Genomic DNA, 57671 nt, shown 5'->3' with positions numbered 1-57671 from the left:
TTCTGATTCCGTTAAAGCCTACCGACACTTATTTTCACAAAAAACTGATCTTTTACCTTTACGCTATCAATTAGCTCAAGCCTTGTTTCTGAATAATGATAACGAGGCGGCAAAAGATCAATTTCAAAAGTTAAGAGCAGAGCAAGTTTCCCCTGATTCTGTAAAAATAATTGAACAATATCTTTCTGCATTGAACCAACGAGATCAATGGAAAATCCAAGGTGGATTTAGTTTTTTAAATGAAAGTAATATTAATAATGCACCAAAAGCCGGCACCAAAATTGGCAACTGGACAGCTTGGGAAAAAGAAAGTGCCAGAGGATTTTCGTATTTTGGGAATGCTGAAAAGAAATGGTCATTACCTCACAACTACTTTATAAAATTGTCCTTGGAAGGTAGTGGAAAATATTATTGGGATAACAAAAAATATAATGAATTTAACGCGAGAGCTGGTGTGGGTCTTGGATACCAAACTGCACGATTTGAACTATCATTAATGCCATTTACAGAGAAGCGCTGGTATGCAGGCGGCTCATCTGGTGGAAATGCGATGAAACAATACTCTAAAAATTCAGGTGCTAGATTGGATTTATCCAATTGGCTAAATGAAAAATGGCAAATTTCGACCGCACTTGAGTATGGTGAACAACGCTATGAAACTCGTAAACATCTCAATGGAAATAACTATCTAGCTTCCGCTACACTACTTTACCTAGCGAAAAATGGACAGTATTGGTTTGGTGGAGCTGATTATAATCGCGAAAATACTCGAGATTTAGATAACGCTTATCAACGAAAAAATGTCCGATTAGGATGGGGACAAGAATGGAAAGCGGGTATATCAACTCGTTTAATCCTGAATTATGCACAACGTGCCTATAAAGAAAAAGATCTTATTGGTATTCGCCAGAAAAATAAGGAATATGCATCAGTATTTACTATCTGGCATAGAAACTTTCATATTTGGGGAATCACACCGAAATTATCTTGGTCGTATCAAAAGGTAACCAGTAATCATCCTTTTTATGAATATGATAAAAATAGAATTTACTTAGAAATCAGCAAAACATTTTGAATTTTTCAAAAAAGTTGTAAGATTAGCAAACATAAGGGGCGTATGAAATATACGCCCCTTATACCATCAAAAATATACTTTCACTTATAAAAATTTTAAGGAAGAAACATGACATTAAAACAACGTTATCAACAAGCGGCCAAGGAAGCTAGTTGGGCATTAGGTCTATCTATTTTATATGTGATAGGTTGGTGCTTATGTGCTTATTTACCTAAAGAAACTCAAGGGCCGATTGGTTTCCCTCTCTGGTTCGAGCTCTCTTGTATTTATTTACCTATTCTGTTTATTGTAATTGGCCATTGGATTATCAAAATTATTTATCAAGATATCTCTCTTGAAATCAAGGATGAGGAGAATCAAAAATGAATTTAGGTATTATTCTCCCTTTAATTATTTATCTTGCATTTATATTTGGTGCTGCGATTTTCGCTTATGTAAAACGAACCAAAGGCGATTTCCTAACGGAATATTATGTAGGTAATCGCTCCATGACGGGGTTTGTGCTCGCAATGACAACTGCATCAACTTATGCCAGTGCAAGTTCTTTTGTCGGAGGGCCTGGTGCAGCTTATAAATACGGATTAGGCTGGGTATTACTGGCGATGATTCAAGTCCCTGCTGTGTGGCTTGCATTAGGTGCATTAGGTAAAAAATTCGCGCTACTATCAAGAGAAACCAATGCGTTAACGATTAACGATCTTTTCCTTTATCGTTATAAAAACAAATATTTAGTCTGGCTATCAAGCCTTGCTCTTCTTCTCGCATTTTTTGCAGCCATGACCGTGCAATTTATTGGTGGTGCGCGTTTATTAGAAACAACCATCGGTATTTCTTATACTCAAGCATTGCTCTTATTTGCTTTAACGGTAGGTATCTATACATTTATCGGGGGATTCCGTGCCGTCGTACTCACGGATACCATTCAGGGTACCGTCATGATTTTAGGTACTATTATTCTCCTTGTAGGAACCATTTATGCGCTCGGTGGTGTAGAAAGTGCGGTTAATAAATTAACAGAAATCGATCCTGCATTAGTCACGCCTTACGGGCCAAATGGAATGTTAGATTTTCAATTTATGGCTTCCTTCTGGGTACTCGTCTGTTTCGGGGTCGTCGGTCTTCCACACACTGCTGTTCGATGCATGGCATTTAAAGATAGCAAAGCCTTACATAGAGGGATGCTGATAGGAACAATTGTACTTTCCATCATTATGTTCGGGATGCACTTAGCTGGAGCACTTGGTCGTGCAGTTATTCCAAATTTAACCGTGTCAGATCAAGTGATTCCAACTTTAATGCTAAAAGTATTACCACCTATTATTGCTGGTATTTTCTTAGCCGCACCAATGTCAGCAATTATGTCCACAATTGATGCGCAACTTATTCAATCGTCTTCTATTTTTGTAAAAGATTTATACCTTTCTACAAAACCAGAAGCCGCAAAAAATGAGAAAAAAGTAAGTTATTTTTCATCTATTATCACGCTGATTTTGACCGCACTTTTAATCTTTGCCGCCCTCAATCCACCAGATATGATTATTTGGTTAAACCTATTTGCCTTTGGCGGACTGGAAGCCGCATTTTTATGGGTGATTGTGCTGGGAATTTACTGGGATAAAGCAAATGCTTATGGTGCGTTAAGCTCAATGATTATCGGCTTGGGAAGTTATATCTTGCTCACTCAACTTGGCATAAAATTATTTAATTTCCATCAAATCGTACCATCATTAGTATTTGGATTGATTGCCTTTTTAGTGGGTAATAAATTGGGCGAACGTCGTATTGAAAAAACTCAATTAAAAGTTACCGTACTTTAAGCATTAATCAATATGCTATCACCTTCTTCTAAATGAGAGGAAGGTGATATTTAATTTTCTCACTTTCAGCAATTTCTACGCTAAAACATAGAATTGAAACAATTCACAGGGATACATCAATGCTCTATCAAATTCTTGCACTACTTATTTGGAGCAGTTCATTAATCGTCGGTAAGCTCACTTATTCGATGATGGATCCTGTGCTTGTTGTGCAAGTGCGGTTAATTATTGCAATGATTATTGTCATGCCACTCTTTTTACGTCGTTGGAAAAAAATTGATAAACCAATGCGTAAACAGCTTTGGTGGTTGGCATTCTTTAACTATACCGCCGTATTTTTATTGCAATTCATCGGGCTAAAATATACATCCGCCTCCAGTGCAGTCACCATGATTGGGCTAGAACCGCTGCTCGTTGTATTTGTCGGGCATTTCTTCTTTAAAGACAAAGCAAAATGGTTTCACTGGCTATTCGGCGCAATGGCATTTATTGGCGTGGCAATTTTAATCAATGGCGGAAAAAATAATGAAGGCATTGATAACATCAGTTTATTCGGCTGTTTATTAGTACTAAGTGCAGGGATCATTTTCGCAGCCGTGTTACGTTGGACACAGCGAATTGTGGCCAAAGTCTCAACGCAAGCTTATACCTCCGTCAGCATTGTACTTGGAACCATCACAACATTGCCATTTACGGTATTACTCACAGAAAACTGGCAAATATCATTAAATTCTACTGGTATTGCAGGTTTATTATATCTTGCCATTGGCTGTAGCTGGCTTGCCTATTGGTTATGGAATAAAGGCCTTAATAGTGTAGATGCCAATATCTCCGGTATTTTAGTCGCACTTGAGCCGCTATTCGGCATCTTATTTGCCGTATCATTACTTGGCGAAACACTGTCATTTTCAGCCGCACTTGGTATAACAATCATCATGCTCGCGACACTTGGCTCGACTTTACTGCCGAAACTTTTGAAAAAATCGGTATAATACGCCCCATTTTATGAAATAAAGGAAAAAACAAATGGCTTGGATTCAAATTCGCCTAAATAGTACCAATGAAAAAGCAGAACAAATGAGTGATTTTTTAGAAGAAATCGGCTCCGTTTCTGTGACTTTTATGGATAGTCAAGATACACCGATTTTTGAGCCTTTGCCTGGTGAAACTCGTTTATGGGGCAACACCGATGTTATTGCGTTATTTGATGCAGAAACAGATATGGCAGAAATCGTCCGTTTATTAAAAGAAGCGAAACACTTAGATAGCAATACCGCATACAAAATTGAACAAATAGAAGATAAAGACTGGGAGCGCGAGTGGATGGATAACTTCCACCCAATGCAATTTGGTAAGCGTTTATGGATTTGTCCAAGTTGGCGTGATGTGCCTGATGAAAATGCCGTCAATGTGATGCTTGACCCAGGTTTAGCGTTTGGTACAGGTACTCATCCTACAACCGCACTATGTTTAGAATGGCTAGATGGCCTAGATTTAAAAGATAAAACCGTCATCGATTTTGGTTGTGGTTCAGGCATTTTAGCTATTGCCGCATTAAAACTTGGTGCGAAAAGTGCGGTGGGAATTGATATCGATCCACAAGCAATTCTAGCCAGTCGCAATAATGCCGAGCAAAATGGCGTTGCAGATCGTCTACAACTGTTCTTATCTGATGAAAAACCCTCTGATTTAAAAGCTGATGTCGTGGTGGCAAATATTCTTGCTGGCCCTCTCAAAGAACTTTACCCAATCATTAGTCAACTAGTTAAACCGAATGGCGATCTTGGTTTATCGGGCATTTTAGAAATTCAAGCGCAATCGGTATGCGATGCCTATACGCAAACATTTGCGTTAGAGCCAGTCGCGGTCAGAGAAGAATGGTGTCGAATTACGGGTAAGCAAAAAACGCTTTAATTTCTTTTTGTCAATCAAAAAAAGTGTATTTTTTAAACAAATTTTACTTTGCAAAGTAAGGCAAAATGCGTATTATAGCCAGCCTTGTCGGTCGTCGACCAGTTCGACACTAATTAGATTTAGGCTTGCTAGGAAGGTAACGTAAAATGCGAATCGGTTCATACCAATTAAAAAATCGTGTTTTACTTGCACCAATGGCAGGCATTACCGACCAGCCTTTCCGTCGTCTTTGTGCATATTATGGTGCTGGGCTCACATTTTCAGAAATGATGTCCACAAATCCTCAAGTTTGGCATACCGAAAAATCCAAATTGCGTTTAGCACATAGCGAAGATGTAGGTCTCAATGCCGTGCAAATTGCAGGTAGTGACCCACTCGAGATGGCGCAAGCCGCTGCTATCAATGTGGAATATGGTGCTCAAATCATTGACATTAATATGGGGTGCCCCGCCAAAAAAGTAAATCGCAAACTTGCAGGCTCTGCATTGTTGCAATTTCCAGATTTGGTGGAAAAAATCTTGCGAGAAGTAGTGTCCGCCGTCAATGTGCCGGTGACCTTAAAAATTCGTACAGGCTGGGATAAATCTAATCGAAACTGCGTTCAAATCGGCAAAATTGCAGAACAATGTGGCATACAAGCATTAACGGTGCATGGTCGTACGCGCGCTTGTCTTTTTGAAGGCGAAGCGGAATATGACAACATCAAAGCTGTTAAACAAGCGATTGCCATACCGGTTATAGCCAATGGTGATATTGATTCTGCTCGGAAAGCAAAATTCGTTCTCGATTATACTGGAGCGGATGCCATTATGATCGGTCGTGCTGCGCTAGGTAACCCTTGGCTATTTCAAGCTGTGGAAAACCTAATTGAGCATGATTCGATAAGCCAAATGCCAAGTTTAAGCGAAAAGTGCGGTCAAATTTTGCGCCATATTCAAGAATTACATCAATTCTATGGCGAACAAAAAGGCTATCGCATTGCGCGTAAACATGTGGCTTGGTATTTACAGGGAATTCAACCTGATTCCGTTTTTAAACAGACTTTTAATGCAATTAGTGATCCAAAAGGGCAACTCATTGTATTAGAAGATTTTTTCAATTTAATTTTGGATAAAGAAAAATGTTAGAACAACAACGTAGTCCTGCTGATGCTTTAACAGTATCAGTATTAAATGCGCAATCACAAGTGACCAACAAACCATTACGCGATTCAGTAAAACAAGCATTGCGTAATTATTTAGCGCAATTAGATGGTCAAGATGTGAATGATCTTTACGAATTAGTATTAGCGGAAGTTGAACACCCGATGTTAGATATGATTATGCAATATACTCGTGGTAATCAAACCCGTGCAGCAAATATGCTTGGTATCAACCGCGGTACATTACGTAAAAAACTAAAAAAATACGGTATGGGCTAAATTGACCTCATTTTAACCCTAAAAAGGAAGCTAACGCTTCCTTTTTTAGTTGAAATGTATTGAAAGAATTTTAAGAATTATTATTTAACGTTTCTTCAGATTCCTCAATCAATATTCCTGCAGTTTCATCATTTAATGCTTGAGCATCGACATGAGGTTTAATGAATGGTTTTGGCATCCAATATTTTTTTAAGATTTCATTAGAAAAACCATGTAGAACTTCCTCGTTTAGACGTTCTTGATCTAATGCTCTAACTTCTTTAATAACTTCATCAGCCTCAATCTTATCAATACCAAGTTTCATTAATGTTGCTTGGCTAAGTGCAATGGCGGATTCAAAAGTTTCACGTACAATAAAATCCACATCTTGCTTAATTAGGCTCACCGTCGTTTTTCTATCATAAGTGCGGGTTAAAATCGGCAAGTTTGGATAAGCCCCTTTAAGTTGGCTCACAATCGTTTCAATGCGATCTGTATCATTAATACCAATCACCACACATTTAGCTTTTTCAATTCCCGCGGCGTAAAGTACATCCAAACGAATACCATCACCATAATAGACTTTAAAACCAAATTTTGCCGCAGCACGGATATTTTCTATATTACGATCAATCACTGAAACGCTGATGCCACGGATTAATAATGTTTGACATACGATCTGGCTAAAACGCCCAAAACCAATTACAAGCACGTTATCTTCTAAATCATCAATAGGGGACAAATCGCTCGTATCTGGTTGATTCGCTGATTTTCTCTCTCCACATTGCGCTAATTTACGCGTAATTTGTGTAATAAATGGAGAAAACAACATGGAAATAATTACCGCCGCAGTAAAAGTGGCATTTTCATGGTTGCTCATTACGCCTGCTGTTGTTGCGGCAGAGAAAAGTACGAAAGCAAATTCACCACCGTGCGCCAAGAGTGACATTCTTCCCACTGCTTCCCTATGTTCTAAGCGAGTAATTCGAGCAACGACATACACAGAAAGTCCTTTGCCAATAATATAAAGAAATACAATTCCGAGTAGTAATAACCAGTGATTAAACACTAACCTCAAATCCAATGACATGCCCACACCCATAAAAAACAGGCCAAGCAATAGACCACGAAATGGCTCGATATCCGCTTCTAATTGATGGCGGAACGAAGATTCTGACAGCATGACTCCCGCTACAAACGCCCCCATTGCCATTGAAAGTCCACCTATTTCCATGGCTAATGCTGCGCCAAGTACAACTAATAAAGCCGCCGCTGTCATCATCTCGCGAATATGTGCTTTAGAAATTAATCGGAATAACGGATTCATTAGCCATTTGCCCGCAACAATCAAGCCGATTACCGCCCCTAATGCGATGCCGATTGACATCCAATCGGTATGGGTGCTTTCTTCAGAATGAGGCGCAAGAAACGCCACTGATGCCAATAATGGCACAATAGCAATATCTTCAAAAATTAAAGTCGAAATAATTCGCTGACCTTTAGATGTGCTGGTAATGCAACGCTCTTCTAGAGTTTGCATCACAATGGCGGTTGAAGAAAGTGTAAATCCCATGCCGGCTATAAATGCAACTTCTTTCGGTAAATCAAGTAAATAAATCCCCGCAAAAGTAAGCAATACACCACAACCCCCAACTTGCAACAAGCCCCGACCAAAAATTGCTTTTTTCATAGACCAAAGCCGTTCAGGGTGCATTTCAAGCCCAATAATGAACAAGAACATCACGACACCCAATTCAGCCAAATGCACGACTGAAGCCGGTTCTTGAATAACACCGAACACTGAAGGACCAATCATACAGCCCGCCACTAAATACCCTAGCACACTACCAAGCCCTAGGCGTTTAAATAACGGTACAATAGTCACGCTCGACGCAAGCAAAATTACGGTTTTAATCAGATCTGAATCGGCAAGATGGGACATTAATAGCTCCAATGATGAAATGGAATATAATTGTATTCTAACTAGTTTCCTTTAAATAAAAAAGTGAGCATATCTCATATTATGCTCACTTTAGAAATGGATAAACCTAAGTTCAATTAATTAACTCAGAATGTCTTTTCAAACAACATATTCACATTCTTCTGTGTATAAGAATACATTTCTGGGATATTGCTATCTTGTTTACGCCAGCTTAATTGGAGTTTTGGTGTAATTCCCCAAATATGCCAGTCTCGTTTCCATAGGGATAAATTTATGCCGTAAATTTTATCTTCTCGACGTTTTCCAAAAGAAAACAAATTGAGATTACCAAGTTTGGCAATATCTTTAAATTCACGTTTCATTATGGATAAGCCGAGACGTGAGGAAATGCCCCAATTCCATTCTTGTCCCCAACCTAAACGTAAGCTTTTACTGTCTGAACCATATTGACGAACCTTCGTTCTTTCTGCCATAAAATCAGAACCGAGGTAGAAAAACTGTTTCGGTGTTCTTGCCCACAGTAAGGTTGCGGAAATCAATTTGTTATTACCGTTTTGTGATGTACTGTCTAAATAACGTTGTTTTGAAAATTCTCCCGCCGTAAAAAGTTGCCAGTTTGGACTTAACCAGCGAGAAAATTCCACCCTTGCCCCATTAGACCAACGGTAACTTTCGCCGCCATACCAACGTTTTTCATAAAAGGGTTTAATACGGAAATTTTGCTTTGCGGTTTTATGTGCATAGCCAACAAAAGTGCGGTTGGAAATATCATCAAATTTATGATTATCCCAGTAGCTCTTTCCCCCAAACTCATTGCCCACCGTGAGGTAATTAGAGCTCCATAAATTGAAATCTCTCGAAATATCGAGTGAATACGCCAAACCGTGTGCTGTTTGTGGCATCATCGATTCGGAACGTGTTAAGGTGCCACCATTATTTAATGCGACCGTTTTACCCTCGCCGACATTGTTGACATTGGTATCACGTACATAATTAAAAGAAAAGTCCACATTCCAGCTATCACGTTCTTTTAAAGCCTCTAAATAAGCATCAATTAAACGCTTAACTTGAGGCGGTAAATCCTCTGCGGTTTGTGCTTTTTCAAATTGGTCTTTAGCAGCACCGTCTTGTTTTTGATTGAATAAAGCGATAGCCAGTTCAATTCGTACAGGGTTTAAATTTGGATTTTTGGCTAAAATTTCGCGATATTTATCAATAGCTACAGTATAGTTTTCCGTTATCGCAGCCAATTTTCCTTCCGCAAAGCGTTCCATAATCGGGTCACGATTTGGAAAAGTGCGGTAAATTTCCAGCAATTTTTTTATCATTTCTGGATTGCGTGCGTAAATGGCACGGCTTAATAATTCGTGGGTTAAAGCGGGGTTTTGTTTAAGTTGCTCAAGGGTAATTTGAATTTGTTCGACTTGCTCTGTGCCTAAGGGCGGTAAATTTTGTTCGCGTTTTTCAAGTTTGGCGACATTAATTTGTGGTTCAAGTTCGGTTTTAATTGGTGTTTGACGAATATCTAGTGCCGTTGTTTCTGCTAAAGCAAGAGCGGGGAAAAGTGCAGTAAAAAAGAGAGCAATACTTTTCATAAAATGAGTAACTTTAAGTAAATATTTATAAACAAACAATAAGTTGAAAAATGGCGGACAAAAATCCGCCAAATATTGTTTTATAACGATTATTTAGGTTGAGGTTGTTTGGTTGCATCAAAAAAGGCTTCATAGCCAAAAAGATATTTTATTGCACCATCTTTGCCTGCAACGGTTGGATACATACCAGAATCTGGATCAAAAATATAGTTCACACGTCCAACTATGTCGCTACCATCTTTTGAAATAGTAGCAGAATAACTACCTGTAGCCTCATCCCCAAAATCTACATGACCATTATTCACTTTATTTTCTGTAATCTCTTTTTCTCCCAACGTAACTCTACCTACGGTTGTACTATCGATAGTTCCCGACATTTTAAATTTATCAGAAGAATTTTTTTGAACATTAAGTGTAACATCACCGTCTTCACCTGTCGTCGTTCGTGCGTAGCGTTCCTCGTCAGAGTTACTAAGCTTAACTTTTGCAAATACTTTACCGTTATAAGTTGCATTAACTAAATCGCTAGATTTACCAGCTACTACAGGTTGAGAAAACAGCGTTTTAAGATCATCGTATGAAGATGCTGCTGGTTTAGCTGCTGCTTCTGCTTTAGCTGCTTCTTCTGCTTTAGCTGCTTCTGCTTTAGCTGCTTCTGCTTTAGCTGCTTCTGCTTTAGCTGCTTCTGCTTTAGCTGCTTCTGCTTTAGCTGCTTCTTCTGCTTTAGCTGCTTCTGCTTTAGCTGCTTCTGCTTTAGCTGCTTCTGCTTTAGCCGCTTCTTCTGCTTTAGCTGCTTCTGCTTTAGCTGCTTCTGCTTTAGCTGCTTCTGCTTTAGCTGCTTCTTCTGCTTTAGCTGCTTCTGCTTTAGCTGCTTCTGCTTTAGCTGCTTCTTCTGCTTTAGCTGCTTCTTCTGCTTTAGCTGCTTCTTCTGCTTTAGCTGCTTCTGCTTTAGCTGCTTCTGCTTTAGCTGCTTCTGCTTTAGCTGCTTCTGCTTTAGCCGCTTCTTCTGCTTTAGCTGCTTCTGCTTTAGCTGCTTCTGCTTTAGCTGCTTCTGCTTTAGCTGCTTCTTCTGCTTTAGCTGCTTCTGCTTTAGCTGCTTCTGCTTTAGCTGCTTCTGCTTTAGCTGCTTCTTCTGCTTTAGCTGCTTCTGCTTTAGCTGCTTCTGCTTTAGCTGCTTCTGGTTGAACTGGTGTTGGACGAGCATCTCCAGAATTTGAAGTAGATTTACAAGCAGTCAAACTTAGTGCAATACACATCGCTAATGCGGTTGTTTTTAACGTTGGTTTCATAACTTTTCCTTTAATATAAAGATATAGACTAACGCTTTCATTGAAATCATACTGACTACATGATGCCTCATTAACAATGAATTCCAATAAAAACGCCCAGTATGATAAATAAAAAAAACAAAAAAATAAATGAAAACTATTAACATTTGTTGATTCTAAATACAATTTTCTAAATAAACGGCGTGTACAGTCATTCCATGTATTTTCATGATAGAATGCTGCTTAAAATTTTTTTCACCGCACTTTTTAAGTATGTCGTTACAATTCAATATAATCGCCTTGTTATTGGTGATTTTAATTATTCTCGGGTTACTCAGTCACAACAGCGCAATTACCATTTCTGCTGCTGTATTACTTATCATGCAGCAAACTTTTTTATCTTCACACATTCCTTTGCTCGAAAAATATGGCGTTAAAATTGGTATCATTATTTTAACCATTGGGGTTTTAAGCCCCTTAGTTTCAGGAAAAATTCAGTTGCCTGATTTATCAGATTTTCTTCGTTGGAAAATGGCACTTTCCATTTCTGTTGGTGTGCTTGTGGCATGGCTTGCCGGCAAAGGTGTTCCTTTAATGGGCGAACAACCGATTTTAGTCACTGGCTTGCTTATCGGCACAATTATTGGTGTAGCATTTTTAGGTGGAATCCCTGTCGGCCCACTTATTGCTGCAGGTATATTAGCTTTACTTTTAGGGAAAATTTAAATGAAAAACAAATACCTTACTCTTGCTGCTTTAAGCGGTTTCTTCTGTGTCGCACTAGGCGCATTTGCAGCTCATGGCTTAAGCCATATATTAGAAGCCAAAGCATTATCATGGATTGATACGGGTTTAAAATATCAAATGTTCCATACCATTGCAGTACTTGCCGTTGCATTATCTGCTTTAAGTGACAACAAATTCGCCCGATTATCCATGTCTTCTTGGTTAATTGGAACCTTATTATTTAGCGGAAGTTTATACGCACTCGCTTTCGGAGCAAGCAATGCAATAGTGTGGATTACGCCTATTGGCGGAACTTTATTTTTAATCGGATGGATTAGCTTAGCTTACGGAAGTTTCAAAAATAAATCGCTATGAAAAACAGATCGGCAAAACACGCATTAACTCCTTTACAACAATCTCTTTTTTCTCAATTACATGACATCATGTTGGTAGATCAACGTCGCTTATCCGCCCGCATTCATGGTATTGGAAAAATTAAAAGCCAAGAGGCTCAACAAGCCGTTGCAGATGAAATCCAACAGCAAATTGAACAAACAAGATTACGTGTAGAACAACGGAAAAGTGCGGTTAAAAAACCGATTGTTTTTCCAGAAAGCTTGCCCGTTAGCCAACGCAAAGCAGAAATTCAAAAACTGCTTTCTGAGCATCAGGTCATCGTGGTGGCTGGTGAAACGGGATCGGGAAAAACAACTCAATTGCCAAAAATGTGTTTGGAATTAGGTTTCGGCGATCTGGGTATGATTGGTCATACTCAGCCTCGTCGTATTGCTGCTCGTTCGGTTGCAGCGCGTATTGCTGAGGAGTTGAAAACGGAACTTGGCGGTTTAGTTGGTTATAAGGTTCGTTTTAACGATCAAATCAGTGATGATACGCAAATCAAGTTGATGACCGATGGGATCCTGCTAGCAGAAATTCAAAACGATCGTTTCCTCAACCAATATTCTTGTTTGATTATCGATGAAGCCCACGAACGCAGCCTAAACAACGATTTTATTCTCGGTTATCTGAAACAGCTTTTACCACGTCGTCGTGATTTAAAACTCATCATCACTTCTGCAACCATTGATGTGGAACGCTTTTCTAAACATTTCAACAATGCCCCGATTATCGAAGTCTCGGGCAGAACCTATCCCGTTGAAGTACGCTATCGTCCCGTAGTGGAAGAAGAAGATCAAGATCAGCTACAAGGCATTCTTAATGCAGTGGATGAACTGCAAGCAGAAGGTCGGGGCGATATCTTGATCTTTCTGAACGGTGAGCGTGAAATTCGCGATACGGCTGAAGCTTTACAAAAACAAAATCTAAAACACACGGAAATTCTACCGCTCTTTGCACGCTTGTCTGCGCAAGAACAAAATAAAATTTTCCATCCGAGCGGATTAAATCGCATCGTGTTGGCGACCAACGTCGCAGAAACTTCATTGACTGTGCCAGGCATTAAATATGTGATTGACCCAGGTACTGCGCGAATTTCCCGTTATAGCTATCGCACCAAAGTACAACGTTTACCGATTGAACCTATTTCACAGGCATCTGCTAATCAGCGTAAAGGTCGTTGTGGTCGTGTGAGTGAAGGGATTTGTATTCGTTTATATTCGGAAGAGGATTTTAATTCTCGTCCAGAGTTTACCGATCCTGAAATTTTACGCACCAATTTAGCCTCCGTTATTTTGCAAATGACAGCATTGGGTTTGGATGATATTGAAGCGTTCCCATTTGTTGATGCACCGGATAAACGCCATATTCAAGATGGGATAAAACTGTTGGAAGAATTGGGCGCGTTTGAAATCGTTCGCACCAAAGCGGGCGAGAAGCGTCAATTAACGGCTGCAGGTCGTCAATTAGCTCAACTCCCAGTGGATCCACGCTTGGCGATAATGTTGTTGAGTGCTGTCTCACAAGGTGCGTTGCATGAAGTGATGATTATTGTCGCTGCATTGTCTATTCAAGATCCGCGTGAACGCCCACAAGAAAAACAGCAAGCTTCCGATGAAAAACATCGTCGTTTTGCCGATAAAAAATCAGATTTCTTGGCTTTCCTCAATCTTTGGCATTATCTACAAGAACAACAAAAAGAATTGAGTAAAAACCAATTCCGTCGTCAATGCCAAAAGGATTTCTTAAATTATTTACGTATTCGTGAATGGCAAGATATTTATCATCAAATTCGTTTAACCGTCCGTGAAATGGGCTTGCCGATTAATTCCGAAAAAGCAGAATATCAGCAAATTCATACCGCACTTTTAAGTGGCTTGCTTTCTCATATCGGTTTAAAAGAAGCGGAGAAACAACAATATCTTGGCGCACGTAATGCCCATTTTGCAATTTTCCCCAATTCTGTACTTTTCAAAAAACAACCGAAATGGGTGATGGCGGCAGAGTTAGTGGAAACCTCCAAACTTTGGGGGCGTATGGTAGCGGAAATCGAGCCAGAATGGATTGAGCCACTAGCCGAGCATCTAATTAAAAAATCCTATTCTGAACCGCGTTGGTCTAAATCTCGTGGGGCGGTGATTGCCGATGAGAAAGTCACGCTTTACGGAGTGCCGATTGTAGCAGCGCGACCAGTGAATTACGGTACTATTGATCCAACGGTAAGCCGTGAGATCTTTATTCAATCTGCCTTAGTAGAAGGGGATTGGAATACCAAACATAAATTCTTCAAAGAAAATCAACGACTCGTTCGAGAAGTGGAAGAGTTGGAACACAAAAGTCGCCGCCGTGATATTTTGGTGGATGATCGCACGCTTTTTGAATTTTACGATCAGCGTATTGGCACGGAAGTGGTTTCCCAAAAACATTTTGATACCTGGTGGAAAAAGGCGCAGCAAAAAGATCCAGAATTGCTTAATTTTGAACGTTCATTCTTGATTAATGATGATGCGGAACAAGTGAGCAAGCTCGATTTCCCGAATTTCTGGCATCAAGGCAATTTAAAACTCAAATTAACTTATCAATTTGAACCGGGTACCGATGCGGACGGCGTGACCGTGCATATTTCGTTGCCATTGCTCAACCAAGTGGAAATGACCGGCTTTGACTGGCAAATTCCAGGCTTGCGTGAAGAATTGGTGATTGCGTTGATTAAATCGCTGCCGAAATCTTATCGCCGTAACTTCGTGCCTGCACCTAATTATGCTCAAGCTTTTTTAAGTCGAGCCGTGCCGTTGGAAAAACCGTTATTAGATACGCTGATTTATGAATTGCGTCGTATGACGGGCGTCACCGTAGAAGCGGAACATTGGAATTGGAAACAAATCCCAAGCCATTTGAAAATGACGTTCCGTGTGGTGGATGAAAACGGCAAAAAAATTGCCGAATCCATGAATTTGGATGAGCTGAAATTCAATTTAAAAGATCGTGTGCAGGAAAGTATTTCTGCTGTGGCAGATGATGGTATTGAACAAAGCGGACTGCATATTTGGAGTTTTGCAGATTTACCACAATGTTACGAACAAAAACAACGTGGTTTCAGCGTCAAAGCGTTCCCAGCCATTGTAGATGAAAAAGATGCCGTAGGTATTAAACTATTTGAAACAGAATTTGAGCAAGCGGTGGCGATGCAACAAGGTTTGCGCCGCTTGTTGTTGCTCAATGTGCCGTCACCGATTAAATATCTGCATGAAAAATTGCCGAATAAAGCCAAATTGGGGCTGTATTTTACCCCGTTCGGTCGTGTATTGGATTTGATTGACGACTGTATTGCTTGTGCGGTGGATAAACTGATTGCTGATTTTGGCGGGTTTGTATGGGATGAAGCAGGCTTTGAAAAATTACGAGATTTCGTGCGAGAAAACCTTAACGAAGTGACCGTGGATATTGCGCAGAAAGTGGAACAAATCCTATCCCTTAACCATGCCTTAAACCAACGTTTAAAAGGCAAAATGGATTTCACCATGGCCTTTGCCTTTTCTGATATTAAGGCACAACTAAGCGGGCTGATTTATCCAGGTTTTGTGCAAAAGAGCGGTTATGATCGCCTACCGGATTTATTCCGCTATCTGCAAGCCGTTGATAAACGTATCGATAAACTGGCTCAAGATGTGAATCGTGATCGTGCGGCTATGCTACGCGTAGAACAAGTACAACAAGCTTACCAACAATTGCTCGCTAAACTGCCGAAATCTAAACCGATCTCTGATGAAGTGGCGGAGATTCGTTATATGATTGAGGAACTACGCGTGAGCTTATTTGCGCAGCAGTTGGGAACGAAATATCAGGTATCTGATAAGCGGGTTTTGAATTTGATTGTAAAGTGATAGAAGATCTTCGTAGAAATACAATAAAATAGTTTCTAAAAGTCATTTATTTATTCCTGAAATTGTATAAATTTTAATTTGATATTTAGAATATAGACAGGGGGCTTAGAGCTTTGCTAGACTAAAAAAAGTCTAAGGATATCATACTAAAAAGGGTGAGTAATGTATAAAAAATTTAATTTAAATTTAGATGTATTAAGAAAAATTAAATCTTCTTATGATAGAGATTGGATAGATTTAGTTTGTATTGGACGTTCAGACTTTGAGAGTCGTCAAAAATTAGTGGAATGTGATTTAAATAAATTTGCTAATCCTGATGGTTCCTTGCAGGCTGAGGAGATTATAAATAGCTGGTTCCCATCTATAGATGCGGATATATTTGTATCTCATTCTCATAAAGATGAAGAACTCGTGCTTGGATTAGCGGGGTGGCTAAAGAAAAATTTTGGACTTACTACATTCATCGATTCTGTAGTTTGGGGATATTCAGATACTTTATTAAAAGTAATTGATGATAATTATTGCCAAAATGAAGACCATAGTGCGTATGATTATAAAAAGAGAAATCGTTCAACTAGTCATGTGCATATGATGTTATCCACAGCATTGATGCATATGATTGATCGATGTGAAATGTTTCTTTTTATAAAAACACAGAATTCATTTAAGCCTTTAGAATACTTTAATTCTAGTGGGGAAACAGAATCCCCATGGATATATTCCGAATTATCTTTAGTAGATAAACTTAGAGAAAATGAACCAAAACGTATTCAGGAAATAACTGAAGCTAGAAATTTAGATTTTTCAATGGAGAGTTTAAAAATAAAATACCCAGTCGATGATTTTGGTTTTATTCCTTTAACATTTGATAATTTGATTGAATGGAAAAGTATAGGAGTTGAATCGTATAAGTCTAGAAATTTAGATAAATTATATAATATGATTAAAGGTTAAAATATCATGAATGAATATAAAATAGCTCATTTGGAAATGATTCAAGGGGTAATTAATCGTATGGGAAATAATTCTTTCATAATTAAAGGTTGGGCAGTTACATTAGTATCAGGGCTGTTTGCGGTGTCTATTGAAAATTATAAGATTGCATTTATATCCTTAGTGCCTATATTTTTATTTTGGTGGTTAGACACATTCTTTCTATATCAAGAGAGATTGTTTAGAGAATTATATAAAGATATAATTTTAAAAGATGATTCAAATTTTAAATTTTCGATGGAAGTTAGTGGTTATTATTCTAATATAGACTCATTTTGTAAAACATTATTTAGTAAAACACTTTGCTACTTTTATGGAAGTATATTGTTAATTGCAATTATTTTTATTATTTATTTAAATCCTATTTTTGAGCATATAAATATATTTTTTCTTGATAATTTTTATCTTTGTATTAAAACTAATTAGAATTTCTCCAAGATAGCGCAAGCGTCCACGCTTGTGCTTATTTGGTCCAAGCGAGGACGCTTGAACCGTCGTTCTGTTTTTAAAAAGTGCGGTCATTTGTTCAAACGTTTTTTAACCTCAAAAACACGTTCAAAATCTACCGCACTTTTTCTTATCGAAACTCCACATAAATCTTCTTTCCTAATCCTTCTGCAATACGTTGTAAAAAGGCAAGTGACGGGTTGTGGTTACCTGACTCAATACGGTTAATAGCACTTTGGTCGATGCCGTTTTTTCTGCTAAACCTTTTTGGGTGATTTGCTACTCTTGGCGTAATTTAATGATTTAACGAATAAATTTAATACGTGACAGAAAAATTACGAGTCAGTTTATTTGCTCAACAGCTAAGAACAAAATATCAAATATAAAAGAATAGCAAATATTATTAGTCAATATTAATGATAATAATACTCAAAATTAAGGCGGTATAAACCGCCTTAATTTATTCCAAATAACATATACCTCTTTGTAAGTATTTTGAGAAATAAAGTTGATCAATCTCACATTTTTTAGTTATACGAGTGGAAAAACTTTTTTCTTTTGGTATCTTACGCGCGAATGAAACTATATACCTACGTTTCATGTGGATATTAAGAATAATTCTCAACTTTCTACTTAACCTAACCTTTTTATTACAACAAATGGAGTGATTATCGTGAACGCATTCAAAAAAAGCCTTATTGTGGCAGCGTCTTTCGCGAGTTTAAGCTTATTTAACTCAGCGGTAGCTGATATGGTTTATAAGCCATTAGAACAACCTGTTGAACCAGTAAAACCAGATTTGAAAATTGAATCTGTAAATGAAAAATTTGCAGAAAAATATCCAAATCAATATAACAGCTGGCGTTCAACTGCAAACGGCAACGGCGAAAAAATTATTTATGCTGATGAAGAAAATCCACGCTTAATCGTTCTTTGGGGCGGTTATGCATTTGCAAAAGAATATAACGCGCCACGCGGCCACTTTTATGCAGTCACTGATGTTCGTAACATTCTACGAACAGGTGCGCCAAAAACAGCAAATGATGGTCCACAACCAATGGCATGTTGGACATGTAAAGGTCCTGATGTTCCACGTTTAATCGCGGAATGGGGCGAAAAAGATTATTTCAATGCGAAATGGGCAAAAGGCGGTCCAGAAATCGTGAACACAATCGGTTGTGCTGACTGTCACGATACTACCTCTAAAGATTTTGCAGAAGGCAAACCAGCATTACGTATTGCTCGTCCACACGTATTACGCGCGCTTGATGCTTTAGAAAAAGCAACTGCTGAAAAAGATAAAGCAGAAGGTCGCCCACATAACAATTTAAGCTTCAATACTGCTGCTCGTACTGAAAAACGCGCTGAAGTTTGTGCAAACTGTCACGTTGAATATTACTTCGCAGGCGATATCAAACAAGTCACCTTCCCTTGGGATAAAGGTCAAACCGTTGATGATATTGAAAAATATTACGATGAAATCGGCTTCAGCGACTGGACTCATAGTCTTTCTAAAGCGCCAATGTTAAAAGCGCAACATCCTGATTTTGAAATTTGGTCTTTAGGTATGCACGGTAAAAACGGTGTAACTTGTGTAGACTGTCACATGCCAAAAGTACAAGGTAAAGACGGTAAAGTTTATACTGATCACCAAATCCAAAATCCATTCGATGCATTTGACCGCACTTGTGCAAACTGTCACGATCAAAGCAAAGAAAAATTACGCGATATCGTCACTTCACGTAAAAAAGAAGTGAAAGATGTAATGGGTCGTTTAGAAGAGCAAGTTGTTAAAGCTCACTTTGAAGCGAAAGCAGCTTGGGATGCAGGTGCAACTAAAGAAGAAATGGAAGCGGCATTAATGGATATTCGTCATGCTCAATGGCGTTGGGATTATGCTGCAGCCAGCCACGGCGGCCATATGCACGCACCTGAAGTAATGCTTCGTGTATTAGGATCTGGCTTAGATAAAGCGGCTGATGCTCGTACTAAACTTGCAGCTATCTTAACTAAACACGGTGTGAAAACTCCAGTTCAAATCCCAGATATTTCAACAGCTGATAAAGCGTGGAAAGTAATGGGTATTGATATTGAAAAAGAACGCAAAGCTAAAGAAGAATTCTTAAAAACTGTGGTACCACAATGGGAACAACAAGCTAAAGAAAAAGGCTTATTAGTTGATCCACCAGCACAAAAATAAATGAAAAATCCACCGCACTTTTAAGTGCAAACTGGAAAGTGCGGTGATTTTCAAGGTCAAATTTGAGGTAACCCAAATGAATTTAACTTCTTTAATCAACAAATCTGCAAAAGCGTTAGCGTTAAGTGCGGCATTTGTAGCAACGCCATTTTTGGCTCATGCTGATGATGCACAAAAACCTGCGGATCATTTTACTTATGAACCGCAATTAGATAACCAACGCGATCCTAATCAATATTGTGCTAAATGCCATAAATTCGACAAAGTAGATAAAAACCAAACTGTAGATCAGTCTGGCGGCGAACTCCACTTTGGTAAATTCCATGGCGCACACTTAGATAAGAAAAATCCAAATAACGGTAAAGCAATTACTTGTGTAAGCTGTCATGGTAACGTTTCTGAAAATCACCGTCGTGGTGCTAAAGATGTCATGCGTTTTGAAGGGGATATTTTCGGTAATAAAAAACCGATGTATTCAGTTCAAGAACAAAACCAAGTTTGTTTTGCTTGTCACCAACCTGACAAACTTCGTGAAAAACTATGGGCGCATGATGTACACGCAATGAAATTACCTTGTGCAAGTTGCCATACGCTTCACCCGAAAGAAGACGCAATGAAAGGTATTCAACCAAAACAACGCGTTAAACTTTGCGTAGATTGCCATGGTGAACAACAAAAACGTAAAGCAGAACAAGATAAACTAACCGAACAAAAGGATAAAAAATGACAGCCTGCTCACGCCGAAACTTTGTTTCCGGCATGGGGGCAGTGATCCTTATGACGGGAACATCTTTACCTTCTTTTGCGAAAGAAGACAAGGCGGATAAACCTAAACGTTACGCAATGATACACGATGAAAATTCGTGTATTGGCTGTACAGCCTGTATGGATGCATGCCGTGATGTAAACCAAGTGCCAGAAGGCGTTTCTCGCTTAGAGATTCTACGCAGTGAACCTTACGGTGAATTTCCAAATCAGGAATATGAGTTCTTCCGTCAATCTTGCCAACATTGTACAAATGCACCTTGCGTAGCAGTTTGTCCAACTGGTGCATCTTTTATTGATAAAGAGACTGGCATTGTAGATGTACATAAAGATTTATGCGTAGGCTGTCAATACTGTATCGCAGTTTGCCCATATCGTGTACGTTTTATTCATCCAGCACATCGTACCGCAGATAAATGTAACTTCTGCCGAGATACAAATTTAGCCAATGGTAAACAACCGGCTTGTGTGGAAGCGTGCCCAACCAAAGCATTAATCTTTGGGGATATGAATGATCCGATGAGTGCAGTTTCACGTAAAGTGAAAGAAAAACCGGTTTATCGCACTAAAGTGGAGTTAGGTACACAACCAAACTTGTACCACATTCCATTCCAACATGGGGAGCCTAGAAGATGACATTAGATTATCCAGTTCCATTTCATACGCCTAATCTAGTGTGGGATTCTACCATTGCGATCTACTTGTTCTTATTGGGGATCTCATCTGGTGCGGTACAGTTAGCAATTGCGTATAAACGCAGTAATAAAATAGAAAATCTAAGCCAAAACTGGATTATTCGATCTGGGGTAATTTTAGGCTCTGTACCAACATTAATTGGTTTAACGCTATTAATTTTCCACTTGGCTCGACCTTGGACATTCTGGAAATTGATGTTTAACTATCAATTTAATTCCGTAATGTCGATGGGTGTCATGCTATTCCAAATCTATATGTTGTTTTTAGTGATTTGGGGAGTGGTGATTTTCAAAAAAGAAATCGAAGCATTAATTAATCGCTTTATGCCAAAACTGCAATTTGTGATGAAACTCATCGGTATTGCAGAACGTATTGCAAGTCCAGTCGAAGTTATTCTTTTCGTATTGGCTGCAGTGCTTGGAGCATACACAGGGTTCTTACTTTCTGCATTGATCAGCTATCCAATGTTGAATAACCCAGTATTACCAGCATTATTCTTAGCTTCTGGTACATCATCTGGTATTGCTGCAACCTTCTTAATTATCTTGATTGCAGGAAAATTAAAAGGTGATTCTCACGAATCACACTTCATCCACAAATTTGAAGTACCAATTATGGTGACAGAGCTTGGTTTGCTTGTGTGTTTCTTCGTTGGCTTACATTTTGGCGGCGGCCAAAAAACAGTTGCCTTACATAATGCATTATCTGGTTTCTGGGGTGCGATATTCTGGATTGGGGTATTCTTTATTGGTATCTTGATCCCATTAATCGCCAATATGTTTGTTAATGACCGTTTAAAATACAACCGTAACTTTATTATCTTAGTGTCAATTTTTGACTTAATTGGGGTATTCTGTTTACGTTTCTTTGTTTTATATGCGGGACAATTAACAGTGGCATAAATCAAGGTGAGGTTGTAAGTAGGTTATTAATAGATTCTCTAACTTAAAAACTACCATAATTTAACTCAGGGACTAAATTATGTAATTCACATAATTTAGTCCTTTTAATTTGAATATATACCTGCCAAGGAATAAATAATTTTTTAGTTATGTAGAATATGCTACTTATACAAAACATTACTTATATTTAAGCTCGTATATGAATTTGGTTTTAAAAACTAAATGGTGATTATTTTTTATTAACATATTGAATTTATTTTATTCTTTTAACTCACCTAAAACTTCAGATAATTGCGCCCCGACCAACACAACTAGCCAACTAATCTGAATCCACAATAACATAATCGGTAATGTTGCCATTGCACCATAGATTAGTTGATAAGAAGGGAATGTGGTGATATACCAAGTAAAGGCTTGTTTACCGAGTGTAAAGAAAATAGCGGCAATAAGCGCACCACAAGCAGAATATCTGATATCCACTTTCTTATTTGGCACGATGGTATAAATTAATGTGAAAATAAACCATGTGAAAAAGAATGGGAGTAAACTGAGCAATTTTACACCGAGTGAAAGCGTTTCCGATTGTTCAAACATGACTTTTATATAAGAGCTAATCCCTATACTTGTACCTATAACGAGAGGTCCAAAAGTCAGAATCATCCAGTAAATCGCGAAAGAGGTAAAAATAGGGCGAACACTTGTATCATGCCAAATGCTGTTGAGGGTTCGGTCGATGTTATTAATTAGTATCAAGGCAACGGCAATTAAACTCACAATTCCCACAGCACTCATTTTCTTTGAGTTCGAGACGAATTGATCGATATATTCACCCACCATATCACTTGCTGATGGCGCAAAATTGGTGAAAATCATTTCTTTCAATTCTCCAGTGACTTCATTGAATACAGGAAATGCAGAGAATATAGAAAAAATTACCATCACCATTGGTACGATAGCAAGCATCGTGCTGTAAGTTAGTGCGCCAGCAGCTTGGTTGAGTTTATTTTCTGAAAAACGTTTACAAAAGAGCAGGCTAAATTGTTTCAATGAAATCATAAAAATCCCCCACAGCAATGTTTAAATTTTTTACCAGAACCACATACACAAGGTTGTTTCATTGTAGGCAAGGATACGGTCGGATCCACAAAATACCAACTGTTTTCAATTTTTACAAAAATTGACCGTTCTTGATGGGCTAGTTCTCCCTCTTCGCCCTGAAAAATAGCTTTAAATTCCACCGCACTTTGAGTTTTTGTGAGGTTTTCTGTTTTTAGGATTTTTAATCCTAGCCATGTCGTGTTGTCAGCCCATTCTTGCAATAAATGAGTCTCTAATAAAGTTTGTTGGCTTGGCACAGTTGTTGCAACAATATAAGGTATATTTTTTAAAACATAAGCCGTATAACGTGAACGCATGAGTTGTTCTGCCGTTTCGGGAAATGCTTGTCTCAAATGAAATTTGCCACAACAATCTGCGTAATGATGACCAGATTGACATGGACAGTCTTCTGAAAGAGCGGTTGAAATTTCTGACATATTTATCCCTATTGTTTGAATTTCGATACTTGCGATCGAATTGAGCGTTTAAAGGCTTCAGCTAATACTTCAATATCTAATGCTGCTTCTAGTTCAGCTTCATTTTCGGGTGCGGATAACAAGCGATTTAAATGGCGAATTGTTACTTGCGGATAAGGACGAGTGAGCAATTTTAGTTCATCACCTTGTCTAATTTCTCCCGTTTCAATGACGCGAACATACCATCCACTGAGCCCAGTTTGATAAACAATATCGCGAGTCTCTTCGTTTTCCGTATTTTTTGATAAACGCTCACAAGGTTTACGTGGCTGAGATACTTCTAAAATGGTTGAGCCAATTTGATAGCGATCACCAATACAGACATTGTCTTCATTCAAGCCTGACACGACAAAATTTTCTCCGTAAGTGGCGGTTTCCATGTAAGAAAAATCTTTATTTAATAAAGCATTTAATTCATTAAAAGAATCTGCCGACATAAAAAAGAGAGATTTATCCACACCACCATGATGTTTTTTTAAACCCACATCGTTTCCTTCTGCACCAAGAGAATGAATTTTTACCGATGGCACTGTTTTCTTACGAATTGCGCTTTCGTATACGCTTCCATCTGAAAAGGTTAGGGTTTGAACTTCCCCTACTTTTATGACTAAAATTTTTGCATCCATTTTGCTTTTTTATTGTTCTAGAAAAAATTTTCGTGGAATTATAACCGAAAACGTTTAACTTTTTGACCGCACTTCTTTTTTTACTTATTATTCGTTACAGCAAAAAACAAAAGGATATTCATTTATGCAATACGCTCTCTCTCGCACAGAACAAGGTAAAATCCTCGGCATCACGGCCAAAATGGCTAACCGCCATGGCCTTATTGCTGGCGCAACAGGTACGGGTAAAACTGTCACATTACGTAAAATGGCAGAAGCCTTCAGTGATGATGGGATTCCAGTATTTTTAGTAGACGTAAAAGGCGATCTTTCTGGCTTAGTAAAGGGCGGTCAATTTCAGGGCAAAATTGCGGAACGAATTGAGCAGTTCGGGTTAGGTAATGAAAGTTATCTCAATGGCTATCCTGTTTCTTTTTGGGATGTTTTTGGTCAAACAGGCATTCCTCTTAGAACAACTATTTCTGAAATGGGGCCGTTATTGCTTTCTCGTTTATTGAATCTAAATGCTACGCAAGAAGGATTGTTAAACCTCGTATTTCGTGTGGCAGATGATAAAGGTTTATTGCTCATTGATTTAAAAGATCTTCGTGCAATGCTGAAATATGTTGCAGAGAATGCGAAAACCTTCCAAGTTGAGTATGGCAATGTTTCGACCGCAAGTGTTGGCGCAATCCAACGAGCATTACTGACGCTTGAAAATGAAGGCGCTACAAATTTATTTGGTGAGCCAGCATTAAATCTAGATGACTGGATGCAAACTCGCGATGGGCGAGGGGTGATTAATGTACTCAATTCTGAAAAATTGATTAATTCCCCAAGAATGTATAGCGCATTTCTATTATGGTTGATGGCAGAACTCTTTGAACAACTGCCAGAAGTGGGTGATCCTGAGAAACCTAAATTTGTTATGTTTTTTGATGAAGCACACTTATTGTTTGATGGTGCGCCGAGCGTATTAGTGGAAAAAGTAGAACAAGTTGTGCGTTTGATTCGTTCTAAAGGTGTGGGAATCTATTTTGTCACGCAGAACCCGCTTGATTTGCCAGATACCGTATTAGGGCAGTTAGGTAACCGTGTTCAACACGCTCTCCGCGCATTTACTCCGCGAGATCAAAAAGCCGTAAAATCGGCTGCAGAAACTTTCCGAGCAAACCCTTCAGTGAATGTCGTCGAGACCATTTCAACCCTTGGAGTGGGCCAAGCATTGGTATCATTTTTAGATGAAAAAGGCATGCCTACGCCAGTTGAAATCGCCTATATCTATCCGCCAAAAAGTCAGCTTTCACCATTAACCATAGACGAACGTAATGCTTGGGTGAAAGATGATGATCTTTATGTGTATTATAAAGAATACGTGGATAACGAATCGGCCTTTGAAGTATTAACTGCTCAAGCGGATTTAGCTGCGGTACAACAAAAGCAAGCAGAGCAAGCCCAAGCGGAAGAAGAAAACGGATTCTTAGGTAGTTTGAGCCGAATGATTTTTGGTACGCAAAAGCGCGGTGAAAAATTATCACCAACTGAGCAAATTGTACATAGTGTTGCGCAGTCTGTAGGGCGAAATATTCGAAATCAAATTACCAAGCAAATTATGAGAGGCATAATGGGCGCGCTCAAGAGATAAAGTTGTATTTTCGAAAAATACTCTCGTGCTTTTATTTATTCAAAAATCTGATTTCGCCTCAGGGTGAAATCATCACGTTAAATGGCAACAAGGAGATTTATTATGTCAGACGTATTCCACCTAAACCTCACAAAATCCCAATTGAAAGGGGCAACACTCGCTATTGTTCCTGGCGATCCTGCGCGTAGTGAACGTATTGCTAAACAACTTGATAATCCCGAGTTCCTTGCTAGCACGCGTGAATTTACTTCATGGTTAGGCTACCTCAATGGACAATCTGTTGTGGTATGTTCTACGGGTATTGGTGGGCCATCAACATCAATTTGTGTAGAAGAACTTGCTCAACTTGGTGTTCGCACTTTCTTGCGTATTGGCACAACGGGTGCAATTCAACCACATATTAATGTAGGCGATGTTCTTATCACAACCGCTTCTGTTCGCTTAGATGGCGCAAGCCGTCATTTCGCACCATTAGAATATCCAGCTGTAGCAAACTTTGAATGTACAACCGCACTTTATAATGCAGCGAAAGCAAAAGGTATTGAGCCTTATGTAGGCGTAACCGCATCATCTGATACATTCTATCCAGGTCAAGAACGTTATGATACCTATAGCGGAAAAGTGTATCGTGATTACCAAGGTCTGCTTAAACAATGGCAAGATTTGAATGTGATGAACTACGAAATGGAATCGTCAACACTGTTTACCATGTGTAGCGCATTAGGTTTGCGTGCTGGGATGGTTGCGGGCGTGATTGTAAACCGCACTCAACAAGAAATTCCAAATGAAGCAACAATGAAACAAACGGAAGAAAAAGCTGTGTCTGTTGTGATCGCAGCCGCGCAGGCGTTGTTAAGTTAAGTTTTTAATTAAAAGAATAAATCTGCGCACCAAAAGTCTGGATTATCCATCACTGATTAAGGCGCAGATTTTTGCAACTGAATATAACTAGCCTTTTTAAACAACTCAAACTATCTATTTTTTATTAACAATAAAAACTGTTCAGTCCGAAATATGTTTTCTTTTTTAAATAAAACACATTAATTGTGAATGATTGCTAAGCCTAAATTAGGCTCAAACCTAAAGAGATTTTTAAGAAAAACCTTGAGTCAACATACAAAATCAAGAAAAATAGCCACAAATTTTGATAAATAATAATTTCACATTATGGCTATATTAATAATTTCAAATAACTGGAAAGCCTAGCTAATAATTATATTAAAAAAGGCTTAAAAATATTAACCCAATTAAAATTACAGAATCTATTCCTTAAATTAATTTTTATTAAAAGAATGCTGAGTTTTTACTTATCTTGCAATCAAGTTACTAATTGCTTGGTAAATTCTCGCAGCTGAATCGCCAGACAATGCCTTACCTTTTTCATCAGAAATGACAACGGAGCTTTGTCTACCATGATCAGATATTTGCATTTGGTAAGTACCGTTTTCAAGTTCTGGAAGCTCAGTTCCCATGCGCAACCAATCTTCTTTTTTTAATGCTGAATATTTTAATTCACGATAACCTTTACCCGCAGTTTCAGATTTGATCGCAAAACCTACTTTAGGTAAAGCTCCACCTAATTTTTCCCATGCTTGACCAAAATTAACATTCATCGCTAATGCAGTTTGACCATTCAAATCCTGAATAATTTGCGATGCTACCGCACCCACAGAAGCGCCAGATAAATCTTGTTGCTGTTTGTTATAAGCAGAAGTTAATGCAGACACAATGCGGTTTAAGCGTTCAGACGTATAACGTTGCTTATCAGATACACTTGGAGTGAAAATAACGCCATCACGACGCATTTGTAAAACAGATACTGCTAGTGCACTCGCATCTTGAGCCATAACTTGTTCTACTTGATATTTAATCTCAGTGCCCGATTTATCACCAATTCTTCCTGTTGGCGCCCAGTCCGTTGTTAAAATCGCACCATTAGTTGTTGATGAAATACCGTCTTCTTTTAATAAGCGTTCAACTTGTTGGAGGTTATACACATTTGCTTGCTGTTCTGGATACACGATTAATGCACGTTCACCATCGAATTGTGTTAATGAATTTTCAATAATCGCTAATGGTGTTGATGGAGGACGAATATCAATATTTTCTCCCTTTTTCACAGCAATATTAGGCAACGCATAAGTATCGTCTGCTTTTGGTAGCATTACACCACCGCTTGCCAATGGTGAGAATCCAGGGATAGAAGCCTCTGATTTTTGGAAAGAATCATTAGCAGTCTTTAATGCTTCAGGATCAGACGAACAACCAGACAATACGATAACCGCCGCTAAACTCAACATTATTTTTTTCATATTTGAACCTTAACTAAATTGAAAACTTTATGAATTTTGACCGCACTTCGACAGTCTATAATGCAAAAAGTTTAGGGGTAATGACTTACCCCTGATTTTTATAATAATTCTGCGATTTTCAGTGCTTCTTCTACTTTTAGTTGAACCTCTTCGCTTAACACCGTCAATGGCAAGCGTAAATGTGCTGACTTAATTAAACCTAAACGATAAGCCGCCCATTTCACAGGAATTGGGTTCGATTCAATAAAGAGATCATGGTGTAAACGCATTAAGCGAGCATTAATTTCTTCGGCTTTAGCAAAATCTCCCGCAAGGGCATAGCGACACATATCAGCCATATCTTTCGGTGCTAAGTTATTCGTTACAGAAATCACGCCCTCTGCACCGAGTTTCATCGCATCCAAACTCGTTGCATCATCACCACTTAAAACGATAAAATCCTTGCCTGCGAGTTCTTTAATTTTGGTGACACGACTGATATCTCCAGTTGCTTCTTTAATACCAACAATGTTGTTGATTTTCGCTAAACGAGCAACAGTTTCTGGCTTCATATCGCTACCGGTGCGACCTGGTACGTTATAAAGAATTTGCGGTAAATCTGTACATTCAGCAATGGCTTTAAAGTGCTGGAAGATTCCTTCTTGGGTTGGTTTATTGTAGTAAGGTACAACAGATAGACAACCCGCAACGCCGCTATCGCGTAATAATTTTGTCATTGTAATTGCTTCACTCGTCGCATTTGCGCCTGCACCAGCAATCACAGGAATACGTCCCTTGGCAAATTCAACCGTCTTCTCAATAACCTTTACATTTTCTTCAATACTTAATGTTGCTGATTCACCCGTTGTTCCCACAGAAACAAGCGCATTAGAACCTGCCTCAATGTGATATTCCACCAATTTTTCTAAACAAGCGAAATCTACTTCGCCGTAATTATTCATAGGTGTAACAAGTGCAACAATACTGCCTGAAAATAAAGGATTTTGTGCTGACATAGAACCTCCGTTGGTTTTTTAATTTTATTATTTGGTATAGCTCGTTATAGTCGCTAAAATGACTTGAATTTGCAAATATTTTTTCATCAAAGGAGCTTTTTATGAATCCATTATCCGTTGGTAGCCAAGCACCCATTTTTACGTTATTAAATCAGCAAGAACAACCCGTTTCTTTAAATGATTTTCGCGGTAAAAAAGTATTAGTCTATTTTTACCCGAAAGCACTCACGCCTGGCTGCACAACGCAAGCATGCGGATTGCGTGATAGTAAATCAGAATTAGATGAATTAGGTTTAGTTGTACTGGGTATTAGCCCTGATACACCGAAAAAATTAGCTCAATTTATTGAGAAAAAATCACTTAATTTCACACTACTTTCTGATCCTGATCACAAAATTGCAGAACAATTTGGCGTATGGGGTGAGAAGAAATTCATGGGGAAAACTTTCGACGGTATTCACCGAATTAGTTTTTTAATTGATGAAAACGGAAAAATTATTCACGTATTTGATAAATTCAAAACAACAGAACACCATCAAGTTATCGTTGATTATCTTAGATCCCTATAACCCTTCAAAAATTACCGCACTTTTCTATATAAAGTGCGGTAAAAATTCATTATTTTTCAGTTCGATATTTACGCGTTATTCCGCCTTTGCTAGAATTTATCCTTGATTGAAATTCATTCTCAATTATATCCCCAAGATATTTCTCAAATAATAAGGACAGAAAAAAATGATGCAGCTTTTTGATTTTTTACAACAGTACAGTGACTACTTTATCATCGGTTTATTATTACTGATGAGCATTATTATGCTAGCCATGGTAATTGAACGTTATCTTTTCTTAAGAAAGGTAAACGTCGCACATTATTCCACTATTCACGCATTAGATATCGATTTAAATCGCAATATGACCATGATTTCTACTATTGGTGCAAACGCACCATATGTTGGTTTGCTTGGTACAGTTATCGGGATTTTATTAACATTTTATCAAATCGGTCATGGCGGTGGCGAAATCGATACTGGCGTGATTATGATGCACTTATCTTTAGCATTAAAAGCGACAGCATTAGGTATTCTTGTGGCTATTCCATCTATGGTGTTTTATAACGGTTTAGGTCGTAAAGTTGAAGTTAATCGTTTGAAATGGAAAGTGTTAAACGAACAAAAAGATAAGGAATAGTCTGTGAAAAAATTCGATGAAATCAACATTATCCCTTTCATTGATATTATGTTGGTGTTGCTTGCTGTAGTACTTATCACTGCGTCTTTTATCTCTCAAGGTAAAATTCAAGTTAACGTACCTAAAGCCAGTACAGCCGTTGCATTTAAAGCTGATGAGCTTGCTAAATTATTGACTGTAACAGCGGATAAACAACTCTATTTCAATGATAGACCTATTACGCAAGAAGCCCTAGAAGCAGAAATTGCCCGATGGAATAAAGATCAAAAAGTCACATTAAAAATTGATGCTGAAGCCTCTTTCCAAGATTTTGTTACCATTACAGATATGCTCTCTAAAAATGAGATCAAAAATGTAGCTATTGTTTCTATGAAAGATAAGGGTAAAAGTGCGGGTAAAAATCCTCAAGAATCTGCACCCGCTCAATCTGTGCCAACGACGCCTTAAGGAATAATTATGCAGCAAACAAAACGTTCGCTATTAGGTTTGCTTATTTCTTTGATCGTACACGGCATTGTTGTAGGGTTGATCTTATGGAGTTGGGATAAGCCAAGTGATAGCGCCAATAGCGCACCAGGCGACATATCCACAAGTATTTCCATGGAGATGGTGCAAGGCATGGTGATGGAAGAACCTGCTCCTGAGCCAGAAAATGTACAAAAAGAGCCAGAACCAGAAAAACAAGAGGTTGTGGAAGATCCAACGGTGAAACCTGAGCCACAAAAAATCAAAGAACCGGAAAAAGAAAAGCCAAAACCAAAAGAAAAACCTAAAGAAAAGCCAAAAGATAAACCTAAAAAAGACGTTAAACCACAGGAAAAACCAATCAATAAAGATCTACCAAAAGGTGATAAAAATATTGATTCAAGTGCAAACGTGAATGCTAAAGCGACCACAACTGGCGCCACCAATAGCAATGCACAAGTAGCCGGTAGTGGAACAGACACGAGCGAAATGGCAGCCTATCGCTCCGCAATTCGTCGTGAAATTGAACGTCATAAACGTTACCCTACTCGCGCAAAAATGATGCGTAAGCAAGGTAAAGTCAGCGTGTCCTTCAATGTAGGCCCTGATGGCTCACTAAGTGGTGCTCGCGTTACTCAATCATCAGGTGATGAAAGCCTAGATAATGCAGCATTAGAAGCAGTTAACAGTGCAAGACCTGTCGGTGCAAGACCTTCAGGATTCCCTTCTGGGTTAAATGTGCCGATTAGTTTCACGCTTCAATAAAAAAAGTGCGGTTAATTCTCTTTGAGTTTAACCGCACTTTTCTTTGGCTAGATTTAATTAAGCTACCCAATTACCTAAGGTACCATCATCAATCGCTTCTTTCGGAGTACCTACCACTTCAGCAATTTTGTCCCCGTTCTTAAAAAATACAAATCCACCATTTTCCATTTTTGTCCAATTTTCATCTTTGGTTAATGGAAAGGTTGTAATGATATTCACTTTATCGCCTTCCTTTGCATAATCACTAAAATCAATGACACCATCATCATCAATTCTGTGTGCTTTACCAAAAGGTGCTTGTCGCATGACATAATGTAAATTCGTTGAACAATGGGCTATCATCCATTCGCCATTAGACAGAATAAAATTGAATGTGCCGTGTTGAGCAAGCTCTTTTGTTACTTTTTGAATAGCCTCAAAAATTTCCATTTCACTCGGTTTTTTACGAAAAGTATTTTTAAGATATTCCGCCATATAACAAAACGCAGCTTCAGAATCTGTAGAACCTATTGGCTGCAAAAAATGTTCTGTCATATCTGGTAGATTTTTCAGATTACCATTATGCGCAAAAACCCAGTTCTGCCCCCAAATTTCACGAATAAACGGATGAGTATTTTCAATATTCACTTCGCCCTGAGTCGCCTTACGAATATGCGCAATAACATTCAAAGATTTGATTTTATATTGCTTCACACAATCAGCGATGGCGGAAAGGCTAGCAGCTTGATTGTCGCGAAAAATACGCACTCCACGCCCTTCAAAAAAAGCGATTCCAAAGCCATCTGAATGACAATCAGTTAAACCAGCACGACGACGAAAACCTTCAAAAGAAAAGACAATATCTGTCGGCGTATTACAATTCATTCCGAGTAATTGACACATAATTTAAATAAGATATAACCTCACAATATGTGAGTGATTTAACACCATTACGAAAGGAATATCAAGAGTAATTCTATGGATTTTTCATGTCATATTGATATTAGATCTCCCAGCAATGATGCTTTTAGTTAACACATCATTTTCTAGAAATCGTTACTGATTATTTCTAATAAGAGTCCGATTCAAAAAATAGGATTTGGAATGAAAGTAATAAATATCGATAAAAGAAATGAATCTAAGGAAGTTTAAAGGGTATAGAGAGGGAAAATGGTCCCCCCTGCCGGACTTGAACCAGCGACCAAGCGATTATGAGTCGCCTGCTCTAACCGACTGAGCTAAGGGGGGAAAGTGCGGTGATTATAGAGAAATAATCGCTTGAAGTCTATAAAAGAAGGGATGACTGATGAAAAATCAATCATCCCTTTATCATTATTGAATCACTGAAATATCAGCAACTTGCAAGAACAAGCCTTGCAACGTATTTAAAATCGCTAAGCGGTTTTGGCGTAATGCAGGATCTTCAGCATTCACCATCACATTATCAAAGAAACTGTCCACTGGTGCACGTAAGTTCGCTAATTTATCTAATACTGCCGTGTAATCGCCTTGTGCGATAAGCGGTTGTACTTCAGTGCGTAATGCAAGTACCGCTTCTGCAAGGGCTTTTTCTGCTGGCTCTACGCAAGCGGTCAAATTGATCTCGCCAATTGCAGCATCTGCTTTGGCTAAGATATTGCTGACGCGTTTGTTTGCTGCTGCTAACGCTTCCGCTGAATCTAAAGTTCGGAAGTGTGATACTGCACGCACGCGCGCATCAAAATCAGCTGGACGAGTTGGACGACGAGCCAATACCGCTTGAATTACATCCACCGCAATACCTTCATCTTGATACCATGCACGGAAACGACCGAGCATAAAGTCCACCACATCAGCAACCACGTTTTTATTCGTAAGTTTATCGCCGAAAAGTGCGGCTGATTTTTTCACTAAATCTTCCAAATCCAGAGATAAGTTTTTCTCTACGATAATACGCAATGCCCCTAATGCCGCACGACGCAATGCAAATGGGTCTGCGCTACCTTTTGGTGCTTGACCGATGCCGAAGATCCCCGTTAAGGTGTCAAATTTATCTGCTAAAGCGACCGCACTTGCAACGAGTGATTTTGGTAGTTCATCACCCGCAAAGCGAGGCATATATTGTTCATTTAACGCCACCGCCACTTCTTCATCTTCTCCATCATGACGAGCATAGTGCATCCCCATTACGCCTTGCGTATCGGTGAATTCAAACACCATGTTGGTCATCAAGTCACATTTTGATAGTAAACCCGCACGTTTTGCTTTCGCTTCATCTGCACCGATTTGTTTTGCAATTTCGCCTGCCAGTTGCTCAATTCGGTCAGTTTTGTCTTTCAATGTACCGAGTTGTTGTTGGAACAATACGGTTTCTAAGCGTGGTAAACGATCAACCAGTTTTTGTTTTAAGTCAGTTTTGAAGAAGAATTCCGCATCGGTTAAACGTGGACGAACCACTTTTTCATTCCCTTCGATGATTGCAGTTGGATCTTCCGGGTTGATGTTCGATACGAAAATAAAGTGCGGTAATAATTTGCCGTCTTTGTCATAAATCGGAAAATATTTTTGGTCGCCTTTCATGGTGTAAACCAATGCTTCCGCAGGCACTGCTAAGAAACGTTCTTCAAATTTTGCCGCTAAAACGTTTGGATATTCCACCAATGAGGTCACTTCTTCAAGCAAGCTTTCTTCAATATCAGCCACTCCACCAAGTGCGGTCGCTTTTGCTTGAGATTTTGCAAGAATTTCTGCTTTACGTTCGTTGAAATCAGCCACTACAGAACCTTTTTCACGCAATAATTGCGGATATTGGTCGGCATGTTGAATTTCAAACTCTTTCTCACCTAAGAAACGGTGACCGCGAATAGTGCGTGCACTTGCCACACCTAAAATTTCGCCTTCAATTAACTCGTCACCCAATAACATAGTCACAGTATGAACCGGACGGATAAATTGCACGGTTTTATCTGCCCAACGCATTGGTTTTGGAATTGGCAATTTCGCCAACGCATTAGCCACAATGCCGTTAAGCAAGTTTTTGGTCGGTTGACCTTCAATTTTTGCACGATGAACAAGCCATTCGCCTTTATCGGTCGCAATACGTTCCGCTTGATCAACAGTAATGCCACAACCACGCGCCCAGCCTTCTGCCGCTTTAGTCGGTTTACCTTCCGCATCAAAAGCGGCTGACACTGCCGGCCCGCGTTTTTCGATTTCTTTGCTTGGCTGTTGTGTGGCTAAGTTCAACACTTTCACTGCCAAACGACGCGGCGCCGCAAACCATTCGATTTTATCGAAGGTTAAACCCGCTTGGTTTAATTCCGCCTCAACGTTATCCGCAAAAGAGGTCGCTAATGTTTTGAGAGCTTTTGGTGGCAGCTCTTCAGTGCCGATTTCTACTAGGAAGTTTTGGGTTGTCATTTTGTTTCTCTTATTTAAAAATTCTGTAGGTTTAAATTCTTATTTTATTCGTTATCACTTCTGCCAAATCTCCCCTACCCCTCTTTGCTAAAGAGGGGATTGGATCTTTGCAGAGTTAAATATCTATGTTCTACTTTAGCGTTTTTTGAAAGCAGATAATTTAATCTCTATTGAAATTAAAATGTTAATGAGACAATTACTATCAATTTACTCAAGAATTCCCCCTCTTTAGCAAAGAGGCGTAAGGGAAGATTTAGCTGATGTTACTTCAACCTCATACTCAACAATCCCTCATATTCTAAAATATAAATAGCCCGCTACTGTCAATTTACTCAAGAATCCCCCTCTTTAGCAAAGAGGGGAAGGGGAGATTTGGCAGAAGTTAATCCAACCTCATACTCAATCAGTCCTCATATTCTCAAAATATAAATAACCCGCTACTATCAATTTACTCAAGAATTCCCCTCTTTAGCAAAGAGGCGTAAGGGAAGATTTAGCTGATGTTACTTCAACCTCATACTCAATAATCCCTCATATTCTAAAATATAAATAGCCCGATTCTATCAATTTACTAAAGAACTACCCCTCTTTAGCAAAGAGGGGTTAGGGGAGATTTGGCAGACGTTAATCCAACCTCATACTCAATCAGCCCTTACATTCTCTAAAAACAAATAAATCTGCTCTACCACCGACTCAATTTCACGCATTACTTCATCATTGCTAAATCGCATTACCGTAAAACCAAGTGAATTTAATTCTGCATCTCGTAATGCGTCTTTTTCCTGATAATCAGGTTCATAATGCTGACTACCATCTAATTCAATAATCAGCTTTGCTTTTGCACAATAAAAATCAACGATATAACTTAAAAGTGGCTTTTGTCGATTAAATCGAAAACCTAATAATTGATCTCGATTGATGCGTTGCCATAGCTTTCTTTCCGCATCAGTTTGATCTACTCGCAATTTCTGCGAATTCTCTTTTAAGTATTTTTCATAGGGTTGCATGAACGCTATTTTTTGCCGTTCTCAATCCCTTCACTCAACACCTTTTGAAACTGCTCATAATCACAAAAACCATGTTCATCTTTTTCACAGCCTTTGAGGGTTAATGCTGTTTGGTTTGGTGGTGTTGATAAACTTAATGGTGTGATATTAATCAGCTGTTCAGTGGTTTGATACACATAATCCAACTTAAATTTGAGCTTACCACTGGGTTTGTGTTTCCACACTTCAAATAGTAACTTGCCACCGATTGGGATATTTTCTAATGAATCATTCAATTCATAAGGCTCAACACCTAGTGCTGCAAGCAGAGCGACGATATTAGAATCGTGTCCAACCAATAAGTTAATTTTGTTTTCACTATTTAGCTGTTGCTGAATAAATGCTAACAACGGATATGAGGCATTTTGTGCTAACGTTTCGTTGTTTTTAAATAACGTGCGGTAATATTCGTTTTTAATTTCGTTAATTGCACGCCATTTTTCTTGGCTATCCACACGACCGTTTGCGATTTCAGAATCAGGCTTGCCCACATAATGGGCGAGCAATAATGCACTAACTATTTTCTTTCCTGTGCTGATAGAACCAGTAATCTTGACCGACTTACCGTCTTTAATACTGTATTCACCGACTTTTCCACCTAAATCACACTCGCCTTTTTGCAAGCAGTTTGGTGAGTTTTTATAATCGATGATTTCACTCAATAGCGCATAATTTGGTGCTAATTTTTGCTGTAAAGCGGTTAAATCAATCTTATTTTTTGCAGATTCGATCAAGGCTTTGCTTGGATTATGCGCTTGTGTATTAAAAATCGGATCTTTTTCTGAACCAATTTTACCGTGATGTTGCAGTTGAACATTACAGCCTGCAAATGCACCTGAAACAATCGCTTGCCCTGTTGCAATGGTGCGTTGCACTCCATTCGCATAAGCGAAAATGCCTTCACCCGATGCACAACGTTCTGTCGTTAATAACCCTTTATCTGCAAGCCATTGACCTAAATACTGTCCGAAATAGGTTTCTAGTACCGTTCCTTTTGCAGTGAGATAGCCAGATGGTACATTCCATTTTGCCCATTCATAAGGGGAATATTTCGCCATTTCTTGCGGATCTTTTTCCACTGGTGAACGCAATCCGTGTCGGCTGAAAATCAATACTTTCTCTAATTCATAATCAGAACTTGAGGAAGTTTGACCATTTTCTGTTGCAAACGCACTACTTGCTAAAGTTGAGCCAAGCAAAAGTGCGGTGAATTTTAGGGTTATTTTTTTCATATTCGAGACCTAATCATTTAATGTTGAAATTGAGCTATAAAAATTCAAGGCATATTTGGTGCCGTAAACTAACACCATAAATACTGCAACAATATTGACTACCGCAAAAAAGATTAGTTGTTTACTGTTGCTCTCCACCCAGAGCATTTTAAATAATGCGAGCGTACCAATATTTTCATCAAGTTCGCTCTCTCCGCTTAGTGTTCTTAAGGTTTTCAGCATCTCGCGTACAAAAGCGACAGTATTTATTGCCATGACGCTGAGTGCAATAAATCCTGAAGCCAAACTTAAAAACAGCACTAGCACATTACTCCACGCCCAATGTGTCCAATTCAGCTCAGAATACATAAATAACGCGAGTGATAAAAACAACACAGCGGGTGTTAAATTTCGCAAAAACATTAAATAGTCATCACCAATTCTAAATAAAAATTGCAAAAAACTGACTTTCTTCATTACTTACGAATTTTCCAACTTTTCTTGGTTTTCATTAAACGCACTTTGCCATCTTTTGAGACATATCCGCCTTTTACCACATCTAAAATCGTATTTTCAGGCAAATCAGAAGCAAACACTTCAACCTGTTGCTTATCTTCCGAAAGAATGCCACAAACCGCTTGGGTTTTATTCGCAGGATCGTCTAGCTTAATATCTGCCACATCAAACACTTGTACACAGGCTTTTTTCAAATAAGAATAAGACTGTCCCGCACTTGGTAAGCAACCGTGAGCATCTGTTTCACCGCCCACAGTTGGCATTTCAGCTTGTGGTTGCGCATTGCTACAAGCGGTCAAAATCATCGCTGAAGTTGCAAGAGCTAACGTTTTTTTTATCACTTTAGAAAATCTCTTTTAATTTGGATTCATCTAAAACAACATCGCCATTTAGTAATAACAACGCAGGAATACCTAAATAGCCATTTGTTTTCGAGTTATCAAATTCTGCATTACTATCGCGTAAACGAATAAATTGTTTGAGATTAGGTAATGAAGTCATAATTTCTACTTCATCGTAATCCACGCCTAAGCGATCCAACTCCGCGACAAATGGTGCGGTATCTGGGCATGTTTCTGCATAAAAAAGAATTGGTTTGCTCATTTTGCTCTCCTGAAGTGCGGTCAAATTTCACCGCACTTGTGTGAATTTGTTTAAGCCTTATTTTTTACAACCAGGGAAACCTAAGGCTTCACGGCTTGCATAATAGGCTTCCGCCACCCCTTTGGTTAAGGCACGAATCCGTAAAATATAGCGTTGGCGTTCGGTGACCGAAATTGCTTTACGTGCATCTAACAAGTTAAAGCTGTGTGCTGCTTTCAAAATGCGCTCATAAGCTGGCAATGGTAACGGTTTTTCTAAGGCTAATAACTCTTGTGCCTCTTTTTCGTATTGATCGAAGCAGTAGAATAAGAAATCTGTGTTTGCGTGTTCAAAGTTATAGGTTGATTGCTCAACTTCATTTTGATGGAAAACGTCGCCATAAGTAGTTTTGCCTAATGGGCCGTCAGACCAAACTAGGTCATACACAGAATCTACTCCTTGAATATACATGGCCAAACGCTCTAAACCGTAAGTCACCTCGCCCGTTACAGGTTTACATTCTAAGCCGCCCACTTGTTGGAAATAGGTAAATTGAGTCACTTCCATGCCGTTTAGCCACACTTCCCAGCCCAAGCCCCATGCGCCTAAGGTTGGGTTTTCCCAGTTATCTTCTACGAAACGAATGTCGTTTTTGGTCGGATCGAAGCCAAGCATTTCGAGCGAACCTAAATAAAGTTCTTGAATGTTATCTGGAGAAGGTTTGATCACTACTTGGAATTGATAGTAATGCTGTAAACGGTTTGGGTTTTCGCCATAGCGACCATCGGTCGGACGACGTGAAGGTTGCACATAAGCAAATGCCATTGGCTCTGGGCCTAATGCGCGCAATGCAGTCATGGGGTGAGAGGTACCTGCACCCACTTCCATATCAAAAGGTTGCACAATCGTGCAGCCTTGGTTTGCCCAATATTCTTGCAGGGCTAAAATCATACCTTGGAATGTTTTTACGTTAAATTTTGTGCTCATAATCGTTGATCTAATGTGATTAAAAATGTTCGCATTATACTTGAAAGCGCAAGGCGGATAAAGGCGAAAAAGTGCGGTCAAAAAACGAATTTTTTTACAAAATAAACAGAATTTGTAAAGTAAATGAAAATTCTCAACTAGGAAATGAATGTCTATTGTGCCAAAATAGCGCAATTTTTAAAAAGAGGAACCAACTTAATGAAAACTAACTTAATTACTACCGCACTTTTATTGAGTGCATCGGCTTTTGTACAAGCTGAAACTAAAACCGAGCTTGAGCCGATCAATGTGTATTCGGCTTACGCAACGCCTGTAAACCAAGATCAAACTGCATCATCAGTCACCGTATTAACAGAAAAAGATTTTGCTGAGCGTAATGCAACTTATGTGAGTGATGTATTGAAAACTGTGCCGGGTGTGGCAATCGGGGCAACTGGAGGCCGTGGTGCGGTAACTAGTTTATTCTTACGTGGTGCAAATTCTTCTCAAACAGCCGTTGTTATTGATGGTGTGAAAATGAATCCTGCAGACACCAATTTTAGCTTTGGAGGTTTAGCCCTAAGTAACATTGAACGCATTGAAGTTTTACGTGGTGAACAATCAGCACTTTGGGGTTCTGATGCAATGGGGGGGGTGATTTATATCACGACTAAAAGTGGACTATATAAAGATAAACCTTTCAATGTAGATTTTGATTTTGGTACTGGTTCGCATCGCACCCGTGATGGTTCAGTCACCGTTTCAGGGCAACAAAATAATTTCTACTATTCCCTTCATGGCGATAGTCACCGTACAAGCGGCATTTCTGTTGCAAGCAAAAACACTTTCCGTTACACCTCAACTCAAGGTGATGAAATTCGTACTGGTGGGGCTATTGAAAAAGACAAATTCCATCGTGATGGTACCTCACTTCGTTTTGGTTATGATGATAACCAGAAAGGGATTGATTTCTTAGCTTCTCATTCCTCACAAACGTTTCATAACGATAGCATTACTTCAGGACAAGATACCCAAGGCTACACAGCATTTGAAAATTTAACGCCTACTTATATTCGTACTCGTGAAACCTTGTTTAAATTAGGGGGATACTTAGGGAGTGATGAGGAACTATTTAAACATAAAGCTAGCGTGAGCCACTTGAAGGGAGATAGTGATACTTTTGGTTTAAATGCAACCAATAAAGATTGGAAAAAACTGAATGCCAATTACCAACTTGATGTAAATTTTGACCGTGAAGGTAGCGTGACTCAAGCGGTAAGTTTATTAACAGATTACCATCGTACTAGCTTTACTTCAAAAAATTATAACGGTGTAGAAAAACGCTTAACGGAGAAAAGTGTTGCGGCAGAATATCGTTTATTCACTGAATCTGATCATAGCTTATCCTTGAGTGGTCGTTTCACAGACAATTCGCAATACAAAAATGCATGGACAGGACGTGTAGCAGGTGCGTATCGTTTATCTTCAAACTTCAAAGCGCACGCGGGCATTGGTTCGGCAATTCAAAACCCAAGTCTTACCGATTATTTTGGTTGGGATAGTAAAAACATCGGCAATCCGGCGCTTAAACCAGCGAAAAGCATCGGTGGTGAAATCGGTTTATTGATGGAAACGACGAATAAAGCTCATAGCTTAGATGTCACTTACTTTGCTCGTAACGTAAAAGACTATATTGATACTAAATATGGCGTAGTTAATCAAGCTTACAACCGCGATGACAAAACACACATTAAAGGCATCGAAATCGTTTATAACGGCAAATTTACTGATGCGCTGACTGCCTATGCAAACTATACCTACACCAACATTCGCAGCGATAAGCAAAAAGACCAATACGGTATGAACTACTTACGTCGCCCAATGCACACAGCTAATGCTGGCGTGGCGTATCAAATCACTGAAAAATTAGGCTCAAGCGCAAATATTTCTTATGTGGGTAAACGTTATGATATGTACTATGGACCATACTCAATGGTAACTTATAGCTCATATCAAAGTGACGTAAAATTACCGTCTTACACCTTAGTTAATCTTGGTGTGAACTACCAACTTGTTCCAAACTTAAATATTTATGCGAACTTAAACAACGTATTCAATAAAAAATACGAAAACGTACTGGGCTACGGCCAAGACGGACGTAATGTTTACGTTGGGTTGAAAGGATCGTTCTAATTATTACTCACTGATAAGGGCGTGCTTAGCACGCCTTTTTACATTCTTGATGGCGTAGCGTATTATTATCTATATGCAAAAAACTCGTTTAATTTTAACCGCACTTTTCTTGCCCTTGACTTCGCATGCGTCGGAGCAATTTGTCTCGCTTACGCTTTGTAGCGATCGTCTTTTGTCGGAAATTGCGCGTCCTGAGCAAATTGCCGCACAATCTTCTTATTCTAAAAATCCCTTGATGATGTTGGATAAACTCAATGTGGATAAGCCAACCCTTGAACCACAACTCACCGCATTATTGCCCTATCTCGATAAAACGTTTCTTATCAATGAAACCTTTTATCCACAACTTGTAGCAGATTTAAAAAAACTCGGGGCAAAAATTGAACCAATTAATGACACGCCACAAACGGCAGAAGAATTATTTGGGCTAATATTGCACTTGGGCAAACTTACGGGTAACGAAACGCATACGGAATCTTTGGTTAAAAAACTTAAATTACAAGATTCTCGGCTCAATCTATCACTCACTGACACATTAATACTTTCAGATACAGGCATTGTAGAAACTTATACGCCACAGTATCCTACTTTACTTAACTTACTAGGATTAACCCCGCTAAAAACACCGCTTACGGCACAAAATTTTTCTCTTGAAAAAGTGTTACGAGCTGAACCAAACGTGTTGATTGAAATCAGCGACCAACAAAGTTATAACGAGCAAGCGGAATTGCTTAAACATCCGCTTTTGCAAAATCTTTTTAAAAATCGACCGCACTTTCGTATTCCAATGAAATATACTTATTGCTTTGATCACGGCGTGTGGCAAGGGGCGGAGAAGATTTATCAACAATTAAAATGATATTTGGATTACATAGGAAATTGTTCATTGACCAAAACACTAAAATTAAATACCGCACTTTTCTTAGCGTTGCTGTTAATTAGCGGGTTTGCAATTTATCATCAGCTCGGCGATTTTGCTCATCTCAAAAATGCCGATGGTGTGCTCACGGATATGCGCTCACTCGTATTGCTTGATATTCGCCTACCACGCCTTGGATTAGCCATTTTAACTGGCGCAAGTCTTGCCTTAGCGGGCAATGCAATGCAGGGGATATTTCAAAATCCACTGGCAAGTCCCGGATTATTGGGCAGTAGTGCTGGTGCAACCACCACCAGTGTCTTTTTGCTTTACTATTTTTCCGTACCCTTAAGTCTATTGTTAATTGGCGGTGTGACTGGCGCATTATCTAGTTTTTTATTGGTTTATTTAATCGCTAAAAACCACGGTACAACGGCGATGATTTTAAGTGGTTTAGCAGTCAATATGTTGCTCTCTGCTGCCGTCGCATTGCTACTTTCGAACGCAGAAAGCCCGTGGGCGTTAGCTGAACTCTACCGCTGGCTACAAGGTTCTCTTGTGTGGGCAAAACTTGATACGCTACTCATTTCACTTCCAATCGTATTATTGGGATTGTTCTGTTTATATCGTGAACACCGCTATATTGACTTGCTCACTTTCGGTGAAGAAACCGCGAGCACAATGGGCGTAAATCCTAAACGTAGCTTTTTCGTCACGACCTTTGGCGTGGCATTATTAGTTGGAGCAACGATTCCACAAACAGGCACTATCGGTTTTGTTGGCTTAATCGCACCGCACTTTGCTCGCCTATTGCTAAAAAAACGCCCTTCGCAACTTTACATCACCAGTGCATTACTTGGCGCATTATTGCTACTTATTGCGGATCTTTGCGTGCAATATATTCCTGTCTTTTCACATATTTATATTGGCACACTCATCGCAATCATTGGCGCACCTTGCTTAATTTGGATTTTAATTACGGAGCAACGCAAGTTGGCAAGATAATGATTAGAATCGAAAACCTTTCTCAGCCTTATGGCTTAAACAACATCAGCTGCACGCTTCCTAAAGGAAAACTGATCGGCATTATGGGCGCAAACGGTGCGGGCAAATCAACTTTGCTAAAAACAATTGCAGGAATTTTACCTATTGCAAAAGGTGAAATTTATTTTGGAAACAGCCCATTAAGCAAAATAAGTACAACGGAAAAAAGCCAGCAACTCGCTTATCTTGCGCAAGATACCAATATCCATTGGGATCTATCGGTTTATGATGTCATTGCTCTTGGCCTAAATTCTCCCTTATCATCGGCAAAAGAGCTGTCAAAAATTACGGAGATTTCACAAAAATTTTCAATAGAACATTTGCTTAATAAATCCTTTCAGAAACTGTCAGGCGGGGAAAAAGCCCGTGTGCAACTCGCTCGTTGTTGTATCAAAAATGCGCCGCTATTGCTTGCCGATGAACCTATCGCACCACTCGATCCCTATTATCAAATAGACATGATGGAACAATTAAAATCACTCACGCCACAGCATACTTGCGTTGTAGCGATCCATCATTTATCCCTCGCATATAAATACTGTGATGAAGTGATTTTGCTCGACAAAGGCAAAATCATTGCGACTGGTAAAACACAAGCGGTGCTAAATTCAGCGAATCTTGCTCAAGCCTTTGATATAAGCGTGAAATTTGATGTAGAAAGAAGAGAGATTTATGGAATAGAGAAATTGGAAACCTAATTCCAATTTCTCATTTTTCTGAAAGTAAAAAATTAATATTGCCAAGTGATGTTTTCCCTAAAAAAACTTATGCGAGAAATGAAAATATCTCTTAGATGTCCTATCTGAAATGTGATCCAAGTCAAATTTATTTTCTCTGTAAATTCCTATAATTACCTCAAATTAATTAACAACCAAAAAGGTGATTAAAATGACTCAATTTAGAAAAGAAGTAGATTTACTCGGTGAACGTGATGTACCAGCAGATGCGTACTGGGGTATTCATACATTAAGAGCGGTCGAAAACTTTAATATTTCTAATGTAACCATTTCTGATGTACCGGAATTTGTACGCGGCATGGTAATGGTAAAAAAAGCAACAGCCTTAGCAAACGGTGAATTAGGTGCTATTCCTGCTGATATTGCAAAAGCGATTGTCGCAGCTTGCGATGAAATCCTTACCACTGGAAAATGCTTAGATCAATTCCCATCTGATGTATATCAAGGTGGTGCTGGCACTTCTGTCAATATGAATACCAACGAAGTGGTCGCTAACCTCGCGCTTGAAAAAATTGGTCATAAAAAAGGTGAATATAATGTTATTAACCCAATGGATCACGTTAATGCAAGCCAATCAACCAATGATGCGTATCCTACCGGTTTCCGTATTGCAGTGTATAACAGCATCTTAAAATTAATCGATAAAATTCAATATTTACACGACGGTTTTGATAATAAAGCAAAAGAGTTTGCGAACATCTTAAAAATGGGTCGAACCCAATTACAAGATGCAGTTCCAATGACTGTTGGCCAAGAATTCAAAGCTTTCGCCGTATTACTTGAAGAAGAAGTACGTAACTTAAAACGTACAGCAGATTTACTCCTTGAAGTAAACCTCGGTGCGACTGCAATCGGTACTGGTTTAAATACTCCACAAGGCTATACAGAATTAGTTGTAAAACACCTTGCTCAAGTGACTGGATTAGCTTGCGTACCAGCAGAAAACTTAATTGAAGCAACATCTGACTGTGGCGCTTATGTCATGGTTCACGGTGCATTAAAACGTACTGCTGTTAAACTTTCTAAAGTATGTAATGACTTACGTTTACTTTCTTCTGGTCCACGTGCTGGTATTAAAGAAATTAACTTACCTGAATTACAAGCTGGCTCTTCTATTATGCCTGCAAAAGTAAACCCAGTTGTTCCAGAAGTAGTGAACCAAGTATGCTTTAAAGTAATTGGTAACGATACCACTGTGACTTTCGCATCTGAAGCAGGTCAATTACAATTAAACGTAATGGAACCCGTGATTGGTCAAGCAATGTTCGAATCTATTGATATCTTAACGAATGCTTGCGTAAACTTACGCGATAAATGTGTAGACGGTATTACTGTAAACAAAGAAATTTGTGAAAACTACGTATTTAACTCAATCGGTATCGTGACTTACTTAAATCCATTTATCGGTCACCATAATGGCGACTTAGTGGGTAAAATCTGTGCGCAAACAGGTAAAGGCGTACGTGAAGTTGTGTTAGAAAAAGGTTTATTAACAGAAGAACAATTAGATGACATTCTTTCTGTAGAAAACTTAATGAATCCAACTTACAAAGCGAAATTAAATAAATAAGTCTGAATTATTTATTTAGTCCTCGAATAGAAATAACCGCACTTTGATTACTCAAAAGTGCGGTCATTTTTAATATTGAATGATGGATTAAAGTTTTGCTGAAAGCATGGTTTCCAATTTTTCTTGGTCAACAGCAAATTTACGAATACCATCTGCTAATTTTTCAACAGCCATAGCATCGCTGTTATGTTGCCAGTAGAACTCAGCTTCTGTTAATGGTTGTGGTTTCGCTTTGACTTCGCCTTTGTATTCTAGTTTGCGTACAAGTGCGGTTGAATTTTCTTGTAATTCTTTCAGTAATGCAGGTGCAATAGTTAAGCGATCGCAACCTGCAAGTTCAGTAATTTCACCTACATTACGGAAGCTCGCGCCCATCACAACGGTGTTGTAGCCATATTCTTTGTAGTAATTATAGATTTTGGTGACAGAAATTACGCCTGGGTCTTCTGCTGGCGCATATTCTTTTTTGTCTGAGTTTGCTTTGTACCAGTCTAAAATACGACCTACAAATGGAGAAATTAAGTAAACGCCTGCTTCTGCACAAGCACGAGCTTGCGCTTCAGAGAATAATAAGGTTAGGTTACAGTTAATGCCTTCTTTTTCAAGGATTTCTGCAGCTCGGATACCTTGCCATGTTGAAGCAATTTTAATCAAAATACGGTCGTTTGAAATGCCTGCTGCATTATAAAGTGCGATTAATTTACGCGCTTTTTCAACCGTTGCTTGAGTGTTGTAAGAAAGACGTGCATCCACTTCAGTAGAAATACGTCCTGGAACGATTTTTAAAATTTCTAAACCAATATTTACCGCTAATTTATCTTCTGCATCAATAAGTTGTTGTGCTTTATCATTGCTTTGAGCTTTTGCATAAGCGACAGCTTCATCAATTAATGGCGCATATTGTGGAAGTGCAGATGCGCTTAGAATTAATGATGGGTTAGTAGTCGCATCTTGTGGTTGATATTTTTTAATCGCGTCGATATCGCCGGTGTCTGCGACCACAACGGTCATTTGACGAAGTGAATCTAATTGAGTTGTCATTTGTATCTCCTATTCGAGTGAAATGGAATGAATAATGTCGGCTACGATAGCATAAATTTAATCTTAAAAGGAAAAATTTTTCGATAGAAAAAATAGGCGCAGGCGTTGAACTGCGCCATTGTTTTAAAGTTTGAGGGTGTCTTTTATGGTGAAAGTTATTTCATCTAACATGGCATAGCGTTTACGATACATGGAGCGTTTTTTACTTGGAATATCATCCAGATTTCTATCTATTTCTAAAGACAATTCCCAGTAATCTTTTAATTCTCCGCCCGATTCACCAAAAATTGCATCATAATCCACCGTATATTGTTTGCTTTGGATGAAGCGAGATTTATTTTGGTATTTTTGCGGAATGCCAAGCAATTTATCGTAGCCTAGAATTTTCGTGAGTGATTTCATGGTTTCAACCATTAAATAGGCAGGGCGCAAACCGTGACATGATTTGGTTAATTGTTTCACCATTTCCTTTGAACCTTCAAAATTTGGTCCTTGTACAACAGCAATGAGTAGAGCATCGCCCAATTTGGCAAAGGTAAGCAAATAGACTAATTCATTTCTTGGTTTATGCCATAGCTCTAATACCCAATATCCTTCCATCGGTTGATGGGTTGTCATGCTTAATGTCATTTCAAAATCAGGAATGACTTCGCCAAAACTTAATGGTTTTTCCCATAATGGCGTAGAAAGTGCGGTAAGTTTTTTGGGTAAAAATAAAAGGTTATCACAAACAGCATTAAAACGTTGTGATGCGTTGAAGCGTTTATCCAGAAAACGACAAGCAACGGGATAACTATAATCCAAGTGCGTATTAAAAATACCGACGAGAAAAGGATGTTGATTGATAAATTGTTCAAAGCGACGAATTGAACCACGATTTAAAAAGCTACGTAAGTTATAACGCCAATGTTTTGGTGCATCAAAACGCCCTGGTCGATATGGATAAATATCCTTAGATTGAGGCCATTGGTAAGTTGTTTTTGTTGTCATCTGAATTGCCATGAATTGGTTATAATTTTGGCGCGAATTTTGACATAATTTCAGGAAATTTTCCATTTATGCTATTCTAAGCGCAATTTTAAAAGGAATCCTTATGTCTGAAATTAAACTTAATTACCATAAAACTGACTTTTTAACGAGTGCGCCGAATATTCGTTCTATTCCTGAAGATACTGGCATTGAAATTGCGTTTGCGGGGCGTTCAAATGCAGGAAAATCGACCGCACTTAATGCATTAACCAATCAAAAAAGCTTAGCCCGCACCTCAAAAACGCCGGGGCGCACACAATTAATCAACTTATTTGAAGTTGAACCAAATTGTAAATTGGTGGATTTACCGGGTTATGGTTATGCTGCCGTGCCAGAGCAAATGAAAATCCAATGGCAAAAATCCTTAGGTGAATATTTGCAAAAACGCGAATGTTTGGCAGGATTAGTTGTGTTGATGGATATTCGCCATCCACTTAAAGATCTTGACCAACAAATGATTGAATGGGCGGTTTCTGCAGATCTACCAGTACTTTTATTGCTTACTAAAGCCGATAAATTGAGCCAAAGCGCACGTAGTAAACAAGTAAAAATGGTGCGCGAAGCGATTCTTCCATTCCAAGGCGATATTCAAGTAGAAGCCTTTTCTGCACAAAATAAAATTGGTATTGATAAACTTGCAGCGAAATTAGATTTTTGGTTTTCGCCACTTTTTGCGGAATAAAATATAAATTTTGCGATCTAGATCGCAAAAAAAGCACATGATGAATGATTTCATTATGTGCTTTTTTTATAGTGCAAAAACTATCTTCATTTTTACCGCACTTTAAGGATTATCATGTCCCTTGCTATTGTTTACAGCCGTGCCTCTATGGGTGTGCAAGCGCCGCTTGTCACCATTGAGGTGCATTTAAGCAACGGAAAACCAGGATTTACACTTGTTGGTTTGCCCGAAAAAACAGTGAAAGAGGCGCAAGATCGGGTGCGTAGTGCATTGATGAATGCACAATTTAAATACCCAGCCAAACGCATTACCGTGAATCTCGCACCTGCAGATTTACCGAAAGAAGGTGGACGATTTGATTTGCCTATTGCCATCGGAATTTTAGCCGCATCGGATCAGCTTGATGCGAGTCGATTAAAGCAATTTGAATTTGTGGCGGAGCTTGCGCTGACGGGGCAATTACGTGGGGTTCATGGTGTAATTCCCGCTATTCTTGCTGCGCAAAAGTCAAAACGAGAGTTAATTATCGCGAAGCAAAATGCGAATGAAGCCTCGCTCGTGTCTGATCAAAATACTTATTTTGCGCAAACGCTTTTAGACGTGGTGCAATTTCTTAATGGTCAAGAAAAATTACCCCTTGCCACTGAAATTGTGAAAGAAAGTGCGGTAAATTTTTCGGGCAAAAATATGTTAGATTTAACGGATATTATCGGACAACAACACGCCAAACGAGCATTGACCATTGCCGCAGCAGGGCAGCATAATTTGCTCTTTCTTGGTCCGCCAGGTACAGGGAAAACCATGCTAGCTAGCCGTTTGACGGGGCTTTTACCTGAAATGACAGATCTAGAAGCGATAGAAACGGCATCTGTAACGAGTTTAGTTCAAAATGAGTTAAATTTTCATAATTGGAAACAACGTCCTTTTCGCGCACCACATCATAGTGCATCAATGCCAGCTTTAGTTGGCGGTGGGACGATCCCTAAACCTGGTGAAATATCCTTAGCAACAAATGGTGTACTTTTTCTTGATGAACTTCCAGAGTTTGAACGAAAAGTATTGGACGCGCTACGTCAGCCTTTGGAAAGTGGTGAGATTATTATTTCTCGTGCTAATGCCAAAATCCAATTCCCGGCTCGTTTTCAATTAGTGGCAGCGATGAATCCAAGTCCGACAGGCCATTATACTGGGACACATAACCGCACTTCACCCCAGCAAATTATGCGTTATTTGAATAGACTTTCAGGGCCTTTTTTAGATCGTTTTGATTTATCTATTGAAGTACCTTTACTGCCACAAGGCAGCTTACAAAATACAGGTGATCGTGGTGAAACCAGTGCTCAAATTCGTGAGAAAGTGTTAAAAGTGCGTGAGATTCAAATGGAAAGAGCTGGGAAAATTAACGCGTATTTGAACAGTAAAGAGATTGAACGTGATTGCAAGTTAAGTGATAAAGATGCCTTTTTCCTTGAAAATGCGCTGAATAAACTGGGGCTTTCTGTACGGGCTTACCATCGTATTTTGAAAGTTTCTCGAACCATTGCTGATCTACAAGGAGAACAACAAATTTCTCAACCGCACTTAGCGGAAGCTTTGGGGTATCGAGCAATGGATCGTTTGTTGCAGAAATTGTCTAATATGTAAAAACGCGTGGTGAGAATACCACGCGTGAAAGGATTAGTAAGTGCTTTGAGTGTCTTGCGTACCGCTAATAATTGCAATGCCTGCACTTGCACCAATGCGTGTTGCACCCGCTTTAATCATTACAAGTGCTGTTTCAGTATCACGCACACCACCTGATGCTTTAACACCAATATTGCCGACCGTTTGTTTCATCAATGCAACATCTTCTACAGTTGCACCACCTTTGTTAAAGCCTGTTGATGTTTTAACAAAAGCCACACCGATTTCTTTACAAATTTCACAGGCTTTCACTATTTCATCTTTAGTGAGCAAACAAGTTTCTAAAATCACTTTTAATGGCGTGCCATCACAAGCATCAAATACAGCTTGAATATCTTGTTTTACTGCATCCCATTTTTGCGATTTTATCCAACCTACATTAATCACCATATCAATCTCATTTGCACCCGCTTTAATAGATTCTTGGGTTTCAAATGCTTTGACTGAGGTTAAATTGGCACCTAAAGGGAAGCCAACTACGGTACAAATTTTTACATTTGAGCCAGCAAGTTTTTCTTTAGCGAGTGGAATATAACCAGAATTGATACATACAGAATAAAATCCGTGTTCAATCGCTTCATGACAGAGTGTCAAAATATCTTGTTCATTTTTTTCTGCGGTAAGTGCAGTGTGATCGATATATTGAGCAAGTTGATTCGGTGTCATTATTTTCCTCCTTTATTTATGTTTTACCTATTGTAGCAAAAATCCCTTGTTTTTGACTGTGCTTTTATGCTTGATTACAATCATCTCAACGAGATAAGGAATAAAGAAAATGAAGATTAAAAAACTACTTAAGAATGGATTATCCCTCTTTTTAACGTTTATTGTGATGAGTAGCATACTGGATTTTGTTCGTCGCCCTGTAGTGCCAGAGGAAATAAACAAAATCACGTTACAAGATCTTCAAGGGAATACGTTCTCTCTTGAAAGTCTCGATCCAAATAAACCTACGCTGCTTTATTTTTGGGGAACCTGGTGTGGTTATTGTCGCTATACTTCGCCAGCAATTAATTCTTTAGCAAACGAAGGCTATCAAGTTGTATCGGTGGCGTTACGTTCAGGCAATGAGTCGGCAGTAAATGATTATTTAAGTAAAAATGACTACCACTTCACTACGGTTAACGATCCTAAAGGGGAATTTGCAGAACGATGGCAAATTAATGTGACGCCCACAATTGTGCTGTTGAGTAAAGGCAAAATGGATCTTGTTACGACCGGCCTCACGAGTTATTGGGGATTAAAAGTGCGGTTGTTTTTCGCAGAGTTTTTTGGCTAAGCGGTAGAAAATCTATTACAATACGCAGACTTATTTTAAAGAGGACAGAATTATGATTATCGTAACAGGCGGCGCAGGTTTTATTGGCAGCAATATTGTCAAAGCATTAAATGATTTAGGGCGCAAAGATATTTTAGTGGTAGATAACTTAAAAGATGGCACGAAATTTGCAAATTTAGTTGATTTAGACATTGCAGATTATTGTGATAAAGAAGATTTCATTGCTTCTATTATTGCAGGCGACGAATTTGGCGATATTGATGCAGTATTCCACGAGGGAGCATGTTCTGCGACTACGGAATGGGATGGTAAATACATTATGCACAACAACTACGAATATTCTAAAGAGTTGTTGCATTATTGCCTTGACCGTGAAATTCCTTTCTTTTATGCCTCAAGCGCAGCAACTTATGGTGATACCAAAGTATTCCGTGAAGAACGTGAATTTGAAGGTCCGTTAAATGTTTATGGCTATTCTAAATTCTTATTCGACCAATATGTACGCAACATTTTGCCAGAAGCAAAATCGCCAGTATGTGGTTTCCGTTATTTCAATGTTTACGGGCCGCGTGAAAATCATAAAGGTTCTATGGCGAGCGTAGCATTCCACTTGAATAACCAAATCTTAAAAGGTGAAAATCCAAAATTATTTGCAGGCAGCGAACATTTCCGCCGTGATTTTGTTTATGTGGGCGATGTTGCTGCAGTGAATATTTGGTGTTGGCAAAATGGTATTTCAGGTATTTACAACCTTGGTACAGGAAATGCAGAAAGTTTCCGTGCGGTGGCTGATGCAGTAGTGAAATTCCACGGTAAAGGCGAGATTGAAACCATTCCATTCCCAGAACATTTAAAATCTCGTTATCAAGAATATACTCAAGCAGATTTAACTAAACTTCGTTCAACAGGCTACGATAAATCATTCAAAACAGTTGCGGAAGGCGTGGCTGAATATATGGCGTGGTTGAACAGAAAATAAACCGTAGGTTTGCCTACTTCCCATCAACAGAGTGCGGTTAAAAATCTCGGTATTTTTGACCGCACCTTTATCTGAAAGACAGAAAATGAATATTCTAATTATTGGCCCTTCTTGGGTTGGCGATATGATGATGTCGCACAGTCTGTACCAGCAACTGAAAATTCAATATCCAAACTGCAATATTGATGTGATGGCACCGAATTGGTGTAAGCCTTTGCTTGCGCGAATGCCAGAGGTGCGTAAGGCGATTGAAATGCCATTAGGGCACGGGGCCTTTGAATTGGGAACGCGTTATCGTTTAGGAAAGTCTTTGCGTGAACAATATGATATGGCGATTGTTTTACCTAATTCATTGAAATCTGCGTTTGTTCCTTTCTTCGCAAAAATTGCTCATTGTCGGGGTTGGAAAGGCGAAAGCCGTTATATTTTATTGAATGATTTACGAGCCAATAAAAAAGATTATCCAATGATGGTGCAGCGTTATGTTGCATTGGCTTTTGAAAAAGATGCTGTACCAAAAGCTGATGATATTCCTGTCTTGAAACCCTATTTGACGGTTGAGCCAGCACAACAAGCTGAAACCTTAAAAAAATTTGAAAAACAAACCGCACTTTTAGGCGAACGTCCAATTATTGGTTTTTGTCCTGGTGCAGAATTTGGCCCAGCAAAACGTTGGCCGCATTATCATTATGCTAAATTGGCAGAAATGCTCATTGAAAAAGGCTATGCGGTAGAATTATTTGGTTCACCAAAAGATGTGGAAGCGGGTGAGCAAATTCGCAATGTATTGCCAGCAGAACTGCAACCATTCTGTTTGAATTTGGCAGGGCAAACGAATCTTAATCAAGCGGTGGATTTAATTGCCAACTGTACGGCAGTAGTGAGCAATGACAGCGGCTTAATGCATATTGCCGCTGCGACAGATCGTCCATTGGTTGCACTTTATGGTCCAACGAGCCCAACTTATACGCCACCATTATCAGATAAAGCCGTGATTATTCGTTTAATTGAAGGCGATTTAATTAAGGTGCGTAAAAGTACAGATAGCTCGGAAGGGTATCATCAAAGTTTGATTGATATTAAACCTGAAAAAGTGGCAGAAAAACTGACCGCACTTTTAGACGTTTAAGAAAGAGAGAATATAAAATGGAAATAACCTATCAATCCGTATTAGATAAAAATAATGCCAAAGCAGCCCGTAAAATCAGTCGTGAAATTTATAAGCATAATAAATTTCGTAAGATGATGAGGCTTGGCGATTTTTTATTATATTTATTCTTCTTCCTGCCAAGTATTTTTCTTGCTTTTGAACTGATGGATTGGGGAGAGTATTTGTATGATTGCTATGAAAATATCTTAGCCAATTATGCAGGACATATATTATTGCTCATCTCAGTATGTTGTTTTTTCTATGCTATTTTTCTACGACCTTATTTAAATACCAAAGCTTTTCAAAGCCAAGTATTTGAGGGCGCTAATAAAAGTACAACCGTACAAATTCAAGAAAATGGTTTATGCACGAAAATAGATTCCTGCCAAGTCTTGCATAATTATCGCTACATTCATCATATCGAAAATCATTATGGATACCTAACGATTAGAATTGGTGGTGGACAGTTTTTATCTATTCCTTATTCAGCCTTTCAAGATGATGCTCATCGAGAAGCATTTGAAGCCGCTTTACGAGAAAAAATAAAAGCTTACCAAGCAGAGCCTTTAAGTAAATAGAAAAGGCCTAATAGGATATGTTAATGATATGAATCCTCTCCGTATACACTTACAATTAATCGGAATGGCCATTTTATGGGGCGCCTCTTGGCCTTGGGGACGAGTGGTTGCCCAAGCTATGCCGACATTTATTGCTTCAAGCGTGCGCTTTTTTTTCGCCATTATTCCACTCATTATTTGGCTATATGCGGCGAATCGTTTCAAATATGCTAAACAACTGCGACCTAATCAATGGGTGGGGTTATTGTTAACTGCTTTGCTTGGGATCTTTGGTTATTCGACTTTCTTTATTTGGGGTTTGAAATATGTTCCAGCAGGGCAAGGAACGATGGTCGTTGCCTCTAATCCCGTCTTTACGATGTTTTTTGCTATTTTATTATTTAAAGAAAAGTGGAATCGCTGGGTTGTATTAGGGATGATTATTGCCATTAGCGGTTCTTTGTTAGCCATGACAAAAGGGAATCCAACTAACCTCTTACAAAATTTTGGATTCGGTCAAATGTTATTGCTTTGTGCTTTAGTTTGCTGGGTTGCTTATACTTTATTGGCTCGTAAAGTATTAATCGGAATTGATTCTCTCACCGCTACCACGATTTCTTCTACTTTTGGTTTTTTCATGCTGACGTTGGCAACATTATGGACGGAAAGTGCGGAAGATTGGGTAACCGTATTTCAATTAAATGGATCGCAATGGTTTAGTTTACTTGGTCTTGCATTTGGCTCAACGGTATTGGCTTATGCATGGTATTTTGATGGAGTGAAACACTTAGGGGCAGGCAATGCCTCGGCTTACATTATTCTTGTGCCGATTTTAGGTATTTTATTTTCAGCCGTTTGGTTGAATGAACAGGTGGATTCCTCCTTAATTATTGGGGGCATTTTAGCCGTATCTGGGCTTGGAATTATGCATTGGGGAAGAAGGTTAATTAAATGAAAGTATGTGTGATTAAAACTTCCTCTATGGGGGATGTTATCCACACTTTGCCTGCCTTGACTGATGCACAAAAGGCGATTCCTAGTTTAAGTATTGATTGGGTGGTGGAAGAAAACTTTGCAGAAATTCCACGTTGGCATTCTACCGTAAATCGCGTGATTCCTATTGCTTTGCGCCGTTGGCGTAAATCACCTTTTTCCATTCAAACAAGAAATGAGTGGAAAAATTACCGCACTTTGTTGCAGGCTGAAAATTATGATGCGGTAATTGATGCGCAAGGGCTCATTAAAAGTGCATTATTTGCAACTCGTTTTGCCCAAGGTATGAAACATGGCTATGATCGTCAAAGTATCCGAGAGCCGTTAGCGTCTTTTTTCTACGATAAAAAATATTCTATTCCCTATCAACAGCATGCGGTGGAACGAATTCGTCAGCTTTTTGCCCAGAGTTTAGGTTATAAATTACCTCAGGTTCAGGGTGACTATGGTATTGCTCGCCATTTTCTTCATCAAACTTCAGAAAAAAACTATGTGGTATTCATTCATTCTACAACTCGGGCAGATAAGCATTGGGAAGAATCAGAATGGCAAAAATTGATTGAAAAAATTACCGCACTTTCTGATTACGAAATTCGCTTGCCTTGGGGAAATAAACAGGAAAAAGCGCGAGCAGAGCGTTTGGCTCAAGTTGATTCTAAAGTGATTGTATTGCCGAAATTAACTTTAACGGAGCTTGCAAAACAGCTTGCGAATGCAAAAGCCGTTGTGTCGGTGGATACAGGCTTGGCGCATTTAACTGCCGCTTTGGATAAGCCCAATATTACGCTTTATGGCGCAACGGATCCTAAATTGATTGGCTGTTATGGTAAAAATCAGCATTACTTATCGGCAAGTTCAATGAAAGAAATTTCAGCTGAACAAGTATCCTCACAATTGCTTACTTTTATTTCATAAAAAATGCTCGCACTTGGCGAGCATTTTTATCTTTTATATTTTCTTAGTCTAAGGCTTTACCTTTTAATTCAGGGATTAAGAAAATTGTCGCTAACATATCAATTACGTAGATAATCGCAAGTAGAGCGATGGCCGTTTGGAAAGAGTAGGCGAGTACAACAGCGCCCACAACCACAGGTCCAAATCCACCTACGGCACGACCAATATTGAAAAGTACGTTTTGTGCCGTTGCTCGAGCTTCTGTTGGATAGGCTTCTGCCATTAATGCACCGTAACCTCCCATCATTCCGTTCACAAACATACCTAAAAATGCCCCAGCAAGAAGCATGATGTCAGGATCGGTAAGTTGTGAGTAAACCACGATACTTATCACCGCGCCTAATTGGAAAAGTAAGAAACTTGGTTTTCGTCCTATTCGGTCGGCGAGTTGTCCGAAAATCCAAATCCCAGCCATCATGCCGCAGACGGTAACGGCTGTCCAAAGTCCAGATTTAGTTAAACTGAATCCAAGTTGTTTTGATAAGAAATTAGGTAACCAAATCATAATGCCGTAATAACCGAAGTTTTGTACGGAGGTGAGTACGATGATACCAAGGCTAATTTTGTTCGTGGCTTTATCTTTAATAAGAAGCTGGAATGAACGTAATTTATCAGTAAAACTGGATTGAGTTGAAAGTGCGGTTTGTTTTTGAGTGAAAATTTCAGGTTCGTGTAGATGAGAACGTAAGAACCAAGCGACAAATGCAGGGAAGATACCCACCAAGAACATTCCACGCCAGCCAATATGCGGGAGCAATAATGGTGTAAGTAATGCGGCACCTAATACACCAGCTTGCCAACCTAATGCAACATAAGATGCTGCTTTCGCTCGGTGGCGTGCGGGCCATGCTTCTGCTGCTAGAGCCATCCCAATTCCAAATTCACCGCCTAAGCCAATGCCAGCAATTGTGCGATAAATCAGTAAGTCCCAATAACCTTGTGCAATCGCACATAACCCAGTAAATACTGCAAAGAGAAGAATGGTCCAAGTGAGTACGCGTACACGACCGTATTTATCGCTTAATGCGCCAAATAAAATACCGCCAAATACGGCACCAATAAGCGTCCATGTTACGAGAGAGCCACCTTGGGCGGGTGTTAGATTTAAGTCTGCGGAAATTGCACTAAGCATGAAACCTAAAATGAGAAGATCGAAACCGTCCATTGCATAGCCGACGGCAGAGCCAATTAAGGCTTTCCAGCCATAACTGTTTACTTTGTTTGTCATGATGTGTCCTTTTGTTACTCGCGGGTAACATTTAAAGTGAAAAGAAAGGTGATTAAAAATCGGTGGCTAGTTTACTGCATTGATGAAAAAATTCAATGAACAGAGTACAAAAAGAAGAATAAAAAATTGATTTTGAATGAGAAGGAAAATAAGGGAATAAAATTAGGATGGCGGTGAGAAAGGGATTTGAACCCTTGATGCAGTTTCCCACATACACGCTTTCCAGGCGTGCTCCTTCAACCACTCGGACATCTCACCGTAAAAGGTGCGCAAACTATAAAGATTTGCTCCAGTTTAGTCAAGTTTTTTGCGCTAGAACATAAAAAACTTTTAAAAGTTTCGCTAGAATAACCGCACTTTATTTATCGTTTGTAGTTTTTTTATGCATATTAAAGCGTTATTTTCTAAAAATGTTTTTTTAGCCGT

At 39.0% G+C, this 57671-nt stretch carries 56 protein-coding genes and 2 tRNA genes (1 of these 58 running past the window's edge); 35 read left to right on the top strand and 23 right to left on the bottom strand.

All coding sequences use genetic code 11. From position 1 onward, the window contains the following. The 7 genes from AC6H22_RS00290 to fis all read left to right on the top strand — a co-directional run. Positions 1-1075, top strand: partial view of a surface lipoprotein assembly modifier gene (locus tag AC6H22_RS00290; RefSeq protein WP_118817313.1) — the 3' portion only. It extends 371 nt beyond the left edge of the window; 1075 of the gene's 1446 nt are visible here — the last part of the coding sequence; its start codon lies beyond the left edge, outside the window; the stop codon is at positions 1073-1075. Between the two features lie 108 nt (positions 1076-1183). After that, on the top strand, positions 1184-1441 hold the full coding sequence (locus tag AC6H22_RS00285) for a YhdT family protein (RefSeq protein WP_005634512.1): 258 nt from the start codon (positions 1184-1186) through the stop codon (positions 1439-1441). Further along, positions 1438-2892, top strand: coding sequence for a sodium/pantothenate symporter (gene panF, locus AC6H22_RS00280; protein ID WP_111407684.1), 1455 nt, complete (start codon positions 1438-1440; stop codon positions 2890-2892). Before AC6H22_RS00285 ends, panF begins: the two co-directional genes overlap by 4 nt. A 119-nt stretch (positions 2893-3011) precedes the next feature. Further along, the gene (locus AC6H22_RS00275) at positions 3012-3884 is read left to right on the top strand and encodes a DMT family transporter (protein ID WP_118817314.1); all 873 of its coding nucleotides are present in this window, start codon (positions 3012-3014) and stop codon (positions 3882-3884) included. Between the two features lie 34 nt (positions 3885-3918). Beyond that, complete coding sequence (gene prmA, locus AC6H22_RS00270; protein ID WP_118817315.1) at positions 3919-4806, top strand: 50S ribosomal protein L11 methyltransferase; 888 nt, start codon at positions 3919-3921, stop codon at positions 4804-4806. Positions 4807-4952: 146 nt separating this feature from the next. Continuing rightward, positions 4953-5933 carry a tRNA dihydrouridine synthase DusB gene (dusB, locus tag AC6H22_RS00265; protein WP_118817316.1) on the top strand — a complete coding sequence of 327 codons (981 nt, stop codon included), beginning with the start codon at positions 4953-4955 and terminating at the stop codon, positions 5931-5933. Further along, positions 5927-6226 (top strand): DNA-binding transcriptional regulator Fis, encoded by a 300-nt coding sequence (fis, locus tag AC6H22_RS00260; protein ID WP_005646807.1) that lies wholly within the window; start codon positions 5927-5929, stop codon positions 6224-6226. Before dusB ends, fis begins: the two co-directional genes overlap by 7 nt. A gap of 70 nt (positions 6227-6296) precedes the next feature. On the opposite strand, the gene AC6H22_RS00255 is transcribed toward fis, so the two are convergent. The 3 genes from AC6H22_RS00255 to AC6H22_RS00245 form a co-directional block, all read right to left on the bottom strand. Further along, entirely contained in the window at positions 6297-8147 is a 1851-nt protein-coding gene (locus tag AC6H22_RS00255; RefSeq protein ID WP_497515148.1) for a monovalent cation:proton antiporter-2 (CPA2) family protein, read from the bottom strand. A 125-nt stretch (positions 8148-8272) separates the two neighbouring features. Next, complete coding sequence (locus AC6H22_RS00250; protein ID WP_497515147.1) at positions 8273-9742, bottom strand: surface lipoprotein assembly modifier; 1470 nt, start codon at positions 9740-9742, stop codon at positions 8273-8275. Between the two features lie 89 nt (positions 9743-9831). Next, entirely contained in the window at positions 9832-11031 is a 1200-nt protein-coding gene (locus AC6H22_RS00245; RefSeq protein ID WP_497515146.1) for a hypothetical protein, read from the bottom strand. A gap of 252 nt (positions 11032-11283) precedes the next feature. Here AC6H22_RS00245 and AC6H22_RS00240 point away from each other — a divergent pair, with 252 nt between their 5' ends. The 5 genes from AC6H22_RS00240 to AC6H22_RS00220 all read left to right on the top strand — a co-directional run bounded on the left by AC6H22_RS00240 (position 11284) and on the right by AC6H22_RS00220 (position 17435). Then, positions 11284-11736, top strand: a complete 453-nt coding sequence (locus AC6H22_RS00240; protein WP_223893781.1) for a DUF441 domain-containing protein — start codon at positions 11284-11286, stop codon at positions 11734-11736. Further along, on the top strand, positions 11737-12111 hold the full coding sequence (locus tag AC6H22_RS00235; RefSeq protein WP_114891115.1) for a DUF423 domain-containing protein: 375 nt from the start codon (positions 11737-11739) through the stop codon (positions 12109-12111). Next, positions 12108-16016: an ATP-dependent RNA helicase HrpA gene (gene hrpA / locus AC6H22_RS00230; protein WP_497515144.1), complete on the top strand. Its 3909-nt coding sequence runs from the start codon at positions 12108-12110 to the stop codon at positions 16014-16016. Before AC6H22_RS00235 ends, hrpA begins: the two co-directional genes overlap by 4 nt. 162 nt (positions 16017-16178) lie before the next feature. Further along, positions 16179-16970 (top strand): toll/interleukin-1 receptor domain-containing protein, encoded by a 792-nt coding sequence (locus AC6H22_RS00225; protein ID WP_052748868.1) that lies wholly within the window; start codon positions 16179-16181, stop codon positions 16968-16970. A gap of 6 nt (positions 16971-16976) precedes the next feature. Then, a complete protein-coding gene (locus tag AC6H22_RS00220) occupies positions 16977-17435 on the top strand; it encodes a hypothetical protein (RefSeq protein WP_046952617.1) in 459 nt (152 codons plus the stop codon). 151 nt (positions 17436-17586) lie between these two features. Here AC6H22_RS00220 and AC6H22_RS00215 read toward each other — a convergent pair whose 3' ends face one another. Further along, a complete protein-coding gene (locus AC6H22_RS00215) occupies positions 17587-17751 on the bottom strand; it encodes a helix-turn-helix domain-containing protein (protein WP_080948071.1) in 165 nt (54 codons plus the stop codon). 378 nt (positions 17752-18129) lie between these two features. Here AC6H22_RS00215 and nrfA point away from each other — a divergent pair, with 378 nt between their 5' ends. The 4 genes from nrfA (at position 18130) to nrfD (ending at position 22019) form a co-directional block, all read left to right on the top strand. After that, the gene (gene nrfA / locus AC6H22_RS00210) at positions 18130-19656 is read left to right on the top strand and encodes an ammonia-forming nitrite reductase cytochrome c552 subunit (RefSeq protein ID WP_046952616.1); all 1527 of its coding nucleotides are present in this window, start codon (positions 18130-18132) and stop codon (positions 19654-19656) included. A 76-nt stretch (positions 19657-19732) separates the two neighbouring features. Continuing rightward, positions 19733-20383 (top strand): cytochrome c nitrite reductase pentaheme subunit, encoded by a 651-nt coding sequence (nrfB, locus tag AC6H22_RS00205; protein WP_046952615.1) that lies wholly within the window; start codon positions 19733-19735, stop codon positions 20381-20383. Then, positions 20380-21057 (top strand): cytochrome c nitrite reductase Fe-S protein, encoded by a 678-nt coding sequence (gene nrfC / locus AC6H22_RS00200; RefSeq protein WP_046952614.1) that lies wholly within the window; start codon positions 20380-20382, stop codon positions 21055-21057. Before nrfB ends, nrfC begins: the two co-directional genes overlap by 4 nt. Continuing rightward, entirely contained in the window at positions 21054-22019 is a 966-nt protein-coding gene (nrfD, locus tag AC6H22_RS00195) for a cytochrome c nitrite reductase subunit NrfD (protein ID WP_046952613.1), read from the top strand. Before nrfC ends, nrfD begins: the two co-directional genes overlap by 4 nt. Positions 22020-22277: 258 nt before the next feature. Here the strand turns inward: nrfD and AC6H22_RS00190 are convergent, their stop codons facing one another. The 3 genes from AC6H22_RS00190 to AC6H22_RS00180 are packed head-to-tail and all read right to left on the bottom strand — an operon-like array spanning position 22278 to position 24219. Continuing rightward, positions 22278-23075 carry a virulence factor BrkB family protein gene (locus AC6H22_RS00190; protein WP_046952612.1) on the bottom strand — a complete coding sequence of 266 codons (798 nt, stop codon included), beginning with the start codon at positions 23073-23075 and terminating at the stop codon, positions 22278-22280. Then, positions 23072-23554, bottom strand: coding sequence for a YchJ family protein (locus tag AC6H22_RS00185; protein WP_046952611.1), 483 nt, complete (start codon positions 23552-23554; stop codon positions 23072-23074). The genes AC6H22_RS00190 and AC6H22_RS00185 overlap by 4 nt, the downstream gene beginning before the upstream one ends. A gap of 8 nt (positions 23555-23562) precedes the next feature. Next, complete coding sequence (locus AC6H22_RS00180; protein WP_118817321.1) at positions 23563-24219, bottom strand: MOSC domain-containing protein; 657 nt, start codon at positions 24217-24219, stop codon at positions 23563-23565. Between the two features lie 124 nt (positions 24220-24343). Here AC6H22_RS00180 and AC6H22_RS00175 point away from each other — a divergent pair, with 124 nt between their 5' ends. Then, positions 24344-25843, top strand: a complete 1500-nt coding sequence (locus tag AC6H22_RS00175) for a helicase HerA-like C-terminal domain-containing protein (RefSeq protein WP_118817322.1) — start codon at positions 24344-24346, stop codon at positions 25841-25843. 102 nt (positions 25844-25945) lie between these two features. Continuing rightward, on the top strand, positions 25946-26704 hold the full coding sequence (udp, locus tag AC6H22_RS00170) for a uridine phosphorylase (RefSeq protein ID WP_046952608.1): 759 nt from the start codon (positions 25946-25948) through the stop codon (positions 26702-26704). Between the two features lie 446 nt (positions 26705-27150). On the opposite strand, the gene bamC is transcribed toward udp, so the two are convergent. Together bamC and dapA are read right to left on the bottom strand one after the other, a co-directional pair. Beyond that, complete coding sequence (gene bamC / locus AC6H22_RS00165) at positions 27151-28155, bottom strand: NlpB/DapX family lipoprotein (RefSeq protein WP_118817323.1); 1005 nt, start codon at positions 28153-28155, stop codon at positions 27151-27153. A gap of 98 nt (positions 28156-28253) precedes the next feature. Further along, positions 28254-29150 carry a 4-hydroxy-tetrahydrodipicolinate synthase gene (dapA, locus tag AC6H22_RS00160; RefSeq protein WP_118817324.1) on the bottom strand — a complete coding sequence of 299 codons (897 nt, stop codon included), beginning with the start codon at positions 29148-29150 and terminating at the stop codon, positions 28254-28256. Positions 29151-29251: 101 nt separating this feature from the next. Between dapA and bcp the strand changes: the two genes are divergently transcribed. The 4 genes from bcp to tolA all read left to right on the top strand — a co-directional run bounded on the left by bcp (position 29252) and on the right by tolA (position 31568). Beyond that, positions 29252-29719: a thioredoxin-dependent thiol peroxidase gene (gene bcp, locus AC6H22_RS00155; protein WP_497515143.1), complete on the top strand. Its 468-nt coding sequence runs from the start codon at positions 29252-29254 to the stop codon at positions 29717-29719. Between the two features lie 166 nt (positions 29720-29885). Then, entirely contained in the window at positions 29886-30338 is a 453-nt protein-coding gene (gene exbB, locus AC6H22_RS00150; RefSeq protein ID WP_118817326.1) for a TonB-system energizer ExbB, read from the top strand. A gap of 3 nt (positions 30339-30341) precedes the next feature. Beyond that, on the top strand, positions 30342-30785 hold the full coding sequence (gene exbD / locus AC6H22_RS00145; RefSeq protein WP_118817327.1) for a TonB system transport protein ExbD: 444 nt from the start codon (positions 30342-30344) through the stop codon (positions 30783-30785). Between the two features lie 9 nt (positions 30786-30794). Continuing rightward, positions 30795-31568, top strand: a complete 774-nt coding sequence (tolA, locus tag AC6H22_RS00140) for a cell envelope integrity protein TolA (RefSeq protein WP_118817328.1) — start codon at positions 30795-30797, stop codon at positions 31566-31568. 57 nt (positions 31569-31625) lie between these two features. Here the strand turns inward: tolA and AC6H22_RS00135 are convergent, their stop codons facing one another. The 9 genes from AC6H22_RS00135 to glyQ form a co-directional block, all read right to left on the bottom strand. Then, entirely contained in the window at positions 31626-32450 is an 825-nt protein-coding gene (locus AC6H22_RS00135) for a class II glutamine amidotransferase (protein ID WP_118817329.1), read from the bottom strand. A gap of 268 nt (positions 32451-32718) precedes the next feature. Further along, positions 32719-32795, bottom strand: a tRNA-Ile gene (locus tag AC6H22_RS00130). Positions 32796-32879: 84 nt separating this feature from the next. Further along, complete coding sequence (gene glyS / locus AC6H22_RS00125; RefSeq protein ID WP_118817330.1) at positions 32880-34946, bottom strand: glycine--tRNA ligase subunit beta; 2067 nt, start codon at positions 34944-34946, stop codon at positions 32880-32882. A 641-nt stretch (positions 34947-35587) separates the two neighbouring features. Further along, positions 35588-35953 (bottom strand): endonuclease domain-containing protein, encoded by a 366-nt coding sequence (locus AC6H22_RS00120; protein ID WP_111387260.1) that lies wholly within the window; start codon positions 35951-35953, stop codon positions 35588-35590. Positions 35954-35958: 5 nt separating this feature from the next. Beyond that, a complete protein-coding gene (locus AC6H22_RS00115) occupies positions 35959-37224 on the bottom strand; it encodes a histidine-type phosphatase (protein ID WP_497515142.1) in 1266 nt (421 codons plus the stop codon). Between the two features lie 9 nt (positions 37225-37233). Next, positions 37234-37680, bottom strand: a complete 447-nt coding sequence (locus tag AC6H22_RS00110; RefSeq protein ID WP_065249913.1) for a hypothetical protein — start codon at positions 37678-37680, stop codon at positions 37234-37236. Beyond that, a complete protein-coding gene (locus tag AC6H22_RS00105) occupies positions 37680-38060 on the bottom strand; it encodes a hypothetical protein (RefSeq protein ID WP_118817332.1) in 381 nt (126 codons plus the stop codon). The genes AC6H22_RS00110 and AC6H22_RS00105 overlap by 1 nt, the downstream gene beginning before the upstream one ends. Before the next feature lies 1 nt (position 38061). Beyond that, complete coding sequence (locus tag AC6H22_RS00100; RefSeq protein WP_118817333.1) at positions 38062-38322, bottom strand: hypothetical protein; 261 nt, start codon at positions 38320-38322, stop codon at positions 38062-38064. 57 nt (positions 38323-38379) lie between these two features. Then, the gene (gene glyQ, locus AC6H22_RS00095) at positions 38380-39288 is read right to left on the bottom strand and encodes a glycine--tRNA ligase subunit alpha (protein ID WP_005628151.1); all 909 of its coding nucleotides are present in this window, start codon (positions 39286-39288) and stop codon (positions 38380-38382) included. A gap of 198 nt (positions 39289-39486) precedes the next feature. On the opposite strand from glyQ, the gene AC6H22_RS00090 reads away from it, so the two are divergent. From AC6H22_RS00090 to aspA, 5 genes are all read left to right on the top strand, one after another. Beyond that, the gene (locus AC6H22_RS00090) at positions 39487-41460 is read left to right on the top strand and encodes a TonB-dependent receptor plug domain-containing protein (protein WP_118817334.1); all 1974 of its coding nucleotides are present in this window, start codon (positions 39487-39489) and stop codon (positions 41458-41460) included. Positions 41461-41533: 73 nt separating this feature from the next. After that, positions 41534-42319, top strand: a complete 786-nt coding sequence (locus AC6H22_RS00085) for a substrate-binding domain-containing protein (RefSeq protein ID WP_118817335.1) — start codon at positions 41534-41536, stop codon at positions 42317-42319. A 27-nt stretch (positions 42320-42346) separates the two neighbouring features. After that, the gene (locus tag AC6H22_RS00080) at positions 42347-43324 is read left to right on the top strand and encodes a FecCD family ABC transporter permease (RefSeq protein WP_118817336.1); all 978 of its coding nucleotides are present in this window, start codon (positions 42347-42349) and stop codon (positions 43322-43324) included. Then, on the top strand, positions 43324-44061 hold the full coding sequence (locus AC6H22_RS00075; protein WP_118817337.1) for an ABC transporter ATP-binding protein: 738 nt from the start codon (positions 43324-43326) through the stop codon (positions 44059-44061). Before AC6H22_RS00080 ends, AC6H22_RS00075 begins: the two co-directional genes overlap by 1 nt. A gap of 190 nt (positions 44062-44251) precedes the next feature. Beyond that, a complete protein-coding gene (gene aspA, locus AC6H22_RS00070) occupies positions 44252-45670 on the top strand; it encodes an aspartate ammonia-lyase (RefSeq protein ID WP_005626805.1) in 1419 nt (472 codons plus the stop codon). A gap of 87 nt (positions 45671-45757) precedes the next feature. On the opposite strand, the gene tal is transcribed toward aspA, so the two are convergent. After that, the gene (gene tal, locus AC6H22_RS00065) at positions 45758-46711 is read right to left on the bottom strand and encodes a transaldolase (RefSeq protein ID WP_005626807.1); all 954 of its coding nucleotides are present in this window, start codon (positions 46709-46711) and stop codon (positions 45758-45760) included. A gap of 123 nt (positions 46712-46834) precedes the next feature. Continuing rightward, positions 46835-47701, bottom strand: a complete 867-nt coding sequence (locus AC6H22_RS00060; protein WP_032825503.1) for a VirK/YbjX family protein — start codon at positions 47699-47701, stop codon at positions 46835-46837. 103 nt (positions 47702-47804) lie between these two features. On the opposite strand from AC6H22_RS00060, the gene yihA reads away from it, so the two are divergent. Both yihA and AC6H22_RS00050 read left to right on the top strand, forming a co-directional pair. Then, the gene (yihA, locus tag AC6H22_RS00055; RefSeq protein WP_118817338.1) at positions 47805-48422 is read left to right on the top strand and encodes a ribosome biogenesis GTP-binding protein YihA/YsxC; all 618 of its coding nucleotides are present in this window, start codon (positions 47805-47807) and stop codon (positions 48420-48422) included. 114 nt (positions 48423-48536) lie between these two features. Then, entirely contained in the window at positions 48537-50066 is a 1530-nt protein-coding gene (locus AC6H22_RS00050) for a YifB family Mg chelatase-like AAA ATPase (protein ID WP_005626812.1), read from the top strand. 33 nt (positions 50067-50099) lie between these two features. Here the strand turns inward: AC6H22_RS00050 and deoC are convergent, their stop codons facing one another. Next, positions 50100-50771, bottom strand: a complete 672-nt coding sequence (gene deoC / locus AC6H22_RS00045) for a deoxyribose-phosphate aldolase (RefSeq protein WP_005626815.1) — start codon at positions 50769-50771, stop codon at positions 50100-50102. A gap of 109 nt (positions 50772-50880) precedes the next feature. Here deoC and AC6H22_RS00040 point away from each other — a divergent pair, with 109 nt between their 5' ends. The 6 genes from AC6H22_RS00040 to rfaC all read left to right on the top strand — a co-directional run bounded on the left by AC6H22_RS00040 (position 50881) and on the right by rfaC (position 55978). Next, positions 50881-51384 (top strand): protein disulfide oxidoreductase, encoded by a 504-nt coding sequence (locus AC6H22_RS00040; protein ID WP_005626817.1) that lies wholly within the window; start codon positions 50881-50883, stop codon positions 51382-51384. 52 nt (positions 51385-51436) lie between these two features. After that, positions 51437-52363, top strand: coding sequence for an ADP-glyceromanno-heptose 6-epimerase (gene rfaD / locus AC6H22_RS00035; RefSeq protein WP_005626818.1), 927 nt, complete (start codon positions 51437-51439; stop codon positions 52361-52363). A gap of 85 nt (positions 52364-52448) precedes the next feature. Next, positions 52449-53492 carry a lipopolysaccharide heptosyltransferase II gene (waaF, locus tag AC6H22_RS00030; RefSeq protein ID WP_005626820.1) on the top strand — a complete coding sequence of 348 codons (1044 nt, stop codon included), beginning with the start codon at positions 52449-52451 and terminating at the stop codon, positions 53490-53492. A gap of 17 nt (positions 53493-53509) precedes the next feature. Continuing rightward, positions 53510-54091: a YcxB family protein gene (locus tag AC6H22_RS00025; RefSeq protein ID WP_046952597.1), complete on the top strand. Its 582-nt coding sequence runs from the start codon at positions 53510-53512 to the stop codon at positions 54089-54091. A 28-nt stretch (positions 54092-54119) separates the two neighbouring features. Then, entirely contained in the window at positions 54120-55025 is a 906-nt protein-coding gene (locus tag AC6H22_RS00020) for a DMT family transporter (protein ID WP_005626824.1), read from the top strand. Next, positions 55022-55978: a lipopolysaccharide heptosyltransferase RfaC gene (gene rfaC, locus AC6H22_RS00015; RefSeq protein ID WP_005626825.1), complete on the top strand. Its 957-nt coding sequence runs from the start codon at positions 55022-55024 to the stop codon at positions 55976-55978. Before AC6H22_RS00020 ends, rfaC begins: the two co-directional genes overlap by 4 nt. 43 nt (positions 55979-56021) lie before the next feature. On the opposite strand, the gene AC6H22_RS00010 is transcribed toward rfaC, so the two are convergent. After that, the gene (locus AC6H22_RS00010; protein ID WP_005626827.1) at positions 56022-57245 is read right to left on the bottom strand and encodes an MFS transporter; all 1224 of its coding nucleotides are present in this window, start codon (positions 57243-57245) and stop codon (positions 56022-56024) included. A gap of 168 nt (positions 57246-57413) precedes the next feature. Next, positions 57414-57503, bottom strand: a tRNA-Ser gene (locus tag AC6H22_RS00005). Positions 57504-57671 lie beyond the last annotated feature (168 nt).

This window comes from Haemophilus sp. THUN1690, assembly GCF_059704375.1.
Note: the sequence above shows the minus strand (reverse complement) of the source record. Positions and strands in the feature narration are given on the sequence as shown.

Excerpts from the sequence above, each read along its gene's own strand:
- AC6H22_RS00285 (WP_005634512.1), top strand. The coding sequence starts at position 1,184 with ATGACATTAAAACAACGTTATCAACAAGCGGCCAAGGAAGCTAGTTGG.
- panF (WP_111407684.1), top strand. The coding sequence starts at position 1,438 with ATGAATTTAGGTATTATTCTCCCTTTAATTATTTATCTTGCATTTATA.
- AC6H22_RS00275 (WP_118817314.1), top strand. The coding sequence starts at position 3,012 with ATGCTCTATCAAATTCTTGCACTACTTATTTGGAGCAGTTCATTAATC.
- prmA (WP_118817315.1), top strand. The coding sequence starts at position 3,919 with ATGGCTTGGATTCAAATTCGCCTAAATAGTACCAATGAAAAAGCAGAA.
- dusB (WP_118817316.1), top strand. The coding sequence starts at position 4,953 with ATGCGAATCGGTTCATACCAATTAAAAAATCGTGTTTTACTTGCACCA.
- fis (WP_005646807.1), top strand. The coding sequence starts at position 5,927 with ATGTTAGAACAACAACGTAGTCCTGCTGATGCTTTAACAGTATCAGTA.
- AC6H22_RS00255 (WP_497515148.1), bottom strand. The coding sequence starts at position 8,147 with ATGTCCCATCTTGCCGATTCAGATCTGATTAAAACCGTAATTTTGCTT.
- AC6H22_RS00250 (WP_497515147.1), bottom strand. The coding sequence starts at position 9,742 with ATGAAAAGTATTGCTCTCTTTTTTACTGCACTTTTCCCCGCTCTTGCT.
- AC6H22_RS00245 (WP_497515146.1), bottom strand. The coding sequence starts at position 11,031 with ATGAAACCAACGTTAAAAACAACCGCATTAGCGATGTGTATTGCACTA.
- AC6H22_RS00240 (WP_223893781.1), top strand. The coding sequence starts at position 11,284 with ATGTCGTTACAATTCAATATAATCGCCTTGTTATTGGTGATTTTAATT.
- AC6H22_RS00235 (WP_114891115.1), top strand. The coding sequence starts at position 11,737 with ATGAAAAACAAATACCTTACTCTTGCTGCTTTAAGCGGTTTCTTCTGT.
- hrpA (WP_497515144.1), top strand. The coding sequence starts at position 12,108 with ATGAAAAACAGATCGGCAAAACACGCATTAACTCCTTTACAACAATCT.
- AC6H22_RS00225 (WP_052748868.1), top strand. The coding sequence starts at position 16,179 with ATGTATAAAAAATTTAATTTAAATTTAGATGTATTAAGAAAAATTAAA.
- AC6H22_RS00220 (WP_046952617.1), top strand. The coding sequence starts at position 16,977 with ATGAATGAATATAAAATAGCTCATTTGGAAATGATTCAAGGGGTAATT.
- nrfB (WP_046952615.1), top strand. The coding sequence starts at position 19,733 with ATGAATTTAACTTCTTTAATCAACAAATCTGCAAAAGCGTTAGCGTTA.
- nrfC (WP_046952614.1), top strand. The coding sequence starts at position 20,380 with ATGACAGCCTGCTCACGCCGAAACTTTGTTTCCGGCATGGGGGCAGTG.
- nrfD (WP_046952613.1), top strand. The coding sequence starts at position 21,054 with ATGACATTAGATTATCCAGTTCCATTTCATACGCCTAATCTAGTGTGG.
- AC6H22_RS00190 (WP_046952612.1), bottom strand. The coding sequence starts at position 23,075 with ATGATTTCATTGAAACAATTTAGCCTGCTCTTTTGTAAACGTTTTTCA.
- AC6H22_RS00185 (WP_046952611.1), bottom strand. The coding sequence starts at position 23,554 with ATGTCAGAAATTTCAACCGCTCTTTCAGAAGACTGTCCATGTCAATCT.
- AC6H22_RS00180 (WP_118817321.1), bottom strand. The coding sequence starts at position 24,219 with ATGGATGCAAAAATTTTAGTCATAAAAGTAGGGGAAGTTCAAACCCTA.
- AC6H22_RS00175 (WP_118817322.1), top strand. The coding sequence starts at position 24,344 with ATGCAATACGCTCTCTCTCGCACAGAACAAGGTAAAATCCTCGGCATC.
- udp (WP_046952608.1), top strand. The coding sequence starts at position 25,946 with ATGTCAGACGTATTCCACCTAAACCTCACAAAATCCCAATTGAAAGGG.
- bamC (WP_118817323.1), bottom strand. The coding sequence starts at position 28,155 with ATGAAAAAAATAATGTTGAGTTTAGCGGCGGTTATCGTATTGTCTGGT.
- dapA (WP_118817324.1), bottom strand. The coding sequence starts at position 29,150 with ATGTCAGCACAAAATCCTTTATTTTCAGGCAGTATTGTTGCACTTGTT.
- bcp (WP_497515143.1), top strand. The coding sequence starts at position 29,252 with ATGAATCCATTATCCGTTGGTAGCCAAGCACCCATTTTTACGTTATTA.
- exbB (WP_118817326.1), top strand. The coding sequence starts at position 29,886 with ATGATGCAGCTTTTTGATTTTTTACAACAGTACAGTGACTACTTTATC.
- tolA (WP_118817328.1), top strand. The coding sequence starts at position 30,795 with ATGCAGCAAACAAAACGTTCGCTATTAGGTTTGCTTATTTCTTTGATC.
- AC6H22_RS00135 (WP_118817329.1), bottom strand. The coding sequence starts at position 32,450 with ATGTGTCAATTACTCGGAATGAATTGTAATACGCCGACAGATATTGTC.
- glyS (WP_118817330.1), bottom strand. The coding sequence starts at position 34,946 with ATGACAACCCAAAACTTCCTAGTAGAAATCGGCACTGAAGAGCTGCCA.
- AC6H22_RS00120 (WP_111387260.1), bottom strand. The coding sequence starts at position 35,953 with ATGCAACCCTATGAAAAATACTTAAAAGAGAATTCGCAGAAATTGCGA.
- AC6H22_RS00115 (WP_497515142.1), bottom strand. The coding sequence starts at position 37,224 with ATGAAAAAAATAACCCTAAAATTCACCGCACTTTTGCTTGGCTCAACT.
- AC6H22_RS00110 (WP_065249913.1), bottom strand. The coding sequence starts at position 37,680 with ATGAAGAAAGTCAGTTTTTTGCAATTTTTATTTAGAATTGGTGATGAC.
- AC6H22_RS00100 (WP_118817333.1), bottom strand. The coding sequence starts at position 38,322 with ATGAGCAAACCAATTCTTTTTTATGCAGAAACATGCCCAGATACCGCA.
- glyQ (WP_005628151.1), bottom strand. The coding sequence starts at position 39,288 with ATGAGCACAAAATTTAACGTAAAAACATTCCAAGGTATGATTTTAGCC.
- AC6H22_RS00090 (WP_118817334.1), top strand. The coding sequence starts at position 39,487 with ATGAAAACTAACTTAATTACTACCGCACTTTTATTGAGTGCATCGGCT.
- AC6H22_RS00085 (WP_118817335.1), top strand. The coding sequence starts at position 41,534 with ATGCAAAAAACTCGTTTAATTTTAACCGCACTTTTCTTGCCCTTGACT.
- AC6H22_RS00075 (WP_118817337.1), top strand. The coding sequence starts at position 43,324 with ATGATTAGAATCGAAAACCTTTCTCAGCCTTATGGCTTAAACAACATC.
- aspA (WP_005626805.1), top strand. The coding sequence starts at position 44,252 with ATGACTCAATTTAGAAAAGAAGTAGATTTACTCGGTGAACGTGATGTA.
- tal (WP_005626807.1), bottom strand. The coding sequence starts at position 46,711 with ATGACAACTCAATTAGATTCACTTCGTCAAATGACCGTTGTGGTCGCA.
- AC6H22_RS00060 (WP_032825503.1), bottom strand. The coding sequence starts at position 47,701 with ATGACAACAAAAACAACTTACCAATGGCCTCAATCTAAGGATATTTAT.
- yihA (WP_118817338.1), top strand. The coding sequence starts at position 47,805 with ATGTCTGAAATTAAACTTAATTACCATAAAACTGACTTTTTAACGAGT.
- AC6H22_RS00050 (WP_005626812.1), top strand. The coding sequence starts at position 48,537 with ATGTCCCTTGCTATTGTTTACAGCCGTGCCTCTATGGGTGTGCAAGCG.
- deoC (WP_005626815.1), bottom strand. The coding sequence starts at position 50,771 with ATGACACCGAATCAACTTGCTCAATATATCGATCACACTGCACTTACC.
- AC6H22_RS00040 (WP_005626817.1), top strand. The coding sequence starts at position 50,881 with ATGAAGATTAAAAAACTACTTAAGAATGGATTATCCCTCTTTTTAACG.
- rfaD (WP_005626818.1), top strand. The coding sequence starts at position 51,437 with ATGATTATCGTAACAGGCGGCGCAGGTTTTATTGGCAGCAATATTGTC.
- waaF (WP_005626820.1), top strand. The coding sequence starts at position 52,449 with ATGAATATTCTAATTATTGGCCCTTCTTGGGTTGGCGATATGATGATG.
- AC6H22_RS00025 (WP_046952597.1), top strand. The coding sequence starts at position 53,510 with ATGGAAATAACCTATCAATCCGTATTAGATAAAAATAATGCCAAAGCA.
- AC6H22_RS00020 (WP_005626824.1), top strand. The coding sequence starts at position 54,120 with ATGAATCCTCTCCGTATACACTTACAATTAATCGGAATGGCCATTTTA.
- rfaC (WP_005626825.1), top strand. The coding sequence starts at position 55,022 with ATGAAAGTATGTGTGATTAAAACTTCCTCTATGGGGGATGTTATCCAC.
- AC6H22_RS00010 (WP_005626827.1), bottom strand. The coding sequence starts at position 57,245 with ATGACAAACAAAGTAAACAGTTATGGCTGGAAAGCCTTAATTGGCTCT.